This is a genomic window from Rhizobium sp. No.120 (assembly GCF_054558365.1).
Genome location: NZ_BAAJNQ010000009.1, coordinates 173,014 through 230,684, shown reverse-complemented (window position 1 = coordinate 230,684; position 57,671 = coordinate 173,014). Strand labels below are relative to the sequence as shown.

Annotated in this window: 48 protein-coding genes and 2 pseudogenes (2 of these 50 only partly in view); 36 read left to right on the top strand and 14 right to left on the bottom strand. The window is 55.0% G+C overall.

The features are described 5' to 3' along the window. From ACYJRZ_RS23205 to ACYJRZ_RS23160, 10 genes and pseudogenes are all read left to right on the top strand, one after another. Positions 1 to 744, top strand: partial view of an ABC transporter ATP-binding protein gene (locus tag ACYJRZ_RS23205; protein WP_459462931.1) — the 3' portion only. It extends 585 nt beyond the left edge of the window; only the last 744 of its 1,329 coding nucleotides appear in the window; its start codon lies beyond the left edge, outside the window; it ends in the stop codon at positions 742 to 744. 163 nt (positions 745 to 907) lie between these two features. Beyond that, positions 908 to 2,158: a glycosyltransferase family 4 protein gene (locus ACYJRZ_RS23200; protein WP_459462929.1), complete on the top strand. Its 1,251-nt coding sequence runs from the start codon at positions 908 to 910 to the stop codon at positions 2,156 to 2,158. 12 nt (positions 2,159 to 2,170) lie between these two features. Then, on the top strand, positions 2,171 to 2,740 hold the full coding sequence (locus tag ACYJRZ_RS23195) for an acyltransferase (protein ID WP_459462927.1): 570 nt from the start codon (positions 2,171 to 2,173) through the stop codon (positions 2,738 to 2,740). Positions 2,741 to 2,742: 2 nt separating this feature from the next. Further along, the gene (locus ACYJRZ_RS23190; protein WP_459462925.1) at positions 2,743 to 3,663 is read left to right on the top strand and encodes a glycosyltransferase family 2 protein; all 921 of its coding nucleotides are present in this window, start codon (positions 2,743 to 2,745) and stop codon (positions 3,661 to 3,663) included. Next, a complete protein-coding gene (locus tag ACYJRZ_RS23185) occupies positions 3,660 to 6,932 on the top strand; it encodes a methyltransferase domain-containing protein (RefSeq protein WP_459462923.1) in 3,273 nt (1,090 codons plus the stop codon). Before ACYJRZ_RS23190 ends, ACYJRZ_RS23185 begins: the two co-directional genes overlap by 4 nt. Before the next feature lie 82 nt (positions 6,933 to 7,014). Continuing rightward, positions 7,015 to 7,960 (top strand): annotated as a pseudogene (locus tag ACYJRZ_RS23180) (IS630 family transposase). Between the two features lie 157 nt (positions 7,961 to 8,117). Further along, positions 8,118 to 8,528, top strand: a complete 411-nt coding sequence (gene tnpA, locus ACYJRZ_RS23175) for an IS66-like element accessory protein TnpA (protein ID WP_459462921.1) — start codon at positions 8,118 to 8,120, stop codon at positions 8,526 to 8,528. Beyond that, positions 8,525 to 8,872: an IS66 family insertion sequence element accessory protein TnpB gene (gene tnpB / locus ACYJRZ_RS23170; RefSeq protein WP_095436757.1), complete on the top strand. Its 348-nt coding sequence runs from the start codon at positions 8,525 to 8,527 to the stop codon at positions 8,870 to 8,872. Before tnpA ends, tnpB begins: the two co-directional genes overlap by 4 nt. A 45-nt stretch (positions 8,873 to 8,917) precedes the next feature. Further along, the gene (tnpC, locus tag ACYJRZ_RS23165) at positions 8,918 to 10,573 is read left to right on the top strand and encodes an IS66 family transposase (protein WP_459462919.1); all 1,656 of its coding nucleotides are present in this window, start codon (positions 8,918 to 8,920) and stop codon (positions 10,571 to 10,573) included. An 8-nt stretch (positions 10,574 to 10,581) separates the two neighbouring features. After that, entirely contained in the window at positions 10,582 to 10,857 is a 276-nt protein-coding gene (locus ACYJRZ_RS23160; RefSeq protein ID WP_459462917.1) for a hypothetical protein, read from the top strand. Positions 10,858 to 10,888: 31 nt separating this feature from the next. Here ACYJRZ_RS23160 and ACYJRZ_RS23155 read toward each other — a convergent pair. Together ACYJRZ_RS23155 and ACYJRZ_RS23150 are read right to left on the bottom strand one after the other, a co-directional pair. Next, positions 10,889 to 12,075 (bottom strand): IS3 family transposase gene (locus ACYJRZ_RS23155; protein ID WP_459462915.1). Its coding sequence is split into 2 segments (ribosomal slippage): positions 10,889 to 11,826 and positions 11,826 to 12,075, totalling 1,188 coding nucleotides; the frame shifts between segments, so codons are not numbered across the junction. Between the two features lie 111 nt (positions 12,076 to 12,186). Then, positions 12,187 to 12,490: pseudogene (locus tag ACYJRZ_RS23150) on the bottom strand (DUF6429 family protein). Positions 12,491 to 14,367: 1,877 nt separating this feature from the next. On the opposite strand from ACYJRZ_RS23150, the gene cysD reads away from it, so the two are divergent. From cysD to ACYJRZ_RS23115, 7 genes are all read left to right on the top strand, one after another. Then, positions 14,368 to 15,264, top strand: coding sequence for a sulfate adenylyltransferase subunit CysD (cysD, locus tag ACYJRZ_RS23145; protein ID WP_459463009.1), 897 nt, complete (start codon positions 14,368 to 14,370; stop codon positions 15,262 to 15,264). Next, entirely contained in the window at positions 15,264 to 17,180 is a 1,917-nt protein-coding gene (cysC, locus tag ACYJRZ_RS23140; RefSeq protein ID WP_459462913.1) for an adenylyl-sulfate kinase, read from the top strand. The genes cysD and cysC overlap by 1 nt, the downstream gene beginning before the upstream one ends. 664 nt (positions 17,181 to 17,844) lie before the next feature. Further along, positions 17,845 to 18,663 (top strand): ABC transporter permease, encoded by an 819-nt coding sequence (locus ACYJRZ_RS23135; RefSeq protein WP_459462911.1) that lies wholly within the window; start codon positions 17,845 to 17,847, stop codon positions 18,661 to 18,663. After that, complete coding sequence (locus ACYJRZ_RS23130) at positions 18,653 to 20,014, top strand: ABC transporter ATP-binding protein (RefSeq protein WP_459462909.1); 1,362 nt, start codon at positions 18,653 to 18,655, stop codon at positions 20,012 to 20,014. Before ACYJRZ_RS23135 ends, ACYJRZ_RS23130 begins: the two co-directional genes overlap by 11 nt. Beyond that, positions 20,011 to 20,691: a class I SAM-dependent methyltransferase gene (locus tag ACYJRZ_RS23125; RefSeq protein WP_459462907.1), complete on the top strand. Its 681-nt coding sequence runs from the start codon at positions 20,011 to 20,013 to the stop codon at positions 20,689 to 20,691. Before ACYJRZ_RS23130 ends, ACYJRZ_RS23125 begins: the two co-directional genes overlap by 4 nt. Before the next feature lie 18 nt (positions 20,692 to 20,709). Further along, complete coding sequence (locus ACYJRZ_RS23120; protein WP_459462905.1) at positions 20,710 to 25,716, top strand: glycoside hydrolase family 99-like domain-containing protein; 5,007 nt, start codon at positions 20,710 to 20,712, stop codon at positions 25,714 to 25,716. A gap of 203 nt (positions 25,717 to 25,919) precedes the next feature. After that, positions 25,920 to 26,900 carry an NAD-dependent epimerase/dehydratase family protein gene (locus ACYJRZ_RS23115; RefSeq protein WP_459462903.1) on the top strand — a complete coding sequence of 327 codons (981 nt, stop codon included), beginning with the start codon at positions 25,920 to 25,922 and terminating at the stop codon, positions 26,898 to 26,900. A 100-nt stretch (positions 26,901 to 27,000) separates the two neighbouring features. Here the strand turns inward: ACYJRZ_RS23115 and traG are convergent, their stop codons facing one another. The 9 genes from traG to ACYJRZ_RS23070 form a co-directional block, all read right to left on the bottom strand. Then, on the bottom strand, positions 27,001 to 28,914 hold the full coding sequence (gene traG / locus ACYJRZ_RS23110) for a Ti-type conjugative transfer system protein TraG (protein WP_459462901.1): 1,914 nt from the start codon (positions 28,912 to 28,914) through the stop codon (positions 27,001 to 27,003). A gap of 275 nt (positions 28,915 to 29,189) precedes the next feature. Continuing rightward, positions 29,190 to 29,639, bottom strand: coding sequence for an SMa0974 family conjugal transfer regulator (rctB, locus tag ACYJRZ_RS23105; protein ID WP_459462899.1), 450 nt, complete (start codon positions 29,637 to 29,639; stop codon positions 29,190 to 29,192). Between the two features lie 75 nt (positions 29,640 to 29,714). After that, positions 29,715 to 30,974: an 8-amino-7-oxononanoate synthase family protein gene (locus ACYJRZ_RS23100; RefSeq protein WP_459462897.1), complete on the bottom strand. Its 1,260-nt coding sequence runs from the start codon at positions 30,972 to 30,974 to the stop codon at positions 29,715 to 29,717. Between the two features lie 250 nt (positions 30,975 to 31,224). Further along, the gene (locus tag ACYJRZ_RS23095; protein ID WP_459462895.1) at positions 31,225 to 31,947 is read right to left on the bottom strand and encodes a winged helix-turn-helix transcriptional regulator; all 723 of its coding nucleotides are present in this window, start codon (positions 31,945 to 31,947) and stop codon (positions 31,225 to 31,227) included. 924 nt (positions 31,948 to 32,871) lie between these two features. Next, positions 32,872 to 33,768 (bottom strand): nucleotidyltransferase and HEPN domain-containing protein, encoded by an 897-nt coding sequence (locus ACYJRZ_RS23090; protein ID WP_459462893.1) that lies wholly within the window; start codon positions 33,766 to 33,768, stop codon positions 32,872 to 32,874. 549 nt (positions 33,769 to 34,317) lie between these two features. Continuing rightward, positions 34,318 to 35,349 (bottom strand): extracellular solute-binding protein, encoded by a 1,032-nt coding sequence (locus ACYJRZ_RS23085; RefSeq protein WP_459463007.1) that lies wholly within the window; start codon positions 35,347 to 35,349, stop codon positions 34,318 to 34,320. Positions 35,350 to 35,434: 85 nt separating this feature from the next. Beyond that, the gene (locus tag ACYJRZ_RS23080) at positions 35,435 to 36,211 is read right to left on the bottom strand and encodes an ABC transporter permease (protein ID WP_459463005.1); all 777 of its coding nucleotides are present in this window, start codon (positions 36,209 to 36,211) and stop codon (positions 35,435 to 35,437) included. A gap of 73 nt (positions 36,212 to 36,284) precedes the next feature. After that, positions 36,285 to 37,184, bottom strand: a complete 900-nt coding sequence (locus ACYJRZ_RS23075) for an ABC transporter permease (protein ID WP_459462891.1) — start codon at positions 37,182 to 37,184, stop codon at positions 36,285 to 36,287. 3 nt (positions 37,185 to 37,187) lie between these two features. Continuing rightward, positions 37,188 to 38,294 (bottom strand): ABC transporter ATP-binding protein, encoded by a 1,107-nt coding sequence (locus ACYJRZ_RS23070; RefSeq protein ID WP_459462889.1) that lies wholly within the window; start codon positions 38,292 to 38,294, stop codon positions 37,188 to 37,190. A gap of 229 nt (positions 38,295 to 38,523) precedes the next feature. Between ACYJRZ_RS23070 and ACYJRZ_RS23065 the strand changes: the two genes are divergently transcribed. From ACYJRZ_RS23065 to ACYJRZ_RS23045, 5 genes are all read left to right on the top strand, one after another. Beyond that, the gene (locus ACYJRZ_RS23065) at positions 38,524 to 39,228 is read left to right on the top strand and encodes a GntR family transcriptional regulator (RefSeq protein ID WP_459462887.1); all 705 of its coding nucleotides are present in this window, start codon (positions 38,524 to 38,526) and stop codon (positions 39,226 to 39,228) included. Between the two features lie 97 nt (positions 39,229 to 39,325). Next, positions 39,326 to 40,687, top strand: coding sequence for an aspartate aminotransferase family protein (locus ACYJRZ_RS23060; protein ID WP_459462885.1), 1,362 nt, complete (start codon positions 39,326 to 39,328; stop codon positions 40,685 to 40,687). Next, a complete protein-coding gene (locus ACYJRZ_RS23055) occupies positions 40,684 to 42,396 on the top strand; it encodes an acetolactate synthase catalytic subunit (protein WP_459462883.1) in 1,713 nt (570 codons plus the stop codon). The genes ACYJRZ_RS23060 and ACYJRZ_RS23055 overlap by 4 nt, the downstream gene beginning before the upstream one ends. Continuing rightward, positions 42,393 to 43,166, top strand: a complete 774-nt coding sequence (gene fabG, locus ACYJRZ_RS23050) for a 3-oxoacyl-ACP reductase FabG (protein ID WP_459462881.1) — start codon at positions 42,393 to 42,395, stop codon at positions 43,164 to 43,166. The genes ACYJRZ_RS23055 and fabG overlap by 4 nt, the downstream gene beginning before the upstream one ends. 49 nt (positions 43,167 to 43,215) lie before the next feature. Beyond that, complete coding sequence (locus ACYJRZ_RS23045; RefSeq protein WP_459462879.1) at positions 43,216 to 43,950, top strand: winged helix-turn-helix transcriptional regulator; 735 nt, start codon at positions 43,216 to 43,218, stop codon at positions 43,948 to 43,950. Between the two features lie 89 nt (positions 43,951 to 44,039). Here the strand turns inward: ACYJRZ_RS23045 and ACYJRZ_RS23040 are convergent, their stop codons facing one another. Next, a complete protein-coding gene (locus ACYJRZ_RS23040; protein ID WP_095436095.1) occupies positions 44,040 to 44,393 on the bottom strand; it encodes a helix-turn-helix domain-containing protein in 354 nt (117 codons plus the stop codon). Between the two features lie 99 nt (positions 44,394 to 44,492). Between ACYJRZ_RS23040 and ACYJRZ_RS23035 the strand changes: the two genes are divergently transcribed. Genes ACYJRZ_RS23035 through virB11 form a run of 13 tightly spaced genes read left to right on the top strand, consistent with a single transcriptional unit; the run spans position 44,493 to position 54,604 of the window. Beyond that, complete coding sequence (locus ACYJRZ_RS23035; protein WP_459462877.1) at positions 44,493 to 45,032, top strand: hypothetical protein; 540 nt, start codon at positions 44,493 to 44,495, stop codon at positions 45,030 to 45,032. 2 nt (positions 45,033 to 45,034) lie between these two features. Then, on the top strand, positions 45,035 to 45,703 hold the full coding sequence (locus tag ACYJRZ_RS23030; RefSeq protein ID WP_459462875.1) for a lysozyme family protein: 669 nt from the start codon (positions 45,035 to 45,037) through the stop codon (positions 45,701 to 45,703). Beyond that, positions 45,700 to 46,002, top strand: coding sequence for a TrbC/VirB2 family protein (locus ACYJRZ_RS23025; protein WP_112447431.1), 303 nt, complete (start codon positions 45,700 to 45,702; stop codon positions 46,000 to 46,002). Before ACYJRZ_RS23030 ends, ACYJRZ_RS23025 begins: the two co-directional genes overlap by 4 nt. 4 nt (positions 46,003 to 46,006) lie before the next feature. Next, a complete protein-coding gene (locus tag ACYJRZ_RS23020) occupies positions 46,007 to 46,345 on the top strand; it encodes a VirB3 family type IV secretion system protein (RefSeq protein WP_459462873.1) in 339 nt (112 codons plus the stop codon). After that, positions 46,338 to 48,704 carry a VirB4 family type IV secretion/conjugal transfer ATPase gene (locus tag ACYJRZ_RS23015; RefSeq protein ID WP_459462871.1) on the top strand — a complete coding sequence of 789 codons (2,367 nt, stop codon included), beginning with the start codon at positions 46,338 to 46,340 and terminating at the stop codon, positions 48,702 to 48,704. Before ACYJRZ_RS23020 ends, ACYJRZ_RS23015 begins: the two co-directional genes overlap by 8 nt. After that, on the top strand, positions 48,704 to 49,399 hold the full coding sequence (gene virB5, locus ACYJRZ_RS23010) for a P-type DNA transfer protein VirB5 (protein ID WP_459462869.1): 696 nt from the start codon (positions 48,704 to 48,706) through the stop codon (positions 49,397 to 49,399). Before ACYJRZ_RS23015 ends, virB5 begins: the two co-directional genes overlap by 1 nt. Further along, positions 49,396 to 49,629, top strand: coding sequence for an EexN family lipoprotein (locus ACYJRZ_RS23005; protein WP_459462867.1), 234 nt, complete (start codon positions 49,396 to 49,398; stop codon positions 49,627 to 49,629). Before virB5 ends, ACYJRZ_RS23005 begins: the two co-directional genes overlap by 4 nt. A gap of 3 nt (positions 49,630 to 49,632) precedes the next feature. Further along, positions 49,633 to 50,565 (top strand): TrbL/VirB6 family protein, encoded by a 933-nt coding sequence (locus ACYJRZ_RS23000; protein ID WP_459462865.1) that lies wholly within the window; start codon positions 49,633 to 49,635, stop codon positions 50,563 to 50,565. Between the two features lie 39 nt (positions 50,566 to 50,604). Further along, on the top strand, positions 50,605 to 50,892 hold the full coding sequence (locus ACYJRZ_RS22995; protein ID WP_459462863.1) for a hypothetical protein: 288 nt from the start codon (positions 50,605 to 50,607) through the stop codon (positions 50,890 to 50,892). After that, on the top strand, positions 50,892 to 51,563 hold the full coding sequence (locus tag ACYJRZ_RS22990) for a VirB8 family type IV secretion system protein (protein WP_459463003.1): 672 nt from the start codon (positions 50,892 to 50,894) through the stop codon (positions 51,561 to 51,563). Before ACYJRZ_RS22995 ends, ACYJRZ_RS22990 begins: the two co-directional genes overlap by 1 nt. Before the next feature lie 5 nt (positions 51,564 to 51,568). After that, a complete protein-coding gene (gene virB9, locus ACYJRZ_RS22985; protein WP_459463001.1) occupies positions 51,569 to 52,447 on the top strand; it encodes a P-type conjugative transfer protein VirB9 in 879 nt (292 codons plus the stop codon). Next, complete coding sequence (gene virB10, locus ACYJRZ_RS22980; protein WP_459462861.1) at positions 52,437 to 53,606, top strand: type IV secretion system protein VirB10; 1,170 nt, start codon at positions 52,437 to 52,439, stop codon at positions 53,604 to 53,606. Before virB9 ends, virB10 begins: the two co-directional genes overlap by 11 nt. 8 nt (positions 53,607 to 53,614) lie before the next feature. Next, positions 53,615 to 54,604, top strand: a complete 990-nt coding sequence (virB11, locus tag ACYJRZ_RS22975) for a P-type DNA transfer ATPase VirB11 (protein WP_459462859.1) — start codon at positions 53,615 to 53,617, stop codon at positions 54,602 to 54,604. 205 nt (positions 54,605 to 54,809) lie between these two features. Here the strand turns inward: virB11 and ACYJRZ_RS22970 are convergent, their stop codons facing one another. Both ACYJRZ_RS22970 and ACYJRZ_RS22965 read right to left on the bottom strand, forming a co-directional pair. Continuing rightward, complete coding sequence (locus tag ACYJRZ_RS22970) at positions 54,810 to 56,228, bottom strand: O-antigen ligase family protein (RefSeq protein WP_459462857.1); 1,419 nt, start codon at positions 56,226 to 56,228, stop codon at positions 54,810 to 54,812. 133 nt (positions 56,229 to 56,361) lie between these two features. Then, a complete protein-coding gene (locus ACYJRZ_RS22965; protein WP_459462999.1) occupies positions 56,362 to 56,937 on the bottom strand; it encodes a sugar transferase in 576 nt (191 codons plus the stop codon). A 186-nt stretch (positions 56,938 to 57,123) separates the two neighbouring features. Between ACYJRZ_RS22965 and ACYJRZ_RS22960 the strand changes: the two genes are divergently transcribed. Then, a protein-coding gene (locus tag ACYJRZ_RS22960; protein ID WP_459462855.1) for a UDP-glucose 4-epimerase family protein crosses the window boundary here: on the top strand, positions 57,124 to 57,671 show its 5' portion. The gene runs 388 nt beyond the window's last position; the window shows 548 of its 936 coding nt (coding positions 1–548); the start codon lies at positions 57,124 to 57,126; its stop codon lies beyond the right edge, outside the window.

Genomic DNA, 57,671 nt, shown 5'->3' with positions numbered 1-57,671 from the left:
GAGAAAGGCACGATTCTCTTCGTCTCTCACGACAGTGCGGCGGTCAATGCTCTGTGCGATCGAGTTATCTGGATGGATAAGGGCGAATTGAGAGCTGAGGGGCCGCCGCAGGACATCGGATTTCTATATCAAGCGGCGCTCTATGAGGAAGTTGATAGTGAAGGCTTCACTATTGCTCGGCGCCAAGCCCATACCAAGCGAGAGCCTGTCAAGGATCTACGACACGACGCGATAAAGCACACGGATAAGCGAAATTTGCTGGAGGTATTCGAGTTTGACACTAACGCCAATTCCTTCGGTGTAGGTGGCGCACGTATCACCGATACTCACTTTGTGATGGCGGATGGCAGCGACATTCCGGTCGTCGAGGGCGGCGAAATACTGACCCTTTGCATTTCTGGCATTGCTGCAAGACACTTGCGTTCGCCAATCGTTGGGTTCTTGGTGCGTGACCGCACTGGCCAGACTTTGTTTGGTGACAATACCTATTTGACCTACCAGCATGCCGCAATCAACATGGATGGGGGAAGTAGGTTCGAAGCACGGTTCACCTTCCAGATGCCTTATCTGCCGGTTGGCGACTATTCGATAGCGGTGGCAGTCGCCGAAGGCACTCAACAGGACCACGTCCAGCATCACTGGATTGATGATGCGCTGATCTTTCAATGTAGCGGCAGCCATGTCACTCAAGGTTTGATCGGCATTCCAATGAGCAACATCACGCTTTCGGTCACTCCCGAATAGACTCGTTGGCCGCTAGCGAGGTTTATTTGACAGATAGCGCTACTTTGAATAGGCGATCGTTGGCCAAGAAAATATCGAATTTTCTGGTAAAGAGCTGCCGAGTTCTTTTCCACGAAACTGAGGTCTCTGCGATGGCAATAACGAATAGACAAGGAAGTAAGCATTGCTGAAGCGCTATCTAGATCGCCTTTTTGGCTCCCAAAAAAAGAACAGGTTGCGCTCCGCGTCTGATCGGATACGTGTCGTTGTGGAGTTGGCGTCGTTCGATAAGGGGGGATTGGAGAAGGTCGTCCTCGATCAGGCCTTGTCGTTCAATTCTGCGCAATTCGAGGTTGTAATCGTCACCCCTGGTGCGCTCGGCCACCTGGCTGCCCAAGCCCGTAAAGTAAATCTGCGCGTTGAACAGCTTCCCAAACTGGGGACCACTGCAGCTTACCGTGCGTTACTACGTAGGATTGAACCCGACGTCTCGATAAGCCATTTTTCTGACCTGGGCTATCCTTTGTTTGCTGAATTGGGAATTCCGAACGTCACCTTCATTCACAATGTTTACGCTTTTATGCCCGACAATGTTCGCGCGACTTTCCAAAAAAATGATAAGTATGTGACGCGATATATTTCGGTCTCGAACAAAGCTTCCATTTTCGCCGAAAAGAATCTTGGTGTTTCACCTGATAAAGTGGTCACCATCCCAAATGGGTTGATTATTGCTGAGCACGAGCAACGCCTCCTTGAACCCTCTAAATTGACACGCTCGGATCTCGGCATTCGTGATACCGATTACGTTTTCCTCAATCCCGCGTCGTACAATCTTCATAAGGGACATTACCTTATGGCGAACTCCCTGAAACGGATTCTAAGGGAGCGTGATGATATCAAGATCCTATGCATCGGGAACACGATTTATCCGCCTCACGTCGCTGAGCTTACCGATTATATCGAGCGCAACGGGTTGACGGACCATATGTTGATGCCTGGTTACTATCCCGCGGTTCAGGATCCCATGCGGCTTGCAGACGCCTGTTTGCTTCCGTCTTTTATCGAGGGGTGGAGCATCGCTATGAACGAGGCGATGTTCTACGCCAAACCGATGATCCTTACCGATATAGGGGGAGCAGCTGAGGTGATCGAAAACAATGACATTGGTATCCTTTTGCCAACCGAGTATCCTGATTTTCGTAAATTGAATTCGAAATATCTCGACGAGCTTGCCTATTCGCCACGTAACTACAAGCTTGAACAGCCACTTGCGGAGGCGATGAAAGAGTTTGCGGACCATCGTGAAAAATGGTCACAGGCAGGTCAGCTCGGGCGAAGAAAACTCCTCGATCGCTATGATTTTACCAATACGATGCGTCGGTACGAGGAGCAGCTTGCGGACGTTGTGGCCGCCGCTGGGCAGGCTAATGACTGACGGACTGTGCGAATGATTAGAAACCTCTATAGGTCTCTCCGCTATCGCTACTGGGCGGCGATCAAGTTTTGGCTCGCAAACCATTTGTTCATGAACTGGATGCCTTATCGCATCCGGCACTGGTTCTTCCGCCGCTTCTGCGGCATGCGGCTTGGACGTGATTCAAGCATTTGTTCTGGTTGTTTTATTACCGGGTATAACATCCATATCGGCAACAATACGGTTGTAAATCGCTTCACCTATTTGGATGGCAGGGTGCCGCTTTACATTGGCGATAATGTCAATATTTCGCACTATACTCTGATACAGACATTGACGCACGATCCTCAGAATCCCGATTTCGTCTGTTTGGAAAAGCCGGTTACTATTGGTGACCACGCATGGCTGGGTGCCAGGGTGATTATATGCCCCGGTGTTTCCATTGGAGAGGGTGCAGTTGTGGCTGCCGGTGCTGTTGTGACGCGAGATGTGGATCCATACACAATCGTTGGCGGAAATCCTGCGCGCTTCATCAAAAACAGGACACGCGATTTGCGCTATCGCAGCCGTTATTTTCCCCTTTTTGACACCGATATCCAGTAGCCATGACATCAATCTCCGTTCTTATTCCGCTTTACAATCACGCACGCTATATAGGCGGCGCAATCGAAAGCGTGCTTTCGCAAACTTCTCCTGCTGACGAGATTGTCCTTGTCGACGATGGCTCCCAGGATGACGGACTGGCAATTGCAGAAAGTATGCTCGCCGGCGTCGAAAATGCCCGTGTTTTTCGCCAACCTAATCAGGGCGCACACGAAACCATCAATCGGTTGGTTCGCACAAGTCGTGCAGACTACCTCGCTATCCTCAATTCCGACGATTGCTTTTTACCCGAAAAGCTTGCGCGCTGTCGCGAAATAATCGCAGCAAGGAGCGATGTAGACCTGATCTGCGGTCGCGCCGTCATAATGGACCAGGACAGTAAGCTCGTGAAAAGTGGGGAGACTGTTGACTGGCTCGCTCGTTCTGCTGCGTTCCTCACGGAAAGCGGCTTACCGCACCTCTCGCTGATGAACGAGAATTTCGTTACGACGACCTCAAATATGGTGTTTTCCCGAGCGCTGTGGGAGCGCGTGGACGGCTTTCAGAACTTACGCTATTGCCATGATTTGGATTTCCTCATGTCGGCCTTTGTTCATGGGCACGTAGAGCTCGACAGTGATTTCGATCACATTCGCTACCGGGTCCATCCGACGAATACCATCAAGGAAAGGCTGGAGTTGGTGCGTTTGGAGATTGCTAGCGTCATTGCTGCGTCTCTATCAGAGGCGGGCCTAAAAATTCTTGATGATCGACTCGACGCTCGAGCAATAGAGCTGTTCTATCGAGTGATTGATAACAAAGCGATGCCCAAGCTAACTATCTTGCTCATGACCATCTATGCACAGATGCGCAGCAGGGCTGCGTTTTATGATTACCTTGCCGACCCGGAGCGAGCGGCTAGCCTGAGGAAGAGACTAGCATGAGTACCGCGAACAACAGGCCGTCTGTTCTGACTTTTCCCACGCCGAAATCAAGTCTTGGTTTCACCGGAGAGCGTTATGTGTCGGACATCAAGGGGCCAATTCAGCATGAGCATCACCATCGCTATCTTTTTGCGGCCCAGTATTGCTCCGGAAAGGATGTGCTTGATATCGCTTGTGGTGAAGGCTATGGAAGCGCGCTTATCGCTCAGGTTGCCAATAGTGTCGTTGGTGCGGACATTGATGCTGATGCTGTCGCATTCGCTCAGTCCTCGTATGGCAATGAGAAGCTGAGTTATATTCACTCAGACGCAACTGCAATCAAGCTTCCTGATGCATCGTTGGATGTGGTGATCAGTTTCGAAACGATCGAACATTTCTATAACCACGAAGCGTTTATGCTCGAGGTTCGGCGCGTACTGAGACCCGACGGTCTTCTGATTATCTCATCACCTAATCGTACGGTATATACGGATAAGGACGAGCATCACAACGAATTCCATGTTAGAGAGATGGACAGGGAGGAATTTCGCACCCTTCTCTCGGCTCATTATCACCATGTGGAATTGCTGGCGCAAAAGGCTTTTGCAGGCTCAGCGCTGTTGCGTGAAGCTGGATCCGATCGCGAGTTCGAAAGTTATGAGACCAGTGACAATCGACATTATGATCATAGCAAAGGTTTGCGCTCGGTCTATTATTTCGTCGCGCTTGCATCGAACGCTGAGCTTCCGGTTGTTTGTGACAGCCTATTGGTCAATCACTCCTTTGTTCTCGATCTTTATGGCGAACTAGAGAGAGCGCATAAGGCATACACCACGGCTAACGAACGTGCCATTGCGTTATCCCGAGCCGTCGACGAACATGCCATTGCGCTGACCCAGGCTGCTGACGAACATGCCGTTGCACTAGCTACCGAAATTGGTGTCCGCGACAGTGAGATAGCACGGTTGAAACACATGGAAGTCTCCCGAACCATCGAGCTAAGGCAAATCAAGGCGTCAGCTGCGTTTAAAGTCGGCTCGAGTTTCGTGAGAATCGTCACGGCCGTGCCGGGTATTCGACGTTTCCGCCGTATCGGGATTGCCGCCTATTGGCTCCTGTCTTTCCAACTTCCTCAGAAGCTGAGGGAACGTCGAGAACGCAGGCTAATCAGCGAATCCGGGTATTTTGATGATCAATGGTATCTATCGACCTATCCGGATGTCAGCAACGGTGATCTGGATGCACTGACGCACTTTTTGCGCAGCGGTGCGAGGGAGGGACGAGATCCTGGTCCGCGCTTCTCGACTGCCGTCTATCGAGCCAACCATCCAGATCTGCAAATTGGCCAAAATGCACTTCTGCATGCCATCCAGAGCGGCCAAGTGAAATCCGGCAGGCCACGGTCGCAAACCCAGGCTCTTTTGGCCGATCCATTGCGGTTGGATGCTATACGAGTCGAGCCAGCAGCCGATCCGAAAGTACTTTTGGTGATTGATGCGAGGGTCGGCGCTGCTAATCTTGCCGCCCAGCTCTCCGCGCTTTTGAAAGACAGGGCGCTAAGCTTCTGCGAAGTAGTCATTTTGGTCGAGGAAGGAGACCGTACTGCAATAACAGGCGTTGAACGCCACGTGTGTCGCGGGTCAATCGTGGAAGCTCTAAATCACCTCGCGCGCTCGAGCTCGGCCGATGTCGTTATTTATAATCCGGCCTTCGCGATTATGACACCCGGCTCCGTTACAAGTTTGGCGGAAACAGTTCTTGCTAAGGCTCGCGTAGCGATCGTCGGTCCGAAGCTTGTGGACCTAGAAAGTTACGAGGTAATTTCTGCCGGAATGAATTTCGTCGATGGTTCTTTACAACCTTGTGGGGCCGGCGCCGACGTCGAGGATTATCGCTACAGCTCTCTCGCAGACGTCGACTATATTCCATCCTGCACGATAGCAGTAAATAGGACCGCGCTCCTCGATGTCGGCGGACTGACCGAAACGATAAGTGGGCTTGAAGCTGCAGTCGGCGACTTGACAAATCGATTGAAACAGAACGGTTGGCAAATCAAATGCCAGCGTCAAGCTGTTGCTGTCGTTGATCTTGCGACGTGGCTGTCGCCGGAGATTCATAGCAATATGGCTATCAAGACACCAGATGTGAGTTCGCTAAAGCCAAAGATCCTATTTATCGATGCTTTTACACCGACGCCGGATCAGGATTCCGGCTCGAACGACATCGTTAATTTTATGAGGATTTTCATCGACTTCGGTTACGAAGTAACCTTCATGCCGGCACTCTCGTTGGCTTCGGCTGGCCGATATACCGACGAGCTCCGCGCAGAAGGTGTTATTTGCGTATCGAGTCCTGTCTTCGTCATAGCGGAGAGGTACCTCCAGGAGCATGCTGCTGACTTCGACGTTATCTTTGCCTACCGTGGTCCGATTGCCGCGCGTTTCGTTGATCTTATTCGTAGGGTTGCGCCAGACACCAAATTTGTCTTCGACACCGTCGACCTGCATTTTCTAAGAGAAGAACGACAAGCAGAAATCGAAAAGTCTGATCAAAAGCTTGTCGAGGCGCAAAGAACCAAGCAGATCGAGATTGGCGTCATGCGCAAAGCGGATCGGACGATCGTACTCAGCAAAGTAGAGCAGGAGATCGCGATCCGTCTCGTTCCGAATGCTGCAATCTCCCTGATTCCGATCGTTCGCGAAGTGCCAGGCCGCCTCGCGCCAAGAGAGGAGCGATCAAGCGTACTTTTTATCGGCGGGTTCGCGCATTTTCCGAATGTTGATGCCATCCTTTGGTTCGTGTCAAATGTCTGGCCGATTGTTCGTTATCGCCTTCCTCATGCTCGACTCAAAATCGTGGGAAGTCAGGCCACCCCCGACATCGCTGCGCTTGAAAACGCTGAAGCAGGTATTGAAGTTTTGGGTTTCGTCGAGAATGTTGAGCCGCTCATGGCGTCTTCACTGATGTCTGTCGCGCCGCTGCGCTATGGCGCGGGGGTAAAAGGCAAAGTTGTGTCAAGCCTTTGCTATGGGCTTCCCTGCGTGGCGACCTCTGTAGCGGTTGAAGGGATGGGCATTGGCGAGCACGATGGAGTCATCGTTGCGGACGACCCCGAGCGCATCGCGGACGGCATAATTGCCCTACATCAGCACGCCGATCTCTGGAGCTTACTTTCTGATGGCGGCGTTTCGTTTGCACACGCAAACTTCTCCGTGGCGCGCATCAAGGAACAACTGAAGGAATTGTTGATCGATATGAAGCTACCCCTTCCCGCCACTAGAGCGGGATGAATTTAGGCGGAATCGGAATTGGGATTCCGTTTTGAGAGCAAATCAGATTCACTATTCTGACCGGTAAAGGAGGCCGGGCAGAATGGCGCGACCTTTTTCGGATGATCTTCGAGACCGTGTTGTTGGTGCTGTGATGCACGAAGGGTTTCGTGCCGGGCAGCGGCCAAACACTTCGGCGTCGGCATCAGTACCGCCATCGACTGGGTGCGACGCTTCCGCGAGACGGGCAGCGCAGCCCCCGGCCAGATGGGCGGGCATAAGCGACGGGCGATTTCGGGTGAGCATCGGGACTGGCTGATCGCACGCTGTCGCGGCAGCGCCTTTACGTTGCGTGGCCTGGTCCACGAGCTGGAAGCGCGCGGTCTGAAAGTGGACTATCGCTCCGTCTGGATCTTCGTGCATGATGAAGGGTTGAGTTATAAAAAAAGACACTGGTCGCCTTCGAACGCAAACGGCCCGATGTCGTCGCGCGACGAGCTCGCTGGCTGAAGCATCGCCATCGCATCGATCCCGCACGCCTGGTTTTTATCGATGAAACTTGGACGAAGACGAATATGGCGCCGCTCAGAGGCTGGGCCCCGCGCGGCGAACGACTGCTCGGTGAGGCTCCCTTCGGTCACTGGAACACCATGACCTTCCTCGCCGCCTTACGCGTCGACCGGGTCAGTGCACCATGGATCATCGACGGTCCGATCAATGGTGACCGCTTCCGCATCTATGTCGAACAGGTGTTGGTGCCGGAACTCAACCCCGGCGACATTGTTGTGATGGACAATCTCGGCTCTCACAAAGCCAAGGTGATCCGCACAACCATCCGTAAAGCTGGCGCCCACTTGCTCTTTCTGCCGCCATATTCTCCCGACCTCAATCCGATCGAACAGCTCTTCGCAAAGATCAAACATCGGTTGCGCAAAGCCCAGGCCAGAACCCGCCAGGCCATCTACCGCGTACTTGGAGACATCCTCCGTACCATTGCGCCACAAGAATGCTCAAACTACTTCATAAACGCTGGCTATGACCGGGCTTAATTTCATCCCGCTCTAACGTCTGATCAAGTTTATTGTGACCTTGCCCCCAAGTTTTATCCAGTTTTGAGTTCGCTCCAGCGTAAGCCCACGGTGAGGGCCGTCTTGCGAGGTTGATGCGAACATCGGAAGTCCTAGTGCAAACACTAGGAGTAGTCCTATGACCAAGCATCCGATTGAAGTTATCATGTCTGTCGAGCGCCGTCGGCGCTGGTCTCGCGAGGACAAAGAGCGACTGGTTGCAGCCTGCCTTGAGCCTGGTGCGGTTCTTTCCGAGATTGCCCGTGCGGCCGGCATCCACGTGAGCCAACTCTTTCGGTGGCGCAAGGAACTCTGCCGGATCGAGGAGCCGTCGACGCAGGTGTCGAGCACCTTGGTGCCCGTGATCGTTTCGGAGGCCGCGCCGGCAGCCCAGCCCGCTGCCTCAGAAGCGCCGGCCTCATCGCATCCCCGCCGGAAGCGCAGCGATGTGACGATTGATCTGGGCCGCGGTCGTCGTGTCCGTGTGGACAGCGACATCGACACGGAGGCACTTGGCCGCATTCTCGATTGTGTGCTGGGTCGGCGATGATCCCGGTTCCTGCTGGTGTGAAGGTCTGGCTGGCGACCGGCCATACGGACATGCGCAAGGGCTTTCCCGGTCTGTCGCTGATGGTGCAAGAGACACTGAAGCGCGATCCGATGTGTGGGCACCTGTTCGTGTTCCGCGGGCGTGGCGGCGGCCTGATCAAGGTCATCTGGCATGATGGTCAGGGAGCCTGCCTGTTCACGAAGAAGTTGGAACGTGGACGCTTCATATGGCCGTCGGCGGCCGATGGGACGGTCGTGATTACGCCTGGGCAGCTCGGCTATTTGCTGGAAGGTATCGACTGGCGGATGCCGCAAAAGACCTGGCGACCAACCTCGGTTGGATGAGCAAAAACACTGGAATAGCGGGGGCGAATATGATTCCATCTGGCCATGAACAGCCCTGTCGACCAGCTTCCAGATGACCTTGCCAGTGCGCTCGCGCTGCTGGCGGAAGAGCGAGCGCTGCGTGTTGCTGCCGAGGTGGAAGCGGCGACAGCCAAGGCGGAAGCTGCCAGCGCAAAAGCGCTCGTATCACATTCCGAGGCGCTGATCGCGCGGCTGAAGCTGGAGATCGAGAAGGTCCGCCGAGAGCTTTACGGCAGCCGCTCTGAGCGCACGGCGCGGCTTCTCGAACAGATGGAACTGCAACTCGAAGAACTCGAAGCTGATGCCGGCGAAGACGAACTCGTGGCAGAGATGGTTGCCAAAAGCTCGACCGTCAGGGCCTTCGAGCGCAAGCGTCCGTCACGCAAGCCCTTTCCTGAACAGCTGCCGCGCGAGCGCGTCGTTATTGCCGCCCCATCCAGTTGCCCATGCTGTGGATCGGCCAAGCTGTCGAAGCTCGGCGAGGATATCACCGAGACCCTGGAGGTCATCCCGCGTCAGTGGAAGGTTATCCAGACGGTGCGGGAGAAGTTTACCTGCCGCGAGTGCGAGAAGATCACGCAGCCGCCAGCACCCTTCCATGTGACACCCCGCGGCTTTGCCGGCCCGAACCTTCTGGCGATGATCGTGTTCGAGAAGTACGCCCAGCATCAGCCGCTCAATCGCCAGAGCGAGCGCTATGCCCGAGAGGGGATCGATCTCAGCCTGTCAACGCTTGCCGATCAGGTCGGCGCGTGTGCTGCAGCCCTGAAGCCAATCCATTCGTTGATCGAGGCCCATGTCCTAGCGGCCGAGCGGCTGCATGGCGACGACACGACCGTGCCGATCCTGGCGAGGGGAAAGACCGATACCGGCCGCATCTGGACCTACGTTCGGGACGATCGGCCGTTCGCCGGACAGTCACCGCCCGCCGCCCTCTACTATTCCTCTCGGGATCGGCGGCAGGAGCATCCAGAGCGACATCTGAAGACCTTCACCGGCATTCTGCAGGCGGATGCCTATGGCGGCTATAACCCGCTGTTCAAGGCAGATCGCGATCCCGCGCCTCTGCGCCAAGCACTCTGCTGGGCACATTCGCGCCGTAAGTTCTTCGTGCTGGCCGACATTGCCACGAACGCCAAACGTGGCAGCAAAGCTGCACCGATCTCACCAATGGCATTGGAGGCCGTCAAACGGATCGATGCCCTGTTCGATATCGAACGGGAGATCAGCGGTCTTAGCCCCGAGCAGCGCCAGGAGCGCCGCCGCAAAGACAGCCAGCCGCTCGTCGAGGAACTACATGACTGGCTCCAAACCGAGCGGGCAAAGCTGTCGCGCAGTTCTCCTGTCTCTGAGCCGATCGACTACATGTTGAAGCGCTGGAACGGCTTCACGGCCTTCCTCGAAGACGGCCGGATTTGCCTGACGAATAATGCCGCCGAACGCGCGCTCAGAGGCTTTGCTCTCGGAAGAAAGTCATGGCTCTTCGCCGGATCGGATCGTGGTGCTGATCGTGCCGCCTTCATGGCCACGCTGATCATGACCGCCAAGCTTAATGACATCGACCCACAGGCTTGGCTCGCCGGCGTTCTCGCCAACATTGCCGACACGCCGATCAGCAGGCTGGAGCAATTGCTGCCGTGGAACTGGAAACCGACGCAAACAGCAGCCGTTGCGGCATAGGATCAACGATGGATCGCAGAGCCAACCGAGCTATCATTCGGAAAATATTGCTCACCGAGTGGGACCCCATCGGGGTGTCGGACATTCCTCAAGCGCAAGACGAATATGATGCCTATGCCGATACCGTCTTTGGCATGCTGGCCAACCAAACCGCCTCAGTTGAGGCCATCGCCCAGTATCTCTTCAAGATCGCGACCGAGCACATGGGGCTCTCATACCCAGAACTTACAGAGCGCTGCGATAAGGCGGCAAGAGCCGTCGCGGCATTTCAGTCAGACCGCTGAACCTACACAGCATCAGCGCCAGGTGCGGCAATCACCGGATGCTTACGCTCCAGCGGTTTTGGGTTGCGGTATTCTGGGCGGTAGCGGCGGGGTGCGGTGCGGAGCCATTTCGGCTGCGCAGCACCGCATCACGTCGCGGGTTGATTGTCTGAGCGAACTCGGCAGGTGTCAGCCAACCAAGGCCTGAGTGTGGGCGGTGATCGTTGTAATCGTAGCGCCAGTTTGAAAGCGCTGATCGAGCATGAGCCAGCGACGAGAAGAGAGTCTCATTCAGGAACTCGTCTCGCAGCCGCCCATTGAAGCTTTCGATGAAGGCGTTCTGGATCGGCTTGCCCGGTGCGACGTAGTGCCATTCCACCTTGGTCCGATCCGTCCATTGCAGGATCGCGTTGCTGGTGAACTCGCTGCCATTGTCGCTGACGATCATCTTCGGCTTGCCTCGTCCCTCGATGATCCGGTCCAGCTCACGGGCAACCCGCAGACCGGAAAGCGACGTATCGGCGACGAGTGCCAAGCATTCCCTGGTGCAATCGTCGACCACCGTAAGCACCCGGAACCTGCGACCATCGGTGAGCTGATCCGACACGAAGTCCAGTGACCAGCGATCATTGGCGGCAAGCGGGATCAGCATCGGTGCTCGCGTGCCTATCGCTCGCTTGCGGCCGCCGCGCTTGCGTACCGTCAGCTTCTCTTCCCGATAGAGCCGGAAGAGCCGCTTGTGGTTCACAAGGTGACCCTCACGCCTGAGCAGCACATGAAGGCGTCGATATCCAAAGCGGCGACGTTCATGCGCCAGTGCCTTCATCCGCTCGCGAAGGTCATAGTCATCGCTGCGCCTGGTTTCGTAACGGATCGTCATCCGGCAAAAGCCGATGGCTTTACACGCCCGCCGTTCGCTCATCTGGTGGTGATCCATCAGATGCGCGACAGCCTTCCGCCTTGCTGCGGGCGTCACCACTTCTTTCCCAAAAGGTCTTTCAAAGCGGCATTGTCCAGCATCGCATCTGCCAGGAGCCGTTTCAGCTTCGTGTTCTCGTCTTCCAGCGTCTTCAAGCGCTTGGCTTCGGATACGTCCATGCCGCCGAACTTGGCTTTCCACTTATAGATGCTGGCATCGCTGACGCCGTGCTTGCGGCAAAGCTCCGAGACCGGCGTGCCAGCCTCGTGCTCCTTCAGAATGCCGATGATCTGTTCGTCTGTAAAACGATTGCGCTTCATTCCCTGGTCCTCTCAATGGGCCAGAGCTTACTTCAAAATGGATTAGGTCAACGGGGCAAGGTCAATTGCTACCCCGCAGACGAGGGTAACATGGATGTATAACTGATTTCTTCAGGGATCTGAATCCTTCAAACTGGACCAGTTTCCCGCTCGCATAAGCTCTTGCCTTCGGAGGGGAAAAAGATCAAGGCGCGGCATTACCAGGTGCCGCGCTAACCGGCTGCGCCCTTCGTCCGTCAGCCCCAATGACTTCGACTTGTTCACCGGATCGCCGAGCAGGCCCTTAAGATGTGGGCAATCGTCGTTTTTCCCGGTCGAAGCCCTTCCAGGCATAGCGCTCATTTCGGAGCGTCAGCCACGACAGCGTCAAGACGACATCGTCGACTTTATCCTCATCAATCTCGGATGGGTACAGCTGTTGGCACTTTATGAATGATCGAGCAGTGCAGATCGCCTACCAAAATTTCGGAGCTTTCCCTTGCACTGCGCCAATAATGGCCGCTTCTCGCGGAACCGTACGGCTTACTGCGCGACGATTGATGACTTCTTTACCGACGACGCGGCAAGTCTCTAAAAGACGGCATCCTTGAGCGCGTGAATGGCGCCCACCGGAATGACGGCCATGAAAAGAAGGACCGCTATTGCAACATGCGCGATGCGAGCGCTTGCTGTACCTGCCCCGAGAATTCCTATTACAGTCGCGAGGCATACGGGCCACGCTAGCCCATAAGAATTGATGCTAACTAGTACATACGCGATCAAAAAATAGGAAATGCCTCGCATAATTCTTGGTCCCCATGACAGGGTGTAAAACCAGAACTTTCGCAAATCCTCATCAGTGAAAAAATCATCGCTTTGCATACCAAAACCCCTGGACCACCAGTGCTTCCTCTACCCCTGATTGGGAAGAAATTCAATTCAAATCAGGATGAAGAATACCATTCACTGGAACGACGGCGCACGCGTCGCATGGCCGTCGAATCCCAAATTGCAGATCATCGTCCATGAGGCGATTAGCACGTCGATTTTGGAATTCTCGATGCGTTCTGCTGCGGCCGGACTAGAAGGCATTTGCAGATATCGTCAGCCCGGCAACGAATGTCGTTGAATTGTAGAAGGTGGAGAGTACCAACCGTGGACCGATTGGCCGATTTGATGATTACGGGGGTGTGACGCGGCGTGGCATACGAGGCAAAGCGACTTGCCTCTTCCCCAAGGATATGTCCGCCTTCTCGACGGAGGACGGGTGGCGGACTGCACCTCACGAGAACTGAGTGCGGATAGCGTCACCATTACAAAGGGCTCGGAGCCGCCCGGTAGTTCATTGCGGATTGGACTAGACGGCTGAACGCGCTCCGGCATCATGTAGTCTCGGCATCCGCAAGCTCGGCGAACAGCGCTGCAACGTAAGCCGATCTCATCAGCTTTGATCGCTAACCGATCCCCCAAGGAATGTTATCGCCTCTCGCCATTTAACGGGCGACTTGGGGTCTAAGCCCAGGAGGCTGCGGCTGTGGGCGACTCTCATACCGCCGATCACTGCCGGCTCCGCCGTGTAGAGCGGACTCGTAGTGAAATTGGTCGCATCTTATGCTTAGCTGTCGAGGGCATCCAGCGTGATCTTCCGCTTCTTCTCAGGCGACTCAGATAAGATAAATGATCTGTCGCAATATGCATATGGCTTTCGATTTTATGCCATGATATCTTATTTACTCGGAAAGACGCAAGATAAATTTCAGGTTACGCAAAATGCGACAAAACGATAATGAGAGAGTTGTTCGCAGCTTAACTGGCGATCAAGTGTGGAACAGCGAACTGGCGTTTCAATATCTCAAAACAATTGGCGAGGCCGACACAAAGCGCACTGCCGAACGCAGGTTACATGAACTGGGCATACTTCCACCAGCTTTGACAACCGAGGATCTGCGCGATGAATTCGGAGGCCAGCCCGTTCAGCTTGTTTTGAATTCCGATTTGGATAAGCAGCGCTCCAAGAGAGCGCTTGTTTTATTCGTGCAGATTTTCGAGCAATCGCAGTCGGTGTGTTTGCATGCAAACGACGCACGAGGATCGCGTATCTGGGTGCCCATGTCTACGCCGGTTAACTCTGCGCAAGTTGAGACTGCATTGAGAAAGCTGCGGCAACACCTCGGCAAACCGATCGCTATCTTTCCGCATGCGGCTGTAACTCAGTTTTGTCGCGAAATTCCTTCCAACGAAAGTATCGGAATCCAGCTGTTAAGCTATCGTTCACCCCCGACATCGACTGCGTCTACCCGGCCCTTGTCGTTAATGTCCAGTCACCTGGCACGGCTTGAGGCCGAGAGTATTTACATTATCAGGGAAGCTTACGTTGAAGCGCGTAATCCCGTGCTGCTGCACTCGCTTGGAAAGGATAGTTCTGTTCTCCTTCACCTGGTGCGAAAGGCGTTTTTTCCTGCGGCACCTCCATTTCCGCTTCTTCACGTGGACACGCGATGGAAGTTCCATGAGATGTATCAGTTCCGTGACCGCATCCGCGCGGAAAGTGGAATGCAACTCATCGTTCATATTAACCCGGAGGCCATCGAAAAGGATATCAATCCATTCGACCATGGCGCGGACCTCCATACCTCCATCACAAAAACTGAGGGGCTAAAGCAAGCCCTTGATCTTCATAGGTTTGATGTCATTTTTGGCGGCGCGCGACGAGATGAAGAAAAGTCGCGTGCGAAGGAGCGTATATTCTCCTTTCGCGCTCGCAATCATGCCTGGGATCCGAAGAACCAGCGACCGGAACTCTGGAACCTTTACAATACCCGAAAGCGAGCAGAGGAGAGCATTCGCGTATTTCCGCTTTCAAATTGGACCGAGCTCGACATATGGCAATACATTCATGATCAGGCCATCGAAATTGTGCCCCTTTATTTCGCCAAAGAGCGACCTGTCGTAAATCGGAACGGTATGCTTCTGGTGGTCGACGATGATCGCATGCATCTTTTGCCCAATGAGCAAATTTGCGCCCGCAAAGTGCGCTTCCGGACGCTCGGTTGCTATCCCCTCACCGGAGCGATCGAATCGGAAGCATCCACTGTCTCGGAGATAGTAGCGGAGTTGTTGCAATCTCGCTCGAGCGAAAGACAAGGACGCTTGATTGATTTGGGATCTAGTTCGAGCATGGAAAAAAAGAAGGCGGAAGGATATTTTTGATGAGACGTGGAATCCGAGTTCCAGTTGCGCCGGCGAGGACCACCCGAGAAATACTCGAAGCCTTTGGTTCGGAACAGGGTTCGCAGGATCTCTTGCGTTTAATCACTTGCGGTAGCGTGGATGATGGCAAAAGTACCCTTCTTGGACGGTTGCTTTGGGAGTCGCAGGCATTGGCGGACGATCAGCTTGAGACGTTAAAGACGGATTCAAAGCGCTACGGAACCCAAGGTGAGGCAATCGACTTCGCGTTACTTTTCGATGGCTTATCAGCCGAGCGCGAACAGGGCATTACGATCGACGTCGCACACCGGTTTTTCTCAACATCACGCCGCAGATTTATCGTCGCGGATGCTCCTGGTCACGAGCAGTACACGCGCAACATGGTGACGGCTGCCTCGACCGCGGATTTGGCGATTCTACTGGTGGATGCCCGAAAGGGATTGCTTCCGCAAACGAAACGGCATGCATATTTGGCGTCCTTGCTGGGTGTCCGTCATTTGATAATGGCGATCAACAAGATGGACACGGTGGAATACGACCACCAGATTTCAGTACGACTGTCGGAAGCCATGGCAGTCTTTGTTAGCGCTCTGAACTTCGAAACATTCGCGCCTATCCCCGTCAGTGCCTTAAACGGTGAGAACGTAACCCGCCGATCACCTAAAATGCCGTGGTATGATGGTCCAACGTTGCTTGGACAACTAGAGACCCTCAAGGTGCGTCAAGCGCCCTCGGACCGATTCGTTTTTCCCGTCCAGTGGATCAATAGGCCGCACGCAGGCTTCCGGGGCATTTGTGGAACAGTCCTGGACGGTACAGCGCGTGTGGGTGATTCAATCAGAAACACAGCGTCTGGCGAAGTCACGAAGATTGCGGAAATTGTCACTATGGACGGAAGCCCGCTAGAGGCTTCGCAAGGCAGCGCTATCACGATAAGACTCGATCGTGATATCGACGTGTCACGCGGTGATGTGCTTTCGCTTGCCGACAAACCGCTGGATATGAGTGATCATTTTGACGCGACAATCGTTTGGATGGATCCGGATCCCGGCCTGATCGGGCGAACTTACGATATTAAGCTCTCCACTCAATCGGCCACCGCTTCAATTTCGGCCATCAAATATCGCGTAGATATCAATACCTTTGGGCATGAGGCCGCACGGCAGCTTGTGTCAAATGACATTGGCGTATGTAACGTTTCGGTTAGCCGTCCTCTGGTATTGGAAAGCTATGGGCAGTCCAAAGGCCTTGGAAGTTTTATTCTGATCGATCGCTTCAGCAATGCGACTGTTGCGGCTGGAATGATTCGTCACAATCTCAGGCGCTCCCAGAACGTCCATCGCCAGGCGCTGTCCATCACGAGGGTCGATCGGGAACGGCTGAATGGACATACCGGCAAGGTGATCTGGTTTACTGGTCTATCGGGATCGGGAAAATCAACCATAGCCAACGCCCTTGAGCGAGAGCTTCATAAAGCCGGTCGTAGAACCTATATTCTCGATGGCGATAATATGCGGCACGGGTTAAACAAGGATCTTGGCTTTACCGACGCCGACCGTGTCGAGAACATACGCCGTATCGCCGAGGTGGCGAAATTGATGATGGATGCCGGCATTATAGTTTTGGCGGCCCTTATTTCGCCTTTCAGGCGCGAACGCCAAATGGTTCGGGAGTTGATCGGTGACGGGTATTTCGTTGAGGTCTTTGTTGACACGCCGCTGGAGGTTTGTGAAGAGCGAGATCCTAAGGGCCTATACAGAAAGGCCCGTGCCGGGCAAATTCCCAACATGACAGGCATCAGTAGTCCATACGAGCCGCCGGAGCGGCCGGAGGTGAGGGTAGATGGCTCTCTTCGCGGCGTCGACGATACTGTTGCGGATCTGTTAGCAATTCTCAATGCGGCGGCGGCGCCTTAACTTACAGCAAGCCCTGAATGGTCCGCTGGACTGAGCGGTTCGGCCAAATCTTGGAGGCATCCGCGCGGTAGTTTGCATCAGTCGAGATCGTAGCGGCTGCCTTGCGCGGGTCAGTGCCGAACCAAGACGCCCATTAGTGCCGTTTGAATCTTCCCAGTTTTGACGTGTTTCCACCAACTGCGTGGAAGATCAAAGAAAAATGACGATCTCTCGTTGTCGTGCGGGTCTGCACACGTGGGGAGTTTTACTTCGGCATTTTCGGTGATTTTTCTGTCGGCATTGACAGCCCGTATCCGATCTGGGTAGGTGGCAGTTCGCCGAAGGTTAGAATGTCGGCAAACAAAGGAAAATGCGTAGCAGTTTTCTATCAGAAATTGCGAAAGAGCTGGAAGGGCTCTATGTTCCCATGAACAGCTGAATCGCTAGAGCTGCCCGCGACGGATCTAAACTATGATATTGCCTCATCTCGCTCAGGTAATCGAATCGCGCCCATCGTATGGAACGGCCGCTAGCCGATGCCAACGATACACCGTCAAACCGTCACCTCGCGCGTATTAGCAATCCATCGTACAGTGAACGGCGCTCAAAACCTCTTCTAACGAAGCAGGGCTGGATGAGAAAATTATTGCGGAACTCACTTTAACAATGCGGAGCTATCAGGCTGATGCAAGATTTTTCGACTAGTTTTCCGGAAATACTGGCTAGCCATTGGCGCAACCGAAACTTGATCGTTACGTCAATCAGGCGCGAGGTTTTGGGGCGGTACCGCGGGTCAGTCCTCGGCATATTCTGGTCGTTCTTCAATCCACTACTAATGCTCAGCATTTATACATTCGTCTTCAGTTCCGTCCTAAAGGCCCGATGGGGCGCCGGGAGCGGATCGAAAGTTGAGTTTGCGTTGGTTCTATTTGCCGGATTAATGGTTTATAGCCTCTTCTCCGATGTGCTCATTCGCGCTCCGGGCCTCGTGATCGGAAACCCGAACTATGTAAAGAAGGTCGTGTTTCCTCTTGAGATCCTGCCATCAGTAGCCCTTGGCTCAGCGCTTTTCCATTTGCTTATCAGTCTTATGGTCTGGCTCCTCGCGTACGTTGTTTTCTATGGCTTACCACACCTGACGGTGCTGTTTTTTCCGATTCTGTTGGTGCCGCTTTCGATGTTCGTGTTAGGTGCAAGTTGGATATTGGCGTCCTTTGGTGTGTTTTTGCGCGATGTTTCCCAGGTCATGGGAATCGTAATGACGGCTTTGATGTTTTTGTCTCCGGTGTTTTATCCAGCTAGCGCCTTGCCAGAGAACGTACGTTTGCTTCTCTATCTCAATCCCCTGACGCCGGCGATTGAACAAGCTCGAGATGTCTTATTCTGGGGCAAAATGCCGGATTTCGGGCTGATCGCGGCTTGTACGGTCGTAGCTTTGGTAGTGGCTTGGTTCGGCTTTTTCTGCTTCCAGAAGACGCGCAAGGGGTTCGCCGATGTCCTCTGATGTAACTATCAACGTTGAGAATGTGAGCAAATGCTACCACATTTACGACACCCCGCGGGCACGGCTGCAGCAATTCATCTTGCCTCGGTTACGTCGTCAACTCGGAAGGTCATCGCGACAGTATTTTCAAGAATTTTGGGCGCTAAAGAATGTCTCCTTTACGGTTAAAAAAGGTGAAACGGTCGGCATAATTGGACGCAACGGGAGCGGAAAATCGACTTTGCTTCAGCTGATTTGTGGTACGCTCAGCCCCACTGAAGGCAGTATACAGACCGTCGGTCGTATCTCGGCCCTGCTGGAGTTGGGGTCCGGATTTAATCCGGAATTCACCGGGCGTGAAAATGTCTATATGAACGCGGCAATCTTAGGAGTCCAAAAGAGTGAGATCGACGAGCGCTTTGATGAAATTGCGGCTTTCGCCGATATCGGACATTTTCTCGACCAACCCGTAAAGAGTTACTCCAGCGGGATGGTGGTCCGCTTGGCGTTTGCAGTTCAGGCGATGATAGATCCACAGATCTTAGTGGTGGATGAGGCTCTCGCGGTCGGAGACGAAAAATTCCAGCGAAAATGTTTTGCTCGCTTAGAGGAACTCAAGGCGAACGGTACATCTATATTGTTCGTTTCTCACTCTGCCGGCAGCATCATTGAGTTGTGCGACCGCGCTCTATTCTTGGATAGAGGGATCCGGTTGATGGACGCCGAGCCGGCGCGTGCCGTTCGCGCCTATCAAAAGCTCATTTATGCGCCTGCCGAGGATTATCAAAGACTGGTGGAAGAATATCTTGCGTTTGGCGGAGACGGCGACGCGACCAATGGGTACCACACTACCGAAGAGAAAAAGGCGCAGGTAAGCGCTGCGTCCTTTGACCCAGGTCTCGTGCCGGAAACGACCGTTGCGTATCCAATGCAGGGCGCCGAAATAACCGGTTTTGCAATCCTTGATGACAATGAACATATCGTAAATGTACTGAACCTCGGCAATACCTACACGATCGAGATGAAGGGACAATTTCTCTCCGACTTTGCGGGAGTCTTTTTCGGAGTTCATATTCGTAATATCTCCGGCGGGGTGGTGACGGGGCAGCGGCACCCTGAGGACGGTGTTTACCTGGAAGACGCTCGATCGGGCAGGGAGTTCGTCGTTCGTTTTTCGTTTCGCATGTGCCTGCTACCAGGCGCTTACTTTGTCGGCGGCGGCGTCTGGTCCTTAGAGGAGCCTTCTTGCGCACACCGGGTAATGGACGCCCTTATGTTTCGGGTCGCTCCAAGCGAACGAACTATGTCTTTCGGGTATGTCGACTTGATGTCCTCGGAGCCCAGCTCGAAAATAAAGGAACTGACAAAATGAATATTAGTGGCATCGATGTGGAAAAGTTGCTGGGCGGCCTGCCTTCTCGGCACCGTTTGTGGACGGTGCTCCTCAATGCTGCGCAAACCCGCGTGATGGCCGAGATTGGAGTTTGGAAAGGCGATTTTGCTGCCGAGATCCTTGCAGCGGCAGAAAATCTAGAACTGTACTACATGATCGATCCTTGGGCGAACCTTCCAGACTGGAACAAGCCGTTCAACGTCAGTCCAGAAGTATTCAATGAAATATATCATGAAATGGACTTAAAGACCGCTTTTGCTAGACATAAACGAAGGATATTGAGGGGGCGCACGATTGAGGTGGTCGATGAGATCCCAGATGAGAGCCTGGACTTTGTCTATATTGACGGAGACCACACCTTGCGGGGAATTACAATTGACCTAATCAAGATATGGCCGAAAATCAAAGCGGGCGGCTTTATTGGCGGAGATGATTTCATCAACACGCCGTGGCAACATGACGTCAGGTTCGAGCCGACATTAGTTTGCCCATTCAGCGTCTATTTTGCCGAGGCCATGAACATTCCAATCGTGGCGCTGGAGCATGGCCAGTTTTTGATTCACAAGGATCAAAGCGCCGGTTTTTCTTTCCATGATACAACCGGATTTTATGGTGACCTTTCCTTGAACAAATTGCCGCAGGCAGCCGGCTTGTGATCTTACGGAGAGAATATTGTGAATATCACCAATTGGTCGGACGAGGACAAGGAAAGCCTCGGCACCTTTCTGCAGTGGAATAGTTATCGTTCCAAGCGCCATCGGCTTTTCTACGTCAGCACACCCAAAGTTGCATGTACCTCGCTCAAATGGTGGTTTGCGTCTTTGGAAGGCCATGCAGAGGCGATTGAGACGAGCACGGACAGCAGCGAGTCGGACCCGGATCTTTTTATTCACGATGTCTTGCAAAAGCTGGCACCAGATATCGTGGGGCTGCCCTTGGAAGATTTGGCGGAGGCGCTGACTTCCCCAGATTATCTTCGCTTTGCAGTTGTCAGAAATCCATATAAACGCGTGTTTTCTGCTTGGCAATCGAAGTTATTACTGCGGGAGCCGCTTCAAATCGGACCCTACCGTGACCAGGATTTTTCTAATAGCCCCGTTGAGACTGCGACGGATATTGCTGGCGCATTTGAGCGATTTATGGAATATCTCGCAACACAAGAGGCGCCCAATTTTAAGGATCATCATTGGACACCTCAGGCAAGTATATTGCGGCCGGATCTCATTAATTACTCGCAGATTGCCAAAATCGAGGAGTCACGGGATCTTATCAACGAGTTGAATCGGTGGTTGGGAGGTTCTGCCGTCGATCCCTTCTCTATTCGGCGCACAAACGAGAGCATAATTCCGTTTCTTCCGGAGTTGTTGACGCCGAAAAGCATTGAATTCATCAGGGAAATCTATGCGGCTGACTTCGAGCTTTTCCGTTATACCTTCGATGTTCCATCTGCGCGTGAAACTTTCAGCTCTGAACAGTGGGATGTTGCACTCAAAGCAATCAAGTTTGTTCGTGCTAGGCATAAAGTATTGGGTCTACGCAACGATCAAATTATTAGTTTGAAAGACCAACTTACAGATTTCGACAGAAATCTCTCATACTTGCAGGCTGCCGAATCGAGACATGAAGAGACCAAAGCCATCCTGAGGGAGACTATCGTACGATACCAAGGATTTGGTTCTCGATTTAGACAGACAGAAGCTCGACTTAGGGAGTCCGAAGGTCTACGCCAAGTTATGGACGACCGCCTTCGACGGATCGAAGCTCAACGTGATGATATTGCGGCACGTCTCAGACACACCGAAGCTCAACGTCGCGATGTTGAGACGCGGCTTAATGATACACGGCAAAGGTTGCACGTTGTTGATGAAAAATTAGAAAAAATTACCACCTCGCAATCCTGGCGAGCCACCGCGCCGCTGCGAAACGTCAATAGCTTCGCTCTTCGTTTGCGAGCAAATTCGATCGTATGCAAACGATTGGTGCCACGAAAACTATATCATCTGCTGCGCAAGGTGTCTTGGAGGATGGCCGTACGAGAGATACGCGCCAGCGAACTATTTGACGCTAATTACTATAAAACTAACTATCCTGATGTAGCTGCAAGTGGTATCGATCCCGCAACGCACTTCTTGGTCCAGGGATGGAAGGAGGGCCGGAACCCTTCTGCCGCTTTCAATACGGCGCAGTATCTCTCTCATTATCATGATGTGGCCGCAACGGGCATGAATCCGCTGATTCACTACCTCAGATTTGGTAATCGGGAGGGCCGTGAAGCACCCATAGAGAATGCTTCGGAGGTGTGCGACGGCAGTGCGTCCATGAAATCTATTGGCGCGCCACAATTGGTAGTTAGTCAAGAACAGCTCACGAGCGAGATTGAAGCAATTCGCTTATCCGGTCGGTTTGACGAGCAGTTTTATCTCGCAATGTATCCGGAGTTGGCACTCAGGGAAGATGAAGCAATTGAGCATTATTGCAACCATGGATGGCGGCGGGGTCTGAATCCCTCTGATGACTTCGATACGAAATTCTACCTTTCAAAATATCATGACATTCGTAACGCGGGAATTAATCCGTTCTGGCATTATGTGAATGCCGGTGCCAAGGAAGCTCGACAGGCTGCACCCAAGTTGTCCGGCAAGTGGGAGGATGATATTTGGTTTGGAGAAATTCAAAGTGATATCAAACTGTTGGCATTCTATGCTTTTCCCAGATGGAATGAGTTGCGCCTTGGCCGTCCCGCGTTTGCGGGGCATTATCAACCAAAGAGGCCAGATAGTTGTTTAGGGTACTATAGTTCTGTCGACGCCGACGTTTTGCGCAAGCAAGCTGAAATGGCACAACGCCATGGATTGTTGGGCTTTTGTTTCGAACTGACAGTCGGCCCGCACGCCCATGAACAAGAAGTTGGTCCGCTTGATGTTCTTCTGAGTAACGACAATATTGGGATCAAATATTGTGTGAATATTCGGCTTTCGGGAATCGAGAAAATCGATTCCGTAGGCGGGATACTATCGTCCATCTTCGGTGATCGACGTTATATATGTGTCGGCGAGGCTCCGTTACTTATCGTCGACATTGACTCGGAAAGATTTGAAAATATTGTCGAACTACGTCGGTGGTTTCGTGATCGCGGTATGCCTTTGCCCTTTATCATTGGGCGGGGTGCCGTCGATTTTGATGATCGGGCGATGTTTACCGAACTTCTCGTAAATGGTTGCAGCGCTGTTCTGGACTTTCCACTTACTCCTGTACCTGGTGAGACAGGTGATTTTGCTCCCCTGGATAAGAACGGGATCGACGCTGTTCCCTACGGCGTTGTCGCGGCAAATGGCACATTGAGAGCGAAGCGAGCCGCAGACCAGCCACATTCGACGTATTCCACAGTCAGCCTCGCGCGAGACAATACTGCAGCTCGCGGAGATCGTTCGCTGGTCTATACCCGCTTCTCTCTTGAGTCTTATCGACGGTGGCTTGATCAGGCCATAACTAGTGCGCGCGCTGCGCATCCTGAGGATAGGCGCTTTGTTTTCATAAATGCTTGGAACAATTGGAATGAGGGCGTTTACCTTGAACCAGATCGAGAGGGTGGATTTGATCGGCTGAATGAAACGACGCGAGCGTTGGCAAATTTGGATTGCGGATTGCGTATGCCTAAAGTCTCCGTTGTTGTTCCAAACTACAACCATGAGCCATTCCTGCGTCGTCGGTTGGACAGCATCTATGGGCAAACCTACAAGAATATGGAGGTTTTGTTGCTTGATGATATGTCGTCCGACGGCAGCCGCGAGGTGATGGACGAATACCTCGCAACTTATCCCGAAATCACACGCACAATTTACAACGAAAGGAATTCAGGCAGCCCATTTCGCCAATGGGCCAAGGGCATAAGAGAGGCATCAGGCGAACTGATTTGGATCGCGGAGAGCGATGATTTTTGCGACGAGCGTTTTCTCGAGGTGCTGGTTCGCAGCTTTGATGACGAGGCGGTATTGCTTGCCTACGGGGACTCCGTCTTCGTTGATAAGGATGAATCGCCGCTCGCTGGGAATTTCAAAGCATACGTCGCCGACCTTAATTGCGCGGAGAAATGGACGCAACCCTATGTTAATACTGCGCATAATGAAGTTCGAGAGGCGCTCGGCATAAAAAACACAATTCCGAACGCCAGTGGCGTTCTTTTCAGGCGACCGAGTGAGTTGCCTCTCCTTGAAGACGAACAGTGGCTCTCGATGCGCGTAGCCGGCGACTGGTTATTTTACCTGCATATAGTTCTAGGGGGTAAGATCGCTTACAATCCTAACGCCGTCAATTTCTTTCGGCGCTACCCGGGAAGTACGGCCGAGGCGACCTATAGAAAGAGAATGTTCTACCACGAGGTCGGCTTAGTAAGCCGCGCGGTTGCCCGTCTTTATAACGTGCCTGTGGAAGTGCTGGAGCGTTGCAAAAAAGGGTACGCGACATTTTACAAGGCGATGGTCGGGGGAACAGATGCTGAATTTGCAGATTGGTACAATTATGAGGATATATTGCGAGCCCGCGCTAGCCGTTTGCCAAATGTACTAGTTACGACGATCGCCTTTTCACCTGGTGGTGCTGAAATACTGCCGATCCGGCTTGCCAACGAGTTCAAACGTCAGGGGCTGCCTGTGCTATTGCTCAGTTGTGGTTTGGCAGAGCGTGAAGACGGGATTCGTCGCATGCTCCGCAATGATATTCCGGTCGTAGAAACATCTGATGTAGCAGAGGTGAAGACCATAATTCAGCAATTTGGTATAGAGGCGCTCAATACTCATCAGTGGCATGTTCAAAAATATCCTTTGCAGGTCCACGATGTGTTTGACGACTTGCGGACGCATATTGCATCGCTGCACGGCATGATTGAACATGAGGCGTTTGAAGCGACTCGGGGGCAGATACTCGAGGCGGATCGTAGCGTAACCACCTGGGCTTATACTGCGGACAAGAATCTAGCGCCCTTTATCCAGCATGGTCTTTACGATGTATCCTCGCGGTTTCTGAAAATCCCGAATGGGATGCAGCCATCTCCTTTCGTTCCCATAACCCGTGAACAGATGGGTATTCCAGATGATGCGTTCGTTCTCTGCTGTGTAAGTAGGGCAATCCCTGAGAAAGGATGGTCAGAGGCAGTAGAAGCGGTAAAAATCGCGCGTAATCTTTCTGGACGGGATATTCGGTTAATCCTGGTAGGTAATGGTCCTGTTTACGACGATTATTGCAAGAATTCCGTACCCGACTTCGTTTATCTGGCCGGCTTCAGCGAAAATTCGGTCGGCCACTACGCAGCCGCAGACATGGGAATCATGTTAACGAAGTTCAAATCGGAGAGTTTCCCTCTTACCATTGTAGACTGTCTCTTTGCGGGAAAGCCGTACATCAGCACTGACGTGGGCGAAATAGGTAATATGCTAACCGTTGACGACGGTGTTGCCGGGGCCGTGATCGAGCTTCAGGACTGGGAAGTTTCAATTGATCAGGCTGCTAAAGAGATTGCATCTTTTGCATCAGATTATGAAAGATATAGCGAAGTCCGAACGCTTGTTCCGGCGGCGGCGGCTCGCTATCGAATTGATGTTGTGGCGTCGATCTACATAGACCTCTTTGTCGCGGGCGGTGATAAAAATTCAATCGGCAGCCGGAAACGAATAGTGCAGCTGTGACCCAGAATTCCATCTTTCAGTTGTGATGACCGCCCGCGCTTACTATCTAGGACGAGTATGATCGCGATAAATTCGAGTAACAATGACCATTGCCTGCGAGCTCTGAATCCGCGCCGAATTTGCGATGAGGTCTACTTTGACCGAATGTGTAATGATGCTCACCGGAGGCGGGCGAGCCGCGACAAAATCAGGGGGAGAGTGGGTTGAGCCATTCGATTAAAGGGGAAATTACATCGTCTAGGCGGTATCTAGTCCTAGGAGGCGGCGGCTTTATTGGATCACATCTGGTTGATGCCCTGCTTAAAAATGGACATCATGTGCGGTGCTTTGACCGGCCTAATTCACATCTGATAGGCGATCATCGCGAGAGCAACGAAAGGTTTGAGCTCTATCCGGGTGACTTTGCCAGCGAAGCAGATATTGCTGGCGCGCTGGAAGGGTGTGAAGTTTGCTTTCATTTGATTTCAACGACGCTACCGAAATCTTCTAATGCAGATCCGGTATTTGACGTTGAAAGCAATGTCATTGGTACGGTACGTCTTCTAGATCACGCTGTTAAGTCGGGACTTCGAAAGATCATTTTCGTCTCATCCGGTGGTACTGTCTACGGCGTGCCGAAGCACATTCCGATCCTCGAAAACCATCCAACCGACCCCGTGTGCTCTTATGGAATTACCAAGCTCGCGGTAGAAAAATATTTACAGCTTTTTCACACGCTATATGGAATAGATTATACGATACTGCGGCTGGCTAACCCTTTTGGTGAGCGGCAACGTTTGCAGGCTAGCCAAGGCGCTATCGCTGTGTTTCTTGGAAAGGTGCTCCGGGGAGAGACGGTCGAGATCTGGGGGGATGGATCCGCCATACGTGATTACATCTACATCAAGGACGTGATTGATGCGTTGATGGTGGCCGCAGATGAGACCAGGACCGAGCATGTGTTCAACATCGGCTCCGGTCGCGGCCATAGTCTTAATGAATTGCTGGATGCCATCGAAAAAATTACCGGCGTCATAGCGGACAGACGCTATCTGCCTGGCCGTAAATTTGATGTACCAACGAGCGTGCTTTCTATCGAAAAAGCAAAGCGGCTATTAAACTGGGAGCCCAAGGTTGGCTTCGAGGAAGGATTGCAAATCTTTACCAGCTGGCTTCGGACTAATAATCTTAGAGGCGTTTACTAGGCGGTAATGAAGATTAAGAAATCGGAAATCAGTTTGCCTGCGAGCTCCTCCAATTCGATTTATGAATATGAGTTCACAGTCTAGCTAGAGCCCAAGCAGCCTAGAACTTTGTAAAACGATTGACCTTCGCCGTCTCATCCATCTCCTTGCGACGGAAGTAGATTGCTCGCCCGCAGCGAATGGGACTGTGGCCCTGGACAATGATGATCTGTTCGTCTTTGCGCATCGACTGGGTGATTTCGTGCGGCATGATCAGCGGTCGACGCTGGAAGTTGATGCTTTCGGATTTGCGGGCGCTGCTATTGAAATTGCTCCAGCCGACATTGCGCGAACGTCCCTGGACTTCGACGGTCATCTCTCCGCATTGGGCGGAGACATTGCGCGCTGTGTCGAGCGCCTTGATCGCGGCGTAGGAGGTGAAGGCGCAGCCTTCGATCCAGGAGGTCGCACCATCTTTTCCGAAATGACGCTCGAGTTGGCCGACGGATTGGTACATCAACATCAATGTGATGCCATACTTACGCCCGCGGTCGCGCGCTTCTTCAAGAATGCGCATGTAACCCAGCAGATCGACCTCGTCGAGCATGAAGAGCGCGCGGCGGCGGAAGTCGCCGTCGGCCCGGATCATCGCGTTGATCAGCGAGCCGCTGATCACTCGTCCAATGCCGGGATAGGAGCGAAGGATTGACGCAGGGATGTTGAGGAAGACGTCCTTCCGCCCGGAAGCGATGTCGCTCGATTTGAACGCATTACCGCAGACCAGTGCGGCATAATTGTCAAGCGAAAGCCATTGCGTATCCTTAGACGCGGTCGAATATACGCCGGAGAAGGTCTGCTCCGCCATATTGGTGAAGACGCCGAGGGTCTCGCGGATAAAGGCGGACGCGGAATTTTCCTGGATGTCGCGCAACATGGCGAGCACCGACGGTTCCGGCTCGGATACGATTAACCTCAGGCTACGCAGGTTTCGGCGGCCGGCATAATCGGGCGATAGCATGACATGCGCCAGAAGCCCAGTTAGAAGATTATGCGCCTGGTTCTGGAAGTAGGAGCCAGTCGAGGTGTCGGAGCGTAGGCTTTCCGACAAAAGCATATGTGCGATCCCAACGATGTCCTCTTCCTTGTGTGTCGATCTCTCGATGCCATCAAGAACATTGAAACCCGTGATCGGATTGGTGGGGTCGAGTACCATGACTTCGCGGCCGAGCGCATGGGCGCGATGTTCGAGAACCATTGGCGCGACCTCAGTTGATGGATCAAGACAGATCAGCGGCCCCTTATAGCGCAGCGCTGTTGGAATGACATTGCTGGTTGTCTTGAAACCGCCGGAGCCCGCGAAGAATAACATATGGGTGGAATCGAAATTCTGACTGAAGGTTATGAGTGGTGCCTTGCCGCCTTGCCCCCAAGTCCGGCGATCGTTCGGATCAAAAGGCAACTTATGCACGCGATCACGGTCGACGCGGTAGCGCTCGCCGATGACGATCTCTCCGTCCGAGGGGAAGAGCTTAGCCACTTCCGGCATAGACAGCCAATTGGCATCGCCGAAAACACCGCGCTTGGCGCGCTTGATCGGATCGGAAATGACCATCGAAATGTGCGCGGAGATCGCGACAACACAAAATCCGAGAACGGTCCCCGCAACCGCGAAGACGTCGAGATAAGTGAACGCCTCGTTCCATGTGACAACGCCATTCTGGACCCATGGAACCAGGCGAGAATATTCCCGTAGGGCGTACAAGCCTGCCACGCATAAAAAGCAAAAGAGGCTCGCAAAAGCGATAGGCCGACGGCGATGCAGCGGCAATGCCGAAACCGTCAGAAGTGAGGTGATAGGTCCGAGAAGGAGATTGGGAAGAGGAACAGCTCGCAGGAACCAATAGGTCATTCGTGGCGGCATGCCGATCGCCAAATCCCGCCATTGCCATCCGGTGATACAGAGTGTTAGCGCTGTCGCTGCGACCGGCACCAGGGTGAGCAGTAAGCTTGGATGTAGTCTGTCTTTCAGCGCCATGAATAAACTTTCTCGGGCTGCAGTATTTCCCGTTCGTGGTAAGGCGCTTTGAACGCCGTCCTTCTAGTCTGTCGACGATCTGCTCCCTGTGCCGGACTAGCTCGGGGGCTGCCTGGTTCCGATCTTCTGGTTGATGGCCGCGCTACGTGCGCAACATCGTAACGGCGGTGTGGACGAAATTGATACTGCTGGTTCGCGCCGAGCGACCGAGGCGACGAGGTCGCCGAGCCGAAATGGCACTAATCTGATTGCCAGCCTCAAACCCACCGCGGTCCTTAATGCTCCATTCTATGTGAAGGCAAAGGAGGCGGTTCACGTCCAGCATCGAACCACTCGATCGCGTCATCGGAGATGGCCGCGAGTTTCAAAAGGCTACCCTCGAGAAGCGTTCGAATTCCGTAGAAAATAAGGAGGTTCCGGGCAGAAATGCGAACAAATACACCATCGTTGGTCGCCCGTATGATGGCGCAGCCGTCATCAAAGTTCAGAAATCTGTCGGCTCCTTCAGTGACCGCAGATTGGCTATCGTACCAAAACTGTGTGCCCCGCTCGGCAACAAGATCCGCAGGGCTGAGAGTTGCGTGTTCTTTCTCGCATTTGAACCTTCTTTCCCGCCCGTTGGAGATTATTGAAGGGCATAGCTCGGCAGCTTTTTGGCAAATCTGCTCAAGCGATACATCTGAATCGGATAAGGTAACGTAGGTTTCGGCGATATATTTCAGCATATCGATCTCGTCGGCCTTTAAGCTGGCGTTGCGGCTAGTTTCCGGTGTCAGTCAGAATGACGCTGATTGGGTCGATCATGGATTTGGTCCTCGTTCGGCGAGCGCCTCGTTGATCGCATGTCCCAACCCTTCAATTTCCCAAATGCCGTGCCCGGCGGTAGGGCAGACCCGCAGGCCCGCCTTGCCCTTTGCGACGGTGGGAAAGAAAATCGCCGAGGTGTAGAAACCTTTGTTGAGAATATGGGCCGCGGCACGAATGGATTGTCTTTCGCTGCCGAACTCTATGGTGCGGATTGGTAGCTTTGAGCCGGCTTGCTTGCTGGCAACCATCCTGTCGAAAGCAGCTAACCGAGCCGCAAGCGCATCCTGGCGCAACTTGAGCTCATCGGTACGGTGCAGCGCCTGAGACGCCATAGCGGCGCCGATTGCCGCCAAATTAAGCGACGCGGAAAAGGCGTAGGCGATCGAGAAGCGCCGGAACAATTCTTCCTGCCGAGAAGTGCCGAGCATCAGCAAACCGCCCGACGCTCCAAAGCCTTTGCCGAGCGATGCGGCAATGATTGTACGCTCGCCAAGGGCTGCGCCGACTTGGGATCGTACAAAACCCTCGCCAGACTTTCCGAACAAGGAAACGCCATGGGCATCGTCGATATAAAGAAACAGACCGTATCGATCCTGGAGTGCGAGGAGGTCGGTAATCGGCGCACTGCCGCCCATGGAATAGACGCCATCGCACACATAGACTACGCGCTCGTTGCGCCTGCAAATATCCTCGAGTGCGTTCAGATCGTTATGAGCAATCGTTTCAATCGGGGTTTCAGCGGCGATGACAGGTTTGTGAAATGCAAGCGTCGCATGCGCTAATCGGTCGAAAACGACCGTCGGTCTTTTATTCTCAGTGAGATATCCGGAGGCTAGGAGTGGTAGGGCACCCATATTGGCGGCGAGGACCGTCGTGTAGGTTATCACCCGCGCCGTAAACAAGTCGGAGAGCGCTTCTTCCAGCTCGCCTAGTAGGCTGAAATTAAGCCTCGTTCTTGCGCAGGACCAATGGAGCGCCTTGCATCGCTGCACCGCCTCTATTGCGCCTTCGAGGATGAGCGGGTGATTGTCGAGGCCGAGATAAGAGCAGCGAACGAAGTCAGTCACTTGTCTCTTCTGAGGCGCCATGGGCAACATGACGGAGCGATCCTTATCCGGATCGACGTAAAGCGCCATGACCCCCTCCTGCTCGGCCGCAGCAAGGTTTTGGTCGGCGGAAACAATCACGCTGTGTGTATTGCGGTAGGGTCGCGACACAGCGTTAGCGGTGGGCGGATGATGATCATCGCTCATGGGAATATCCAAATTGTTGGTAGCGGAACAATGATGCCGCAGAAGATGGATATCTGCTGCAGCACATCGCATCTCACTGAGGATGCGATGCTATTTTATTGCCGTGGAATGGGTCCACGAACAACGATCGTTCCGGTAATATTGTTTGAAGGTTCTGTGACGCCAATGTTTCGAACGCGAAAGGCTTGATAAACACAGCAGGCGGAATGTCACATTGATGCTCAACGGAGTTTCTCCGTGATCTCAGTGCTTACGAAGCCCGCTCTGCATTCTGACGGTCATCGAGCGCGTAACCGGTAGCACGCACCGTGCGGATAATATCGCGACCGAGCACGCGTCTCATGCCCCGCCGAAGGCGCCCGACATGAACGTCGACGGTGCGGGGCTCCACAAAGGTACCTTGCGGCCATGCAGCCTCGATGAGAGCGTCTCGGCTGAAGACGTAACCTGGTTTTTGTAGAAAATGCTGAAGAAGACGAAATTCGATCGGACTGAGTTGGACCTCCATGCCGTTGCATTCGACGCGCATGCTATCGAGGTGCATTGTGATTTCCGCATAAATAAGCGAATTGCCGGAGGCTCTTTCCGAGCTAGATCTAGCGTTGCCGTCTGGCGATAAGTCTGACAGATAAGATAGAAGGCGCTCTGGGTTGAAAGGGCGCATAAAAATTTCGCTCACGCCGGCCTTGAGCACTTCCAGATAAAGTTGCTGATTGCCTGCTCCCACGAAGACCGCGATCGGTAGGGCTTTATCGGCCAGTGTCTGCCTGATCTGGCTGACAAGATCGCCGATGCGGAAGACATCGCTTTGATAGTCTATTATCACGGCCGCCAAATCATCGGATTTCACGCTAGCAAGAGCTTCCTCCGCTCCTTCCACCTGTGAAGATTCAAAACCTCTCATGTTGAGGATCTGGGCGAGTAGAAGGTAGAATTCGTAATCCCTGGAACAAATGAGAATGAGTGGCTTCATTGATGATAACCTTTTGACCAGTGGCCAGCAGCACGCGGAAGGCTAGAAGGTCAGACATTCCGCACAGCCTCGGAGATTTTTGATGCATCAAAAATACCTGCTTTAATTGTGGCTCTCCCTTCTTTCACCGCACAATCGCTATTATTTATCTGTCATAATTTTATATTGCACGTAAAGAGGGAAAATTGTATCTGTTTAATCACAATTTTGTTGCATCAAATAGGAGCTTTGCGAGTTCAGTCGGCTCGCCAGGACACCGCCTGGTGGATCTTAAGATAAAATAGGAAGTGGCCAGGGATCACACGACATATGCGGCATCCGCGGTCGTGACTCACTTGTGAGAACAAAGTCCGGCCGAACTTCGTCCCGTGCCGGACATTCACGGGAGAGCTTCCTATGACATTTGCGGATAAATCAAAATATCGCCAGCCGCCGTCCTCGGATGATGACATCTCTATTTGGTCTGGCACGGACATAGGAGCCGCGGTCGCAGCCGCCAAGGCGGCCTATGGTCCCGGTGCCACGCTTGCTGTGGCTTGGTGCGCTCTAGGCGCGAAGGTGGATGGACGGCCTACCGACGCCCATTTCTGGTTTCAGGTTTTTTGCCTGCTAAGCGCCGGCGAACCTGCGGAGACGCGCCTTTCGAGTGGCGAAGACTCCGTAAATCCACGTGGAAAACCGCATTAGTGTGGATTTCCTGTGGTCACAAGTGGTGGGACAGAACCGATTTATCTTTGTACTTCCCGGTAATGCCCCACCGCTCGGAAGTTGGCACGGCGCTAAGCGATGAGAATGCAGATAGAGGGGAGTTTCCGAAAATGGCGGAGCGGCCTAGGATGGCGACCCGATAAGTGCCCACTGGGAGAAAGGCGACGGCATGGCCGACCGGCGGTAAGAAGGTTGACCAGAGCTTGCCAACAGCGCTTAGAGCTTTTGCCGCAGCTTTTCGATATGCTCCTCACAAATCGCTTTTACCAGTTGCTGCAGTGCGTCCGTACGTTCGCCAAGCCAGACCAGCGCTTCTTCGGTGATCTTGAAATGTTCTGAATAGCGGGCTTTCACGTAGGCGTGATTGATGATGTTGAACCAGGCAGTATAGCGCTGCCGATCTTGTGGCCAGATCTCAGCAAGCCGCCGATCACGACCTTCCGCAAGTGTCCTTAAATGGTTGAGGTTGTGTGAGGCAGGGCTGTAATTCGTCAATGTCAGCAGCAGGGTCGAATACGCCTGTTCAATCGCTTGATGGAGCAGGAATGCTGCTTCGTCCGTGTCGCCCTCGCTTGCGTAAAATCGAACGCCTTTGAGAAATTTTTTTGCCCTTTGAAATCTCTTAAAATGCTGTTGACCAACGCGATATTCCTCCGCCGGCGTGAGCGATTTTGGTTCGGCAAGTTCCTCGTCGTCGAGTTCGTAGAGAACGATGCCGTCGCGACGGATTTCGCTGAAGAAATAATTGCCGAGTTTCAGTGCCGTGTTGACCTCACGCAGCGAATGGACGTTGAGGCTGACTGGCGGCTTGACGATACGAGGAAAGCGGTCGGCCGCCTTTCGCCAGTATGAACCGAAGTCGGTAAGCTTGCGATTGTTGACGATCACCAGCAGATCGTAGTCGGACTTATAGCCTTTGCCGGTATGCTCTTCATCGACCCAATTGCCACGAGCATAGGAGCCGAAAAGAATGATCTTGAGGATGCGACCCTTCTTCTTGAAATCGGCGGTACCTTCTTTCAGCGCATCCTCGAATTCTTCATGCACGATCTCGACAATTCGCGACAATTCCAAGCGTTTGCGTTCCGGCAGATGATCGAGGCTGAACTTCATGGAGAGCGGGACCCTTTCTGATGATTCCAGTTGTAGGTACGATCCGACTACAACGCCAGTCCGATATTGATTCTATGCCAGCGGATAGGGTAGCAGAAGAGATCTTTCAGCCCTTGGATCGAATTCGGATTTCGAGGGCGCCTGCTCAATGATCTGCTCTGCGCAGGTAATGGTAACTCCGTATGTTCCCTTTATGTTCTTAGATTGCAAATAAGAAGTCAAGTTTGACTTCTGAGCATTAAGGCACCGATATCTTTGGGAAATGTCCGTTCGCCGGAGTCCTTCGGCATCCACCCATGGATTGATCCGACGCTTTAAGAAGGTAGCGGCGCGCGACAAAAGGGGTAATTTCTGCATCGTTACGAGGCCTCGTTAGGCAAGAGAGGTCCGCCTTCGAGCCTTTCTGCTCGAAGGCGGACCTCCTGCGGAGGTGCACTGTCGTGCGTAGACGTCAAGCGTTCATTCAATGAACGGTCTCTGAACGCTTATCTTCTAAATGTCATGGCATCCCATGATCACGTCCAATGTTTTTCACGTCGTTATCCTGCCTTAGCGAACCCAATTGTTCCACCGCTCCAGCAACTCTGGGGCATGCTCGTTAATCCATTTGGCATCTGGAATGACGATACTGTCGCGCACATCCTCGGCGCTCGGCATCTGGTCGCGAACTGCCTGCGGCATCATCATAATCGCCGCGCTGCTCGGCGGGGTACACAATAGTGCCTCGCAAACCTTGGCCTGGATGTCGGGGGAATCCAACCAGAAGGCGATAAGCTTCAGGGCATTGTCCCGATTGGGAGCCCCTTTGATAACCGTGAGGCGATCGCCCACCAGAAATGCTGCCTTGTTCGACCAAGCGATTGAACGTCCCTCTGCCTTGAGCGCGCTTGCCCTCGTTAGCCAGATCTGTCCAATGCTGTAATCGTTCTCACGGAACCCCTGGACGCTCTGATCCCCGGTTTTCCACCAGAGCGAGATGGACGGCCGCAATGCGTCAAGCTTCTTGAGGGCGCGATCGACGTCGAGCGGAAAGAGGTTTTCTCGTTTGACACCATCCGCCAAAAGGGCAGCCGCCATGACGCGCCACGGATCGTCGAAATTCGGAAAGGAGCGACCGCCCGGGAACTTCGAAGTATCCCACATATCTGCCCAGGTCACGGGCTGGTTGCCTTTGAAGGCTTGCGGATCGTAGGCCATCAATGTGGCTGTCGAAAACAGCCGCACGCCGGCCGGGATGCAGGCATCGGGAACAAGATCCTGACGATCCTTGAAGTGTGTGCAAAAGCTATCAAGCGGTTCGGAAATTGCGAGATGATCCTTCGAGCTCACCTGGATTTCTCCATTGGGATAGAGATCCCAGCTAACATTGCCGGTTTTCACCATCGCGGTTGCCTTGGCGCGCATCTCCGCGTTGGTTGCCGCCACGGAAACGACCTGGATACCGGTCTTGGCGGTGAACGGCTCGAACCACCATTTGCGTAGCGCCGCATCATAGGCGCCGCCAGTCGTGGCGATCACGACCTGCTCGCTGGCAAATGCTGGATTGGGCGTTTCTCCTAGAAGAATGGCTGCGCAAAACATAGCAATGCCGCTCAGCCGGATGGCTGCTCTTTTTGTCATCAATGTTGCCCTCTTATTGTCCCGCCTGCAGCGGGCGTTTTTGCCGCTAGTGTTGCTCCCGGCGGCTGTTCAGGAGATGTATGGAACCCATCAAAAGCAGCGAGACGGCAACTACGATGACCGAGACGGCGGCAATGACAGGCGTCAGGTTGAAATCGATGTCCTCGAACATTTTCCGGCTAATCGTCTTCCCGCCGGTATCCGAGATGAAGAAGGCCACGGTCGCCTCGTCAAAGGAGGTCAGGAAAGCAAAGACCGCAGCCGTCGCTACGGCGGGCGAAAGATTGGGAAGTGTCACGGCAAAGAAGGCTCTGAGCCGCCCCGCTCCGCAGCTCAAAGCCGCCAGTTCCAGTAACGGGTCCATTCTTTCCAACGCTGCAGAAACGATGATGACCACAAAAGGTACCGCCAGCACCGAATGGGCAAGGACGAATCCCGTCAGATTCCCGGTCAGTTGCAAAGGTGAGAAGACCAGATAGAGCGCCACGCCGAAGACGATTGCCGGGACGATCATCGGCCCAAGGCATAGGGCCTGGAGCAGCGCCTTGCCCGGTAGTTTGCCACGTACAAGAGCAACGGCCGCCATCGTCCCAATGATCGTCGCTACCACAGTGGTTAGTGCGGCGATCTGGAGGCTGAAAACGGTCGAGCGCACCCAGTCGGGATCGGACAGATACGCCTCGAACCAGCGTAGGGTCAGTCCCTGCGGTGGGAAGGTGATATAGGAGGCATCGTTGAGGGCCAACGGTATCACCAGCAGCGTCGGAAGGATGAGAAAGAACAGCACTGCCGCGATCATCAGATTGGATGTATGCCGTGCCATCCATGGCCAGACCGAACGATACCGGCGGACCTCGGACGATGATGTTGCCAATCGCTGGGTAAAGGATTCAGATTCAATGGACACTGTTCAAACCTTTGCTGAAAGAAAGCGCGCGGCGAAAGAGCAGCACCAGCACCAACGTCGCGGTGAGCAGGATGACTGACAGGGCGGCCGCAAATGGCCAATCCAGAAGGACGATTGTCTGCTGGCCAATCAGGGTCGCCATCATCAACGCGCCGGGTCCACCGACTAGGGCGGGCGTGATGTAAAACCCGATGGCGAGAATGAAGCAGATGACACAGCCGGCGAAGACGCCGGATAGGCTGAGTGGAAAGGTCACGCGCCAAAAGGCGACGATCCGGCTGGCGCCGAGATTTCGTGCCGCCTGCTCATACGCGCTTGGCACCGAACGCAAGGCAGAATGGATCGGCAGGATCATGAAGGGCATCAGCACATGCGTCATCGCGAAAATGACAGCGCCCTCCGTATAGAGCATTTTCAACGGCGTCGACATAATACCGAGCTGGATCAGCCCGTCGTTGATGATGCCGTTTCGACCCAGCAGTACTATCCACGCATAGGAGCGGACAAGCACCGACGTCCATAGCGGAATGAACAAGCATGCCGTTCCGAGCTTTACCCACTTGCCGCGCATGCGCGCGATCGCATAGGCGGTCGGATATCCGATTGCAAAACAGGCAACGGTTACGATCGCCGCGATGCGGAAGGTTCTGAGCAGGACCTGAATGTAAAGTGGATTGTCGAACGCACGCTGGTAGGGGGCAAGGGGGGCATCCCCGGAAAGGCTGATGCCGATGAGCCTGACCACTGGATAGATGAAGCCTCCCGCCAAGAGGAGGAGGAGAGGCAGGATCAGCAAGATGGCCAATAGCGGCGAATAATGTTGGCTCGATCCTGTGAGAATCCAGTTGCGGAAACTGCCGGTCGATTGGCTCGCGAAGGATGATGCCATGGATTAGACCTCCGCTTTTGCAAACAGCCGCAATGCGTTCGCTTCTGGGATGACGTCAACCAAGTCTCCCTGATGAAGGCCTGCCGCTACATTTCCGACGGGCATCTGGATCTGGAGGAGGCGGTCATCGCTGTTCTGGGTTCGTACGAAGAAGAGGAAAAACGAACCGGCGAAAACAGTTGCATCTATGGTGCCCGTCAGAATGGCGCCGCGGTCGCGACCGTGAGGGGCCAGCGACAGCCGTTCGGGGCGAACCGCGATACTGACAGCTTGGCGTGGGGAAAAGGGGCTTGCCCCGTCTTCGGCAGCCGCCGCAGCAACGACATTGCCGCCTTTTGGCCGTATCATGTACTTCCCGTTATCTTGACCGAGATATTCGCCGTCGAGAAAGTTCATGCGGCCAATGAAGTCTCCGACAAAGGCTGAGGCAGGCGAACGGTAAAGATCGAGCGGCGATCCCACTTGAGCCAGGCGACCTTTTGCGACCACCGCAACGCGATCAGACATGGTGAGCGCTTCCTCCTGATCATGCGTCACATAGACGACGGTCGCCCCAAGGCGTTGCTGCAAGCTCTTGATTTCCAATTGCAGCGCCTCGCGCAGTTTCTTGTCGAGGGCGCCAAGGGGTTCGTCCATCAAGAGAACAGGTGGCTCGAAGACGATTGCTCGAGCGACGGCGACGCGTTGCTGCTGACCTCCGGAGAGTTGATGGGGATATCGATCGCCATAGCCGTCGAGGTGGACCTGCGCCAGTACCGCCTTCACCTTGCGGCTGATGAGATCTTTGTCCATTCGGCGCATGCGCAACGGAAAAGCGATGTTGGCCGCAACCGTCAAATGCGGAAAAAGGGCATAGCGCTGGAACACCATACCGATGTTGCGCCTGTTTGGCGCCATATAGGTAACATCGCGACGGCCGATCATGATCTGGCCGTTGGTCGGGCTCTCGAAGCCCGCAATCATCGTTAGTAGCGTCGTCTTCCCGGAGCCCGAAGGGCCGAGGATCGACAGGAATTCACCTGCCCGGATGGCAAGCGAAATGCCATCCACGGCAAGCGATGTGTCATATCGCTTTTCAAGCCCTTGCAGCGTAAGTGCTTCACCAATCAAAGTCCCTCTCCTTATTTTTGTCGTTATGAACGTTTTCGTTTGCGCCGGCGCTGCAACTCACTCACCGATCGCTTGGCTTCTGGTCCGGTTCCCGAATTGAACTTTGGGAAGACGGAAATTTGCGAACGTGGTATGAGTTTTAATGTCACATAATGTTTACAAGCACGTCGCTTTTCATTTTTGTTGCAACAAAATGAACGTTTGTCAAAGGAAATTGGAGAAATTTTCAATGGAAATCGCACTGGAAGACGAAGAACGCCATCGACATCAGCCCAATCGATTGGGCGAAATGGCGTATGGCAACATGAAGGAGCGACTGATCCGGGGCGCTTTTTCCCCTGGAGATAAGCTCACGATCCGTGCGGTTTCGGAAATGCTGGATGTCAGCACGACGCCCGCTCGTGATGCCATCAACCGGTTGGTGATTGATGGGGCGCTCATTTACTCCGGCCCGAAAACCGTTATCGTTCCTCGCTTAAGATTGTCGGATCTCGAGGAGATCACGCAGATGCGCCTGGCCTTGGAAGGGCTGGCGGCAGCGCTGGCTGTCAAGGCCGCAGGCGAAGCGACGATCGAAGAGCTTGAGCAACTTCAGACAAAAATTGACGCCGCATTAGACGAAAAGCGTTATTTTGACGCCCTTTGGCATAACAAGGAGTTCCATTTCGCGATCTACCGCTTGAGCGGTATGCCCTATCTTTTGCAGACGATCGAGACCCTGTGGCTGCGGGTTGGTGCGTCATTTAATGGCCTCTACCCAGAATTTTCCGAGACCCGTCACGGTGCTCGCAACCATCGTGCCGCGATAGAGGCGCTCGTTGAAAAGGATGCCGCCGCTGCCCGCGCTGCCATCGAGAACGACATTCGTGATGGATTTCGCCAGATGAAAAAAATCACCGCTGACCACGATCAAAGGAATCTCTCTCGCCGCTGAATAATTATGTTGCACTTTCCTTCTCTCCGTGTTTTTTTGTTGCAACAAAAATGTGAACGGGATGCGAACGCGCATCTCTGCATGGAGAGGGCAAGGCATGCTACATCAGGATTTTCCATCATTTCGGCGCGCAGCGCTCAGATCGCGCTCGCAATATTTCTTCGAGCGAGGGCGGATCGTGTTTCCCGATGGAACCACGCGCGTCACCGTCGAGCGCGACCCTCTGCCAACGTATATTTCTCGTGGTGAGGGTGCCTATCTGATTGATGTCGACGGCAATCGGCTCCTCGACCTCAATAACAATTTCACGACGCTGATCCATGGTCATGGTTACCTCCCCGTCGCCGACGCGATCGCAGATCTGCTGCAGAAAGGAACCTGTTTTTCCAATCCAACGGAACACGAGTTGGGATTAGCGGAATTGCTCGTGCAGCGCATTCCCGCGATCGAGCAGATCCGCTTCGTCAATAGCGGCACCGAGGCCGTCATGTTCGCTATCAAGGCGGCGCGCGCCTTTACAGGGCGGTCGCGCATTGCCCGCGTCGAAGGAGCCTATCACGGTGCCTATGATTGGGCCGAGGTAAGCCAGGGCGCGTCGCCCGCATCGTGGGGCCTCGCGGACGCCCCCGCATCCACGACCTCTTATATCGGTGCGCCGCAAAGTGTGGCCGAAGAGGTCGATGTGATCCGTTTCAATGATGTCGAAGGCCTGGAGCGAAGGATGGCTGCGTCTGGTGGCGACCTTGCTTGTATCCTGATGGATCCCATGCCTAGCAGGGCGGGTTTGCTCGCTCCTGAGCCAGCCTTCCTCGAAGCCATTTCCGATCTCGCCCGACAATATGGCGTTCTCGTCGTAGCCGATGAAGTGCTGAATCTGCGTCAGGGATATCGCGGTGCATCGGCGCGTTTCGGGCTGGTGCCGGATCTTATCGCCGCCGGGAAGATCATCGGCGGCGGCTTCCCAGTCGGCGCGGTTGGTGGTCGCAAGGAGGTGATGGCGGTGTTCGCAAGCTCAGGCGCGAGGCCAGCGGTGCCACAGGGCGGTACCTTTTCGGCCAATCCGGTGTCAATGGTCGCAGGAAGGGTGGCGATGGAGGCACTGACCTCGGCAAGCTTCGAGCGTCTTGATGAAATGGGTGCGCGTGTGCGCGACGGTCTTTCTGCCGCGATCGTGCGTCACAACGCCCCATTTATCGTTACCGGTTCGGCTTCGCTTTTTCGCATCCACCCGAAGCGGCAGCTTCCCCGTGACTATCGGCAGGCTTTTCCGACACCGGAACAGAACAGTTGGATGACCAATCTGACAAGCCACTTCCGTCAGCTCGATATCCTCCTGCCCTTTGGGGCCGCTGCCTGCCTCTCCACGGCAATGACGAACACCGATCTTGATTTGATCGTCGAAGCCTTCGGCGATTTCCTCGAAACCTATGAAACCGATTTTGCTGGAGCAACCGCATGACCCCGAAGTCCTTGGAAACTGTCGCCGAATGCCTGGCTCGCTCGCTGGTGCGCCATGACGTCACCCATATATTTGCTCAGAGCCTACCATCAGCGCTCATCCTGGCTGCCGAAACGGCAGGCATTCGCCAGGTCGCTTACCGGCAGGAGAATATGGGCGGCGCCATGGCCGATGGTTATGCTCGCCGATCCGGAAAGATCGGTGTGGTGGCTGCCCAGAATGGTCCGGCCGCCACGCTGCTCGTGCCCCCCATGGCCGAAGCGCTGAAGGCGAGCGTTCCGATCGTAGCACTCGTGCAGGAAGTCGAGCGCGATCAGATGGATCGGAACGCGTTTCAGGAGCTCGACCATATCGCGCTCTTCCAATCCTGCACGAAATGGGTACGCAGGGTCATGGTCCCGGAGCGAATTGAGGACTATGTCGATGCCGCCTTCACTGCTGCTGCCTCCGGCCGACCCGGGCCGGTCGCGTTGCTGTTGCCTGCCGATCTGCTGCGCTCGGAGCTCACTGTCAAAACCCCATCACGATCTCTGAATCTCGGCCATTGGCCGCTTGATCGGTCGTGCCCTGATCGCGCGAGTTTGCAAAGGGCAGCGGAGTTGATCGCGAATGCTTACAATCCTGTAGTCATCGCGGGTGGGGGTGTGCTTAGCAGCGATGCTTGCTATGAACTGGCCACGTTGCAGGATCTGGCTGTACTCCCAGTCTTAACCACCAACATGGGCAAGGGCGCGGTTAATGAATATCATCCGCTTTCGGCCGGCGTTTTAGGATCACTCGTCGGTCCGCGGTCGCTCGGGCGCCATACGGCTGCTCTCGTCGGTGAAGCGGACCTTGTCATTCTGATTGGAACGCGAACCAATCAGAATGGCACGGATAGTTGGAGGCAAATTCCTGCTGGTGCTCAGGTGATCCACATTGATGTCGATCCTCAGGAGATCGGCCGCAATTATCAAGCGCTGCGCCTGGTCGGGGATGCGCGCGAGACGCTCAGAGAGCTTGTTCATGCCCTGAACGGGCAAGATTTATCCCAACGTCGGGACCAACGTGCTGCTATTACCGACCGCATAGCCGAGTGCTGGCGGCGGTTCGATGAGGATCGGCATCAGCTCGTGCATGCTACTGCCTCGCCGATCCGCCCGGAACGCATCATGGCAGAATTGCAGGCGTCATTGACACCGCAAACGACCGTCGTTGCGGATGCAAGCTATTCATCGATGTGGGTCGTCGGCCAATTGCGATCGCTTACTTCGGGAATGCGGTTCCTGACGCCGCGCGGCCTTGCGGGGCTGGGATGGGGGCTGCCTCTGGCTCTTGGCGCAAAGGCAGCTAGACCCGAGCATCCGGTGGTCGCCATCATTGGCGACGGCGCGTTCGCTCATAGTTGGGCGGAGATGGAAACCATGGTTCGCTCCGATCTTCCCATAACTATCATCCTTCTCAATAACGGTATCCTCGGTTTCCAACGGGATGCCGAGACCGTGAAGTTCGGGCGCTTCACATCGGCGTGCCATTTTGCGCCTGTCGATCATATGAAGATCGCTCAAGCCTGCGGATGCCCGGCGGTTCGCGTTGAAGATCCAGCCGAGCTCACGGCTCATCTACAGGGTAGTCTGGCAGGCAAGGGGCCGCTGTTTATCGAGGTCATGACAGATCCTGAGGCTCATCCGGCGTTGTCCTTGTTTGCCGGCTTGGATGAGGCTGCATGATGCCAGAGCCGTCTCGCATCGCCGTCGTGACAGGAGGCACGAGCGGTATCGGATTGGCGACGGCGCGAAAGCTATTGACGGCGGGGCATCGTGTCGCCGTCTTCAGTCACAGCGCTAAAACTGTGGCCGACGTAACTGCCGTGCTGTCCGCGGAGTTCGGATCTGGACGGGTCGTAGGCCGAGTTGTCGATCTGTCGGATCCTGCGGCTGTTGCCGACTTCTTCAAAGAGCTCTCATCCATCTGGGGAGATGCTGAAATTCTCGTCTGCAACGCCGGGATATCGCCGAAGGGCCTTGCTGGTCCTCGGCAGTTCGAGGATATCGGGCTGGAAGAATGGAACGAAGTGCTGGCCGTTAATCTGACCGGTACCATGTTATGTTGTCAGGCAGTCCTCAGGGGAATGCGACAGGCGGGATTCGGCCGCATCATTTTGATCGGATCGCTCGCTGGGCGCACACGCCCTCGCATCGCCGGCGGTGCTTACGCCGCCAGCAAGGCAGCACTGGCCGGCCTGATGCGCGCGCTTGTCGGGTCGTGCGGTCCTTTCGGCATAACCGTTAATCTCGTGGCGCCCGGCAGGATCTTGACGCCCCTGACTGGCGATCCCAATACGCCAACCAATCGGGACGCGGTTGCACGCATTCCTTCTGCCAGATTGGGAACGCCGGAAGACATCGCCGCTGCCGTTGCCTTCCTGGCGTCGGAGGAGGCGGGTTTCGTGAACGGTGCTATCCTCGATATCAACGGGGGCGAATATGCGCCAGCCTAGAGCCGTACCACGGTCTGGCGGGTCCAACATCAAGCGCTCCGATGCGGCAGTGGAGCTCGAAGTGGCGGCCTGCAACGAAGTCATTATCTGGACCTCCGATGCAGAGCTGTTCCTGCCGTTTAGCTATATTCTGAAGACAGAAGGCTTTCTTCCCTCTTTGGCTTGCAGTGCCAACGATGTTCTGGCTTCCTGCGCGAACCGCTTACCGTGTGCCGTCCTTTTCGATTGCACCCACGAGACCCAGGATGCCGTTTCCTTATGTGGTGAAATCAGGCGCTCCACCACACATGACAACGAGGTCCGTCTCATTGCGATCTTGCGAGGTGAAGCGCAGCCGCTTCATCTGGCCTTGCTGCAAGCCGGTGTTGATGACTGCCTGTTTAGGCCGCTTTCACCGGAGAAGTTGCTGGCATCTCTCGGGCAGTTGACGGGACAGGCCATGGAAACGGCCAACTCAAAAATGGTTGCCTCGCCCGCTTTTGCTGAGCTGGAAGTCGACGTCGACATTCGGCGAATACATTGCAATGGTCGCGACTTTGCGCTGCCACCCATCGAGTTCAATATTCTGCGTCATCTGATGAAGAGGGAGGGACAGCTCTGCAGCCGTTCCGAACTGATTGCTTCGGCTTGGCCGGCCTCCGCCGAGGTCACGCCGCGAACGGTGGATGTTCACATTGGCCGCTTGCGCAAGGCGCTGGGAGAGTTGCCCGGATGTGGCGCTGCCATTCGCACCGTCCATGCAGCTGGCTATGTGTTCAAGTCACGGGGCGTGCGAAAGTTATAGTCAGGCAAGCGAATAAGGCTGCCTTGCTCGTCGTTTCCAATTTTACTGCAACTTTTAATTCATTCTGATTCGGCCGCTGTGATGAACCGTCACCGCGCCTGAAAGCTCCGTAGCTTCTCGAAAATCTCCGGCGCGATCTCAAACTGGCGGGCCTTCCCGCGTCCCATAGAATTCTTCACGAACGTCTCCGTCAGAATCCCGCGCTTCACCAGCGGCTCGATTGTCTCCGTCACGCCCATGCGCGTGAGTTTCGTAATTTCGACTATATTTGAGATAGTTAGTGCCTGATGAGCTTGGTTCATGATGTAGAGAACACTCATCATCCCAACCTGTTTCAGCCGCGATTGCGGTGTCTCGTCCTCCTGCGGATTATCCATGATCTCATGCAAGATGAAGGCTGCGAACGAAAGACTGTGCCACTGCGTGGTTAAGGTACTTGTCATCTTTTTAACTGCATTATATAAATCAGTATAAGTTACGAACGACGCCAGATTCGTCGCCGGACGGATCGTTTGATATCGCCACATCGAAGGATCATGCTGATGAAACGCCTTCTGGTTGGAACAATCTTCGCCATTGTCGGCTGCAGCCCTTTATATCTCATTTCCGAGCGGCATGCGCGCGCCGATGATTGGGGATGTCAGGTTATCCTGTGCCTTTCCAATCCGGGTGGACCGACACAATATGCCGCCTGCCGTCCGCCGATCAGAAAGCTCTGGCAGGAGCTTGCCAAGGGGCATTCCTTTCCCACTTGCAGCGGTGTCGGCTTCCGGGCATCGCGTCCTGGTTACGAGCCCTATTTCTGCAGCAACAGCTATCGCCTGACGACACGCTATGGCGAGCGCGGCCAACAGGAGACCTGCGTTTCACGAACCCTTTCCAAGGTTGACGACGGCTATTGCGCCTCCGGTCGTAATAGTGGCGCTAGAGACGATGGGTTGGTGATATCGGCGCGTTGGCAGCGGGATGGCCGGCACGTTCAGTGCATGGGCTATCCGACGGCGCGGCCGAATGTGCGATCCGAGCCCCATTATGTCGATGTGACCATTGACGGCGTTGGAAGCCAGCGCGTGTGGTACTGATCATGGCCGTCTCCTTCACCGATCTTGCCCAGAGCTGTGCGCCGGCGATTGCGATCGAAACGCTTGCAGCGGTTGTCAGTCTCGAAAGCCAATTCCAGCCTTTTGATATTCGCGTGCGAGGAAGTTCATCTCTCCATGAACAGCCAAAGAACAAAGCCGAAGCGGTCGAAACCGCGACGGTGCTGATGGCGGAACATAAAGATGTCCAGCTAGGGCTTGGCGGCATTGGCATCGCCGAATTGCGCAAGTTTGATCTCAGTATCGCGGATGCCTTCGATCCGTGCCTCAACCTCAAGGCAACGGCGACACTGCTCGATGGTTATTATCGTTTGGCCGTGCGTGCCGGCGCGACATTGCAACAGGCTGAGCGCGTGATGCTGCAATCCTACTACGGGCGCTCCGATCCTTCCGTCGGAAAGATGGCCCAGTATGACAATCAGGTCCAAAGCGAGGCCAAACGGCTTTCGAAAACGCTGTCCGCCATAGCGATAAGGCAGAGTGTTGGACAGTCGATAGTTCCAGAATCCCAGGCCAGTGATCCGCCCTTGAACGGTCAGGGAAGGTCTTTGCCCGAACGGTCGGCGAAACCACCGTCTTGGGATGTCTTCCATATAGCGCGGCAATCATCTGCGCTGGTCTTCCAAAATGATCAACCGGAGCAGTCTGAATGATGTCGAGGATCAATATTCGTGCATTTGGCGTCACCGTTGCGATGGCAACCGTCCTTTCGATCGCCATGATCGAGCCAGCCTTCGCGCAGGGCGCCGGCGGGATCGAGACGGTTCTGCAGAATATCGTCACCTTGCTCACCGGCAACGTCGCGAAGCTCTTGGCAACGATCGCCGTCATCATCGTCGGTATCGCCTGGATGTTCGGCTATCTCGATCTTCGCAAGGCAGCCTATGTCGTCCTTGGTATCGGCATACTCTTTGGCGCCTCGCAGATCGTCAGCACGATTTCCGGGGGCTGAGATCATGGAGGAGAGGGTTTCGCTTGAGGAAGATACCTTGTTTCTGGCCTGCACTCGGCCGGCGATGATCGCCGGGGTGACGATGGAGGCCATGGGCGTCAACGTTATACTGACGACGATCCTCTACATTGTCGCCGGCTCGGTCGCCTATGGGCTTGTCGGTGTAGTCTTTCATTTCGTTTTTCGCTCGCTCGTCAAGCATGACCACAACATGTTCCGCATTCTGCTGGCCTGGATCGAAACCCGTGGTCGTTCGCGCAACGGCGCCTATTGGCGCGGTGCTTCGCTGACGCCGTTGAGGCTATTGCGACACTATGACGAAAGGGACCTTGGCCATGCCTAACGTGTCCCGTCTCAAATCCCGTGAACTCGAGCCGGAAACCTTCATCCCCTATGTCCGGCACGTGGACGAGACCGTGATCGCACTCGATTCCAGGACGTTGCTAGCGATGATCGCCGTGGAGGGCGTATCGTTCGAGACAATCGATCCTATCGATTTGAACAGCCTGCAGCGCGATCTCAACACGCTCTACCGCAACATTGCGGACGAGCGTCTGGCAATCTGGACCCATCTCATTCGCCGGCGCGATAACACCTATCCCGATGGCGAATTCACCAATCCCTTCTCGGCAACGTTGAACGGCAAATATCGCGAGCGGATGGTAAGCGAAGACCTGTTTCGCAACGACCTCTATCTCACCCTGCTGTGGCATCCGGGACACGATCCGGCCGAGCGGCTTGCAAATCTGTTGTCACGGCTTCGCAAGGCCCAACGAGCTGCGGTCGAGCTCGACGAGGACAGCCTGAAGCATCTGCGGGACAAGGTCACCGATGTTACTGCCGGACTGCGACGTTTCGGCCCCCGTGTGCTGTCGCTCTACGATCAGAACGGCATCTTGTTTTCCGAGCCAAGCGAGGTGCTGCATCAGTTGATCGGCGGCCGCCGAGAACCGATCCCATTGACGGAAGGCAGGGTCTCCTCGGCGATCTATTCCGATCGTGTGATCTTCGGGCGGGAGACCGTCGAGATCCGCGATGAAGGGACAAGCCGTTATGCGGGCATGTTCGGTTTCAAGGAATATCCGGCGAGAACCCGCGTCGGTATGCTGGACGGCATCCTGACGGCACCTTTCGAACTGATCCTTACTCAGTCCTTCGCGTTCAGGTCCAAAACCGATGCCCGCACCATCATGGGCCGTAAGCAGAACCAAATGGTGAGTGCGGTCGACAAGGCAGCCTCCCAGATTGAAGAGCTTGATGCGGCAATGGACGAGCTGGAATCGAACCGTTTCGTGCTCGGCGAACACCATCTGACCCTCGGGGTCTTCGCTTCATCAGTCAAAGACCTTGCTGACAATCTTGCGAAGGCGCGCTCGCATCTGACCAATGGTGGCGCTGTCGTGGCCCGCGAGGATCTGGGGCTCGAAGCTGCATGGTGGGCACAATTGCCCGGTAATTTTCGGTATCGGGCCCGTTCCGGTGCAATCACCTCGCGGAATTTTGCGGCACTTTCTCCGTTTCATTCCTACCCAATGGGTCAGAAGGACGGCAACGAATGGGGGCCAGCCGTCGCCATGCTGAAGACGGCGTCAGGCTCGCCGTTCTATTTCAATTTCCACTATGGCGATCTCGGCAACACCTTCGTCTGCGGTCCGTCGGGGGCTGGCAAGACCGTGCTTCTCAATTTCATGCTATCGCAACTCGAAAAGCATGACCCGCACATGGTTTTCTTCGACAAGGATCGTGGCGCCGACCTATTCGTCCGGGCTGCCGGCGGTACCTATTTGCCGCTGAAGAACGGGCTGCCGACCGGATGCGCACCGCTGAAAGCCTTAGAGCTGACGCCGGGGAACAAGATATTCCTAGCACGATTTATCGCCAAGTTAGCTGGTGCGGCGGTGCGTGATTTTTCGGTTGGCGATGTCAGCGATATCGCGCTGGCGATCGATGGTCTTGCTGATCTGCCGAAAAATCAGCGTACGATCGGCGCTTTGCGCACCTTTCTCAACAATACCGATCCGGAAGGGATCGCCGCGCGCCTGCGTCGGTGGGAAAGAGGCGGCCCGCTTGGTTGGGTCTTCGACAACGAGGTCGATGAGATCGGTATCGGCGCCAAATTTCTCGGCTACGACATGACCGATTTTCTCGACAACGAGGAAATCCGTAATCCCTTGATGGCTTATCTTTTCTATCGGGTCGAGCAATTGATCGATGGCCGACGGATCATCATCGTTATCGACGAGTTCTGGAAGGCGCTGCAGGACGAGAGCTTTCTTGATCTTGCTCAGAATAAGCTCAAGACCATTCGCAAGCAGAACGGCTTGATGCTCTTTGCCACGCAAAGCCCGCGAGACGCCATCAACTCACCGATCGCGCATACAATCATCGAGCAGTGCCCAACACAGGTTTTCCTGCCGAATTCCCGCGGTGATCGAGACGACTATGTCGGTGGCTTCAAGCTCACCGAACGCGAATTCGAGCTGGTTGCCCGCGAGCTCACCGGCGAAAGCAGGCGCTTTATCGTTAAGCAGGGTCACAACAGCGTTGTCGCCGAGCTCAATCTCAACGGTTTCGGCGATGAGCTCGCAATCCTCTCCGGGAGAACGGCAAACGTCGAACTAGCCGAGGCGATCCGGGCGGAGCTTGGCGATGACCGGGACGAATGGTTGCGGATATTCCAACAGACAAGGAGTGCAAGCTGATGGTGCAGAGCAGAATGATTCCCATGACAGCAATAGTACTTTTCCTTTCTTCGTATGCCGCCGACGCGCAGGGTATCCCGGTGATCGACCAGACGGCGATCGCCAAACAGATCGAAAGCATAACCCAACTGAAATCGCAGCTTGATGCGCTGAACCAGCAACTCCAGCAGGCCCAGCAGCTTTACGGCTCGCTAAATAAGCTGACCAATATGGCTGACGTCGCCAGCCTGTTGAACGATCCGGCGATCCGCAAGGCATTGCCAGGAGACTTTTCTACCGTCGAAAGCCTGCTCAAGGGCTCAGCTTCAGGCCCGCTTGGCGATGCCGCCTCCAAGTTCTTGACCGACAATTCGACCTACAAAACGAACGCTAACGACTTCTATGCTCAGGAATTGTCGCGTCTTCAGAACAAGAATGCAGGGCAGCTGGGCCTAGCCCAGCAAATCTACGATACCGCGACCAAGCGGATCGACGGGATTGACCAATTACGCCAGCAAATCTCATCGGCGAGCGATGCCAAGGATATCGCCGATCTGCAGGCGCGGCTGCAGGCCGAAACGGCCTTTCTTCAGACCGATATGCTCAGGATGCAGGGTTTGCAGATGGTGCAGCAGGCCGAGGTTCAAGTCGATGAACAGCGCAAGGCCGAGGATTGGCGCAAGCGCATGGATACAATGGGAGCAGCGCTCCAATGAAGTTTCTTGTTCTCTTCACACTCGGTGTCGCCTTGTTCGGTTGCTCGAAGCAGCCCGAGCGTACCTATTCGGTCGACGAGCTGATGGCCAACCAGACGCTGCTGTCGGATCTCATCGCCAAATGCAAAAGCAATCCCGGCGAGTTGCGAGCCACGCCGAATTGCGTGAATGCCGAGGCGGCAGATTGGAAATCCCGCCTGGAACGCATGGGCAAAGCACTCGGAGGCTGAGGCATGTATCAGATCTTCACCTTCGTCGATGGGCAGTTCAAGGCGCCGCTAGAGAATTTCATATCATCAGGTACGTCGAATATCGCCAGCTGGGTCACGGGGCCATTGACGGCGGCATTGACCCTTTATGTCATCCTCTATGGTTTCCTGATCGTGCGTGGATCAGTCCACGAACCGATCATGGATTTCGCCTTTCGGGCAATGAAGCTTGCCATCATCCTGATGTTGGTCACGAATGCTGGCGAGTACCGGACTTACGTCGGCAGTATCTTCTTCGACACCTTGCCCAAGGAGATCTCACAGGCGTTGAACTCCGGTACGATACCAAGTGCCTCGACCTTCGACAGCCTGCTGGATAAAGGCCATAAATGCGCGAAAGAGATCTGGTCGCGCGCCTCATGGGGTGTCGATATCGTTACCGGTCTCGGTGGCATGCTGGTCATCTTGGCAAGCTTCGTGGTTGCCGCGATCGGTTATATCGTTTCGCTCTATGCCCGCCTGGCGCTGGCAATCGTGCTCGCTATCGGCCCGATTTTCATAGCGCTCGCCATGTTCCGCTCGACACGCCGCTTTACAGAAGCCTGGATCGGGCAACTCGCCAACTTCGTGATCCTGCAGGTCCTGGTCGTGGCGGTTGGCTCGTTACTCATTAGTTGTATCGATTCCACCTTCACGATGATCGAGAGCTACAGCGACGTGCTCATGCGACCCGTTGCGCTCGGCGCCATTTGCCTAGCCTCCCTCTACGTCTTTTACCAGCTTCCGGGCATCGCCTCGGCACTTGCCGCGGGCGGAGCGTCGCTCACCTACGGCTATGGCGCGGCACGCGACGCGCATGAAGGCACGCTCGCCCGAGGGGCTACCTACGTGGCGCGAGCGACTGGTCGGGGTGCACGTGCCGTTCGCCGCAGCTTTCGTTCCGAAAGAGCCGGCTGATGGAGAACTTCAAGCAGACAACAAGGTGGCTGGTTCACGATGATCCGAATATTCGTGCTTTTTTGTGTGGCATCGACGCTCGGCGGTTGCGCATCACAGTCCTATCCCCTGCCCAAATGCGACGGCTATTCGCGCCGGCCGCTCAATCGCGCCATGTGGCAATGGGACAGCGATAGTCGGTCCACGCCGCAACCTCGTCGCTCTGCACCGACACAGTCCGGTGGCAAGCTACCCGCCTATGTCGAGGAAAAGCCGGATATCGTTCCCGCCGCCTTCGCGCATTTTGATGTCGGCCACTCCTATCGCCCATGCGGAGGGCAGCGGTGATGGTGACGACTGACAGTCTCAAGGATTATTTCGATAAGGCCCGGCGCTTCGATCAGGACCGCATGATCCAGATGGAACGTTCCGCTCGGATTGCCTGGTTCGTGGCCACCGGAGCTGGCAGTCTTGCGGCGATTTCGATCGTCGCAATCGCAGGTTTGACACCGCTGAAGACGGTCGAGCCTTTTGTCGTGAGGGTCGACAATTCCACCGGGATTGTCGATGTCGTTTCGGCACTCACGTCGACCGCTGGCACCTACGACGAAGCGGTGACTAAATATTTTGCCGCTCGCTATGTTCGTGCCCGCGAGGGTTATGTCTGGAGCGAGGCGGAGGAGAATTTTCGCACGGTCTCGCTGCTCTCAACCGTGCCTGAACAGACCCGCTTTGCCGCGATTTATCGCGGCGGCAATCCGGATTCCCCGCAAAATATCTACGGTCGCGGCGCCACATCGCGGATCAACATCGTTTCCATCTCGCTGATCAACGCCAATGTACTGTCTGTTCGCTATATGCGTACCATCACCCGCGGTGACGAGACCCATACGACCCATTGGGTGGCAACGCTTACCTTCTCCTATGTGAATGCTCCAATGTCCTCGACCGATCGGCTGATCAATCCGCTCGGTTTCGCCGTCAGCGACTATCGATCCGATCCGGAGGCCATCAATTGAAACATCTGAAACATCATTGTTTGATTGCGCTGCTCCTGACTACTAGCTGGCCATCGGCAGCTCTTGCGCTGGAAACGCCGCGCCGCGCGTCTCAGGACAGTCGGATCCGCTTCGTCGACTATCAGCCTTACAATATCACCAGGATCGTGGGCTCGCTGCGTTCTTCCGTCCAGGTGGAGTTTGCCGCCGAGGAGGAAATCGCCCATGTGGCGCTTGGTAACACGGTCGCCTGGGAAGTGGCGCCGGCCGGCAATATCCTCTTCCTGAAGGCGCGAGAGAACCAGCCGGTCACCAACATCTCAGTGGTCACGACACGTCGTGACGGTTCGACGCGCAGTTACCAGATGGAGTTGACGGTCCGAGACGGTCCCGTTGCCGCCGGCCAGGACACTTATTTCTATGTCAAATATCGCTATCCAGCCGACGATGCCGAACGCCGTCGTCAGGAGGCACTCGCGCGAACCCAGGCAGCACAAGCCGGACAAGCCGACACAGTGCTGGCTTTGCATGAGCAATATGGACCGCGCAATTGGCGTTATTCGGCGCAGGGATCAGGGACCTTGGAGCCGAACGCTGTTTATGACAACGGCAAGATCACGACCATCGTCTTCACCGGCAATCAGGAAATCCCGGCAATCTATATGGAAAACTCCGACGGCACCGAAAGCCTGGTACCTAAGTCGGTTTCCGGTGATCTCGTGCTCGTTCATGCGGTCAGTCGCAAATTCATTCTGCGGCGGGGAGGAGACGTGCTCTGCATCTTCAACGAAGCCTACGATCCGACGGGCATCGATCCCAACACCAATACGACATCGCCTTCGGTCGAGCGCGTCGTGAAAGCGCAGGCGGCAAGCGCTGCCACAGGAGGAGCCCATGGCGGATGAGGCGGAAGACCGGATCCCAGGTGAGCGCGCCGAGACGGATGTCAATGCGCGAACTGAGGGCCGTCCATTCCTGAAGCGCGGTGGCGTGGTCCTAGCGATGGTCGCTTTTGTTGGGTTTTCGCTGTGGTCGATGCGTGACCGGCAAAAGGCTGAGACGAAAGAGCCCGACCATGTCGTTATCCGCCAGACGGCTGACTTCGAGCCGGCGAAGGAAGAGGTAAAGCCGGCCGCACCCCTTCCTGAGGTGTTGCTACCGACGCCTGCGTCAAAGGAGCAGCTCACACCCGCTGAGGACACTTTGTTGGACTCCGCCCGCCGTGCGCCTGTCATGGCCTATAATGGACAGCAGTCCTCATCGCAACGCCACGACACGGCAGCCACCATGTCGCAAGACCCTGGTTCCAATTATCTCCCCGTTCCAGGCAGCCTCGGAGGCGCTCAATCTGAAACCGAGGACCAGCGTTTCAATAGGATGTTGACGCCGACCCATCTGGAAGGATCACGCGCCGGCACGCTCGGTAATCGCGACTTCATTGTGGCGATGGGAACTTCCATTCCGTGCGTGCTGGAGACGGCGCTCGCCTCCGATCAGCCGGGCTTCGCCAGCTGCGTCATCAATCGCGATGTGCTTTCCGACAACGGCCGCGTGGTTCTGATGGAAAAAGGAACCCAGATCGTCGGAGAATATCGAGGCGGCTTGAGCCGCGGCCAGAAGCGTCTGTTCGTGCTTTGGAATCGCGCAAAGACGCCAAAAGGTGTGATTATTACACTCGCCTCGCCCGCAACCGACGCACTCGGGCGGGCAGGCATAGATGGTTATGTCGACACGCATTGGTGGGAGCGCTTCGGCAGCGCCATCCTGCTCTCCATCGTTGGCGACGCGACGACCTATGTCGGCAACCGGCTACAGGATAGTGACGTTCAAGCGCAGAGTACGACGACGGCTGGCCAGCAGGCAGCAGCGATCGCCGTCGAGCAATCCATCAATATTGTGCCGACATTGACAAAGCATCAGGGCGAACTCGTCTCGATCTTTGTCGCCCGCGATCTCGATTTTTCCGATGTCTATAGCCTGCGTGTCACCGAACCCCGCAACAGGATCCTCGATCGGGCGGTATTGGGGGATTTCAGGGCCCGATCGACGCTCGTGACGAAGTAGGGCGGAAGATGGCGGAAGCTTCAGATGCTGGTGTCGTGCGTGAATTGCTTTTGCCACTATCTCGCTTCCTGAAGGATACGTCGCTCTATGAGATCGTCGTCAACCGCCCGGGTGAAGTCCTGACCGAGGGAACCGAGGGATGGCAGCGTCATGCACTGCCGGATCTTAGCTTCGAGAAGCTCATGCGTCTGGCCCGAGCCATTGCAAGCTATTCGAACCAGGCAATCGACGAAGCCCGGCCGGTCTTGTCCGCCTCTTTGCCAGATGAAGAGCGGATTCAAATCGTTGTTCCTCCGGCAACGACCAAGGGCACGGTCAGCATCACGATCAGAAAGCCGCCGTCGGTGACGCTGACGTTGGATGATCTCGAAAGAGGTGGATTATTTTCCGATGTCTCCTCGCCGAACCGTCCTGTCGAATCCTCCGATACAAGGTTGGACAAGATCCTTAAGGCAGGCAATTACGCGACGTTTCTGCGTGCGGCGGTTCTTGCGCGCAAGAACATTATCATCTCGGGCGCGACCGGATCGGGCAAGACCACCCTGTCGAAGGCATTGATCCGGCATATCCCGGAGCACGAGCGGATAATCTCGATTGAAGATACGCCGGAGCTGATCATCTCGCAGCCCAATCATGTCAGGCTTTTCTATTCGAAAGGAGGGCAGGGGCTGGCGAAAATCAGCGCGAAAGATCTGCTCGAATCGTGCCTCAGGATGCGACCCGATCGCATTCTTTTACAGGAGCTGCGTGACGGCTCGGCTTTCTACTACATCCGCAATGTCAATTCAGGACATCCTGGATCGATCACAACGGTGCATGCCGATTCTGCGGCGCTGGCATTTGAGCAACTGACGTTACTCGTAAAAGAGTCGGAAGGAGGTCGTGACCTTGAGCGCAGCGATATTCGTAGTTTGCTCCGGGTCGCGGTCGATATCATTGTCCAATGTAAGCGGATCGACGGGCGGTTTCGGGTGAGCGAGATTTATTTTGAGCGGTGATCGAGAGGAGAAATGATCAATTCCTGCATTTTGGTTTGTTTGCTTCAGCCGAGGTTCCTTGTAAACGGAAAACAGGTCTAGCCAGATTTATCCGGTGCTTCGTCTTCCTCGGCTTCGGGCAAACCGCTTCGTTCATCGATATGGAAGGTATTCGATCGGCGTTTACAAGGTCTGCTAGACATCACCGCTTTGGTAGAGGGCGCGTTTACGGAACCGAATACTTCTTGGCCGCTTCTTTCCTTTCCACCTTCGCCATCGTCAAATACTCCCCCTTCAGCCGCATATGGCACCAGCAGGCAAAGGCGGAGCTTGCGAAGGCCAGGCTTTCGCCAATCGCCAGTCGGTTGTTGGAGTTGCTTAGGAGCGTCAATGAGAAAAAGAACAGGCAGGCGATGTAGGCGTGCCATGCGGCGCGCGGAATAATGCCGGCCTTGCGGGCACGCCAGACGGCGCGGATGAACGTTGCGAGCATGAAGCCCATGATTGCCGCACCGAACAGGCCGTAGCGCACTAGGATTTCCAGATAGCCGTTGTGCAGCAGCGTGTACTGGACATGCGAGTAGCGCGTCTCGGCCCAGCGTTCGAGCCACCGGTTGCCCCAACCGAAGATCGGCGCCGAGGAAAAGACCTCCCAGCTGTTCGACCAGAGCTGCAGGCGTTCGTCCATCGACACCGGTGTATTGGTCGAGCTGATGGCGTTCGAGACCACGCCGCCCATCTCATGGCCATTGGCCACATTTTCGACCATGGAAAGGGCGGCCGACACAGTTGGGCCGGCCGTCTTGTCGAGATTGTGCCGGACGCCATAGATACCGGCGATCAACAGGGCTGCGACAGCGATGATAATGATGACGCCGCTCTTCAGGCGCAGGTAGGTCAGCGTAATGAGCGCAAGGACAGGCAGTGTGATGCCGAGTGCTAGCCAGACGCCTTTCGATTTGGCGCCGTAAATGGCGATGAAACAGAGCGCGAAGATGAAGGGCGACGCGATATAGGCGAAGCGGGCGATCCGGCGGTCGCTCGATTTGTTCGTTAGGTAATGCAACAGCCAGAATAGGGTGAAGATCACGATCATGCCGCAGGCGACGGCGCCGTGGATCTGGTTGTTCATAATCAGCGGGCGGATGGTTTCGCCGGCAAAGACCTCGCGCAGATGCTGAGTGGCGACCAGCATGATGAGGACCACCGCGAAATAGGCCGCGACGATCTTTTCCATCAGCTCTTCGTAGAGCAGGAAGGCGACGCCCATGATGGGGAAGAAGAAGGGGAAGGCATAGAGCCAATCCGAGGCGCCGATATCGTGCTGCGGCGTCAGCCAGAAGGTGATGAAGAAACGCGCCATTACATAGAAGGCCCAGCCCATGCAAAGCCAGCCGATCCAGTCGGTGCGCGGCCGTATGGGCGCCTTCATATAGTAGTAGAGGGCGATCAGAGACAGAAGCGCGGTGGCATAGCGATAGGCGTCGCTCTCAACGACGGTCGGCGAAGCGACAAGCAGCCAGAGAATGCCGCCTATGATGGCGAGCGGTTTCGTTATGTTGCTTCCTGCCTTCGTGACGCCGATCGGTTCGGCTGCAAGGTCAGTATGCAGTTTGTTGATGCGCGAGTCGTCCAATGTCGTCATCCGCCTTCATCCAGAATCGGTTCATCATCCGGCATTCCTCGCCCCGTGATGGGCCGTATGGTCGCAAATGGGCAGGAATACGGCAATTTTCCCACGCCGCTGTGTCAATGGTGTCGATTTCGCCAGATACTTGTTAATGGGCAACTCCGTCGCGCCGGACTACTTTCAGGACCGTCAGGAAAATAACCTTCAGGTCGAAGAAGAAAGAGCGGCGGCGCAGGTAATCTTCGTCTAGCGCCACCTTCTCGGGGATCGGCAGTTCGTCGCGGCCGTTGACCTGCGCCCAACCGGTCAAGCCCGGCAGCAAAGCATCTACGCCGCGCTCCGTGCGCAGGGCGATGAGGTCGTGCTGATTGAAAAGGGCAGGGCGCGGGCCGACGATGCTCATCTCGCCTTTCAGGATGCACCAAAGCTGCGGTAATTCGTCGAGGCTCGACTTGCGCAGGAAGGAGCCAATCGGCGTGAGATAGATATTCGGATCCTTCAGCAGATGGGTTGCGACTGCCGGTGTATCGGTGCGCATGCTGCGAAATTTCGGCATGCGGAAGATCTTATTTTTCCGGCCGACCCGATCCGACCAATAGAGGATCGGACCTGGCGAGGTCAGCCGCACTGCGAGTGCGACGATCAGGATCGGAATGAAAAAAACGATGGTCGCGGCTAGAGCGGCGAGAAAATCGAAAAGGCGCTTGGCGATCGTATAAAGCATCGTCTCTTGTCGTTGCATCGCCCTTTGTTCTAGGGGTGATGAAAGTCGTCATTGCTCCGTGCATCTCATATCGCGATTTCAAGCACAACCATCCCCGGCAAGATTCCCCGCCCTTGTTACGAGCGGACATCCCGTGCAAAGCATGTCTCAGCTAATCATAGTGTGGAAAGCGGAGGCAGTGCGCGGATGATCCTGGTAACGGGTGCGACGGGTTTTGTCGGTGAGGCTCTGTGCGCGGAGCTTTCCCACCGGCGGATGGATTATCGGCCGGTCAGCCGCCGCCCCCGCCCAGGCTTTGCTGTTATCGGGGCGATGGATCGCGATACGGATTGGACCGATGCGCTTGCCGGCGTCGATGTCGTCATGCATCTGGCGGCCCGCGTCCATGTCATGAACGAGAGCGCCGCCGATCCCTTGGCCGCGTTCCGAGCCGTCAATGTCGATGCGACCGTCAACCTGGCGCGACAAGCCGCGGGCGCGGGCGTGAGACGTTTCATCTTCCTGAGCTCGATCAAGGTCAATGGCGAAGGGACGTCCGCGGGAAGGCCCTTCAGTGCTTCGGACGCGCCGCATCCGGAAGATGCCTATGGCCGCTCGAAGCTGGAGGCGGAGGAGGCCTTACTCGCGATATCAGCGGAAACGGGCATGGAGGTCGTCATCATCCGGCCGCCGCTCGTCTATGGTCCCGGTGTAAAGGCGAATTTTGCAAGCCTGATGAGGTGGGCTGCGCGGCC

Bases quoted from the DNA above. Each gene is read 5' to 3' on its own strand.
- ACYJRZ_RS23185 (WP_459462923.1), top strand. From the start codon at position 3,660: ATGAGTACCGCGAACAACAGGCCGTCTGTTCTGACTTTTCCCACGCCG.
- ACYJRZ_RS23085 (WP_459463007.1), bottom strand. From the start codon at position 35,349: ATGTTTTGCGCAGCCATTCTTCTAGGAGAAACGCCCAATCCAGCATTT.
- ACYJRZ_RS23075 (WP_459462891.1), bottom strand. From the start codon at position 37,184: ATGGCATCATCCTTCGCGAGCCAATCGACCGGCAGTTTCCGCAACTGG.
- ACYJRZ_RS22970 (WP_459462857.1), bottom strand. From the start codon at position 56,228: ATGACGACATTGGACGACTCGCGCATCAACAAACTGCATACTGACCTT.
- ACYJRZ_RS22995 (WP_459462863.1), top strand. From the start codon at position 50,605: ATGATCCGAATATTCGTGCTTTTTTGTGTGGCATCGACGCTCGGCGGT.
- ACYJRZ_RS23005 (WP_459462867.1), top strand. From the start codon at position 49,396: ATGAAGTTTCTTGTTCTCTTCACACTCGGTGTCGCCTTGTTCGGTTGC.
- ACYJRZ_RS23130 (WP_459462909.1), top strand. From the start codon at position 18,653: ATGTCCTCTGATGTAACTATCAACGTTGAGAATGTGAGCAAATGCTAC.
- ACYJRZ_RS23030 (WP_459462875.1), top strand. From the start codon at position 45,035: ATGGCCGTCTCCTTCACCGATCTTGCCCAGAGCTGTGCGCCGGCGATT.
- ACYJRZ_RS23035 (WP_459462877.1), top strand. From the start codon at position 44,493: ATGAAACGCCTTCTGGTTGGAACAATCTTCGCCATTGTCGGCTGCAGC.
- ACYJRZ_RS23040 (WP_095436095.1), bottom strand. From the start codon at position 44,393: ATGACAAGTACCTTAACCACGCAGTGGCACAGTCTTTCGTTCGCAGCC.
- ACYJRZ_RS23135 (WP_459462911.1), top strand. From the start codon at position 17,845: ATGCAAGATTTTTCGACTAGTTTTCCGGAAATACTGGCTAGCCATTGG.
- cysD (WP_459463009.1), top strand. From the start codon at position 14,368: ATGTCCAGTCACCTGGCACGGCTTGAGGCCGAGAGTATTTACATTATC.
- ACYJRZ_RS23190 (WP_459462925.1), top strand. From the start codon at position 2,743: ATGACATCAATCTCCGTTCTTATTCCGCTTTACAATCACGCACGCTAT.
- ACYJRZ_RS23090 (WP_459462893.1), bottom strand. From the start codon at position 33,768: ATGAAGTTCAGCCTCGATCATCTGCCGGAACGCAAACGCTTGGAATTG.
- cysC (WP_459462913.1), top strand. From the start codon at position 15,264: ATGAGACGTGGAATCCGAGTTCCAGTTGCGCCGGCGAGGACCACCCGA.
- ACYJRZ_RS22990 (WP_459463003.1), top strand. From the start codon at position 50,892: ATGGTGACGACTGACAGTCTCAAGGATTATTTCGATAAGGCCCGGCGC.
- ACYJRZ_RS23095 (WP_459462895.1), bottom strand. From the start codon at position 31,947: ATGAAGCCACTCATTCTCATTTGTTCCAGGGATTACGAATTCTACCTT.
- ACYJRZ_RS23025 (WP_112447431.1), top strand. From the start codon at position 45,700: ATGATGTCGAGGATCAATATTCGTGCATTTGGCGTCACCGTTGCGATG.
- ACYJRZ_RS23060 (WP_459462885.1), top strand. From the start codon at position 39,326: ATGCTACATCAGGATTTTCCATCATTTCGGCGCGCAGCGCTCAGATCG.
- virB11 (WP_459462859.1), top strand. From the start codon at position 53,615: ATGGCGGAAGCTTCAGATGCTGGTGTCGTGCGTGAATTGCTTTTGCCA.
- tnpB (WP_095436757.1), top strand. From the start codon at position 8,525: ATGATCCCGGTTCCTGCTGGTGTGAAGGTCTGGCTGGCGACCGGCCAT.
- ACYJRZ_RS22965 (WP_459462999.1), bottom strand. From the start codon at position 56,937: ATGCTTTATACGATCGCCAAGCGCCTTTTCGATTTTCTCGCCGCTCTA.
- ACYJRZ_RS23055 (WP_459462883.1), top strand. From the start codon at position 40,684: ATGACCCCGAAGTCCTTGGAAACTGTCGCCGAATGCCTGGCTCGCTCG.
- ACYJRZ_RS23080 (WP_459463005.1), bottom strand. From the start codon at position 36,211: ATGGCACGGCATACATCCAATCTGATGATCGCGGCAGTGCTGTTCTTT.
- ACYJRZ_RS23100 (WP_459462897.1), bottom strand. From the start codon at position 30,974: ATGAGCGATGATCATCATCCGCCCACCGCTAACGCTGTGTCGCGACCC.
- ACYJRZ_RS23000 (WP_459462865.1), top strand. From the start codon at position 49,633: ATGTATCAGATCTTCACCTTCGTCGATGGGCAGTTCAAGGCGCCGCTA.
- virB5 (WP_459462869.1), top strand. From the start codon at position 48,704: ATGGTGCAGAGCAGAATGATTCCCATGACAGCAATAGTACTTTTCCTT.
- fabG (WP_459462881.1), top strand. From the start codon at position 42,393: ATGATGCCAGAGCCGTCTCGCATCGCCGTCGTGACAGGAGGCACGAGC.
- ACYJRZ_RS23125 (WP_459462907.1), top strand. From the start codon at position 20,011: ATGAATATTAGTGGCATCGATGTGGAAAAGTTGCTGGGCGGCCTGCCT.
- tnpA (WP_459462921.1), top strand. From the start codon at position 8,118: ATGACCAAGCATCCGATTGAAGTTATCATGTCTGTCGAGCGCCGTCGG.
- ACYJRZ_RS23065 (WP_459462887.1), top strand. From the start codon at position 38,524: ATGGAAATCGCACTGGAAGACGAAGAACGCCATCGACATCAGCCCAAT.
- traG (WP_459462901.1), bottom strand. From the start codon at position 28,914: ATGGCGCTGAAAGACAGACTACATCCAAGCTTACTGCTCACCCTGGTG.
- virB10 (WP_459462861.1), top strand. From the start codon at position 52,437: ATGGCGGATGAGGCGGAAGACCGGATCCCAGGTGAGCGCGCCGAGACG.
- ACYJRZ_RS23020 (WP_459462873.1), top strand. From the start codon at position 46,007: ATGGAGGAGAGGGTTTCGCTTGAGGAAGATACCTTGTTTCTGGCCTGC.
- ACYJRZ_RS23160 (WP_459462917.1), top strand. From the start codon at position 10,582: ATGGATCGCAGAGCCAACCGAGCTATCATTCGGAAAATATTGCTCACC.
- ACYJRZ_RS23195 (WP_459462927.1), top strand. From the start codon at position 2,171: ATGATTAGAAACCTCTATAGGTCTCTCCGCTATCGCTACTGGGCGGCG.
- rctB (WP_459462899.1), bottom strand. From the start codon at position 29,639: ATGCTGAAATATATCGCCGAAACCTACGTTACCTTATCCGATTCAGAT.
- tnpC (WP_459462919.1), top strand. From the start codon at position 8,918: ATGAACAGCCCTGTCGACCAGCTTCCAGATGACCTTGCCAGTGCGCTC.
- ACYJRZ_RS23015 (WP_459462871.1), top strand. From the start codon at position 46,338: ATGCCTAACGTGTCCCGTCTCAAATCCCGTGAACTCGAGCCGGAAACC.